Source organism: Streptomyces sp. NBC_01525 (assembly GCF_045040405.1).
GTDB classification, from domain to species: Bacteria; Actinomycetota; Actinomycetes; order Streptomycetales; family Streptomycetaceae; genus Streptomyces; species Streptomyces benahoarensis.
In genome coordinates this window covers 719,293-775,201 of the sequence record NZ_CP109397.1, presented here as the reverse complement: position 1 = coordinate 775,201, position 55,909 = coordinate 719,293, and the positions used below count along the sequence as shown (strand labels likewise).

The 55,909-nt window shown below is 73.2% G+C and carries 50 protein-coding genes and 4 pseudogenes (2 of these 54 running past the window's edge); 28 read left to right on the top strand and 26 right to left on the bottom strand.

The window, feature by feature from the left end:
* From OG422_RS03435 to OG422_RS03425, 3 genes are all read left to right on the top strand, one after another.
* A protein-coding gene (locus OG422_RS03435; protein WP_185993927.1) for an SDR family NAD(P)-dependent oxidoreductase crosses the window boundary here: on the top strand, window positions 1–29 show its final stretch. Its footprint begins 733 nt before the window's first position; 29 of the gene's 762 nt are visible here — the last part of the coding sequence; its start codon lies beyond the left edge, outside the window; it ends in the stop codon at window positions 27–29.
* Entirely contained in the window at window positions 8–1,099 is a 1,092-nt protein-coding gene (locus OG422_RS03430) for a threonine aldolase family protein (RefSeq protein ID WP_405739500.1), read from the top strand. Before OG422_RS03435 ends, OG422_RS03430 begins: the two co-directional genes overlap by 22 nt.
* Window positions 1,100–1,182: 83 nt before the next feature.
* On the top strand, window positions 1,183–1,758 hold the full coding sequence (locus tag OG422_RS03425) for a transglutaminase family protein (protein WP_405739497.1): 576 nt from the start codon (window positions 1,183–1,185) through the stop codon (window positions 1,756–1,758).
* 48 nt (window positions 1,759–1,806) lie between these two features.
* On the opposite strand, the gene OG422_RS03420 is transcribed toward OG422_RS03425, so the two are convergent.
* Window positions 1,807–2,523: a 1-acyl-sn-glycerol-3-phosphate acyltransferase gene (locus OG422_RS03420; protein ID WP_143942036.1), complete on the bottom strand. Its 717-nt coding sequence runs from the start codon at window positions 2,521–2,523 to the stop codon at window positions 1,807–1,809.
* A 305-nt stretch (window positions 2,524–2,828) separates the two neighbouring features.
* Here OG422_RS03420 and OG422_RS03415 point away from each other — a divergent pair, with 305 nt between their 5' ends.
* The 4 genes from OG422_RS03415 to OG422_RS03400 all read left to right on the top strand — a co-directional run bounded on the left by OG422_RS03415 (window position 2,829) and on the right by OG422_RS03400 (window position 5,936).
* Complete coding sequence (locus OG422_RS03415) at window positions 2,829–3,215, top strand: TlpA family protein disulfide reductase (RefSeq protein ID WP_405739494.1); 387 nt, start codon at window positions 2,829–2,831, stop codon at window positions 3,213–3,215.
* Between the two features lie 171 nt (window positions 3,216–3,386).
* Complete coding sequence (locus OG422_RS03410; protein WP_405739491.1) at window positions 3,387–3,893, top strand: flavin reductase family protein; 507 nt, start codon at window positions 3,387–3,389, stop codon at window positions 3,891–3,893.
* 212 nt (window positions 3,894–4,105) lie between these two features.
* The gene (locus OG422_RS03405) at window positions 4,106–4,891 is read left to right on the top strand and encodes an electron transfer flavoprotein subunit beta/FixA family protein (protein WP_143942039.1); all 786 of its coding nucleotides are present in this window, start codon (window positions 4,106–4,108) and stop codon (window positions 4,889–4,891) included.
* 82 nt (window positions 4,892–4,973) lie between these two features.
* Complete coding sequence (locus OG422_RS03400) at window positions 4,974–5,936, top strand: electron transfer flavoprotein subunit alpha/FixB family protein (RefSeq protein ID WP_405739488.1); 963 nt, start codon at window positions 4,974–4,976, stop codon at window positions 5,934–5,936.
* A 76-nt stretch (window positions 5,937–6,012) separates the two neighbouring features.
* Here OG422_RS03400 and OG422_RS03395 read toward each other — a convergent pair whose 3' ends face one another.
* The gene (locus tag OG422_RS03395; protein WP_405739485.1) at window positions 6,013–6,534 is read right to left on the bottom strand and encodes a DinB family protein; all 522 of its coding nucleotides are present in this window, start codon (window positions 6,532–6,534) and stop codon (window positions 6,013–6,015) included.
* A 244-nt stretch (window positions 6,535–6,778) separates the two neighbouring features.
* On the opposite strand from OG422_RS03395, the gene OG422_RS03390 reads away from it, so the two are divergent.
* Complete coding sequence (locus OG422_RS03390; protein WP_405739482.1) at window positions 6,779–8,101, top strand: DUF6986 family protein; 1,323 nt, start codon at window positions 6,779–6,781, stop codon at window positions 8,099–8,101.
* A gap of 61 nt (window positions 8,102–8,162) precedes the next feature.
* On the opposite strand, the gene OG422_RS03385 is transcribed toward OG422_RS03390, so the two are convergent.
* Window positions 8,163–9,095 (bottom strand): LysR family transcriptional regulator, encoded by a 933-nt coding sequence (locus OG422_RS03385; RefSeq protein WP_405739479.1) that lies wholly within the window; start codon window positions 9,093–9,095, stop codon window positions 8,163–8,165.
* 177 nt (window positions 9,096–9,272) lie between these two features.
* Here OG422_RS03385 and OG422_RS03380 point away from each other — a divergent pair, with 177 nt between their 5' ends.
* Window positions 9,273–9,692 carry a tautomerase family protein gene (locus OG422_RS03380; protein ID WP_405739476.1) on the top strand — a complete coding sequence of 140 codons (420 nt, stop codon included), beginning with the start codon at window positions 9,273–9,275 and terminating at the stop codon, window positions 9,690–9,692.
* A 47-nt stretch (window positions 9,693–9,739) separates the two neighbouring features.
* Here the strand turns inward: OG422_RS03380 and OG422_RS03375 are convergent, their stop codons facing one another.
* Window positions 9,740–10,780, bottom strand: a complete 1,041-nt coding sequence (locus OG422_RS03375) for a LacI family DNA-binding transcriptional regulator (protein ID WP_405739473.1) — start codon at window positions 10,778–10,780, stop codon at window positions 9,740–9,742.
* A gap of 142 nt (window positions 10,781–10,922) precedes the next feature.
* On the opposite strand from OG422_RS03375, the gene OG422_RS03370 reads away from it, so the two are divergent.
* On the top strand, window positions 10,923–11,879 hold the full coding sequence (locus OG422_RS03370) for an ROK family protein (RefSeq protein ID WP_405739470.1): 957 nt from the start codon (window positions 10,923–10,925) through the stop codon (window positions 11,877–11,879).
* A 242-nt stretch (window positions 11,880–12,121) separates the two neighbouring features.
* Window positions 12,122–14,083 (top strand): protein kinase domain-containing protein, encoded by a 1,962-nt coding sequence (locus OG422_RS03365; RefSeq protein ID WP_405739467.1) that lies wholly within the window; start codon window positions 12,122–12,124, stop codon window positions 14,081–14,083.
* A gap of 58 nt (window positions 14,084–14,141) precedes the next feature.
* On the opposite strand, the pseudogene OG422_RS03360 reads toward OG422_RS03365, so the two are convergent.
* A pseudogene (locus OG422_RS03360) lies at window positions 14,142–15,383 on the bottom strand (glycoside hydrolase family 27 protein); the annotation flags it as partial.
* Window positions 15,384–16,021: 638 nt separating this feature from the next.
* Between OG422_RS03360 and OG422_RS03355 the strand changes: the two are divergent.
* Window positions 16,022–17,059 carry an NUDIX domain-containing protein gene (locus tag OG422_RS03355; RefSeq protein WP_405739464.1) on the top strand — a complete coding sequence of 346 codons (1,038 nt, stop codon included), beginning with the start codon at window positions 16,022–16,024 and terminating at the stop codon, window positions 17,057–17,059.
* A gap of 216 nt (window positions 17,060–17,275) precedes the next feature.
* Here OG422_RS03355 and OG422_RS03350 read toward each other — a convergent pair whose 3' ends face one another.
* The gene (locus tag OG422_RS03350) at window positions 17,276–18,637 is read right to left on the bottom strand and encodes a dipeptidase (RefSeq protein WP_405739461.1); all 1,362 of its coding nucleotides are present in this window, start codon (window positions 18,635–18,637) and stop codon (window positions 17,276–17,278) included.
* A gap of 180 nt (window positions 18,638–18,817) precedes the next feature.
* Between OG422_RS03350 and OG422_RS03345 the strand changes: the two genes are divergently transcribed.
* Window positions 18,818–20,038, top strand: coding sequence for a geranylgeranyl reductase family protein (locus tag OG422_RS03345; RefSeq protein ID WP_143942967.1), 1,221 nt, complete (start codon window positions 18,818–18,820; stop codon window positions 20,036–20,038).
* A gap of 44 nt (window positions 20,039–20,082) precedes the next feature.
* On the opposite strand, the gene OG422_RS03340 is transcribed toward OG422_RS03345, so the two are convergent.
* Together OG422_RS03340 and OG422_RS03335 are read right to left on the bottom strand one after the other, a co-directional pair.
* Window positions 20,083–20,715: a bifunctional 2-polyprenyl-6-hydroxyphenol methylase/3-demethylubiquinol 3-O-methyltransferase UbiG gene (locus OG422_RS03340; RefSeq protein ID WP_143942966.1), complete on the bottom strand. Its 633-nt coding sequence runs from the start codon at window positions 20,713–20,715 to the stop codon at window positions 20,083–20,085.
* 193 nt (window positions 20,716–20,908) lie between these two features.
* Window positions 20,909–21,349, bottom strand: coding sequence for a nitroreductase family deazaflavin-dependent oxidoreductase (locus tag OG422_RS03335; RefSeq protein ID WP_405747629.1), 441 nt, complete (start codon window positions 21,347–21,349; stop codon window positions 20,909–20,911).
* A 199-nt stretch (window positions 21,350–21,548) separates the two neighbouring features.
* Here OG422_RS03335 and OG422_RS03330 point away from each other — a divergent pair, with 199 nt between their 5' ends.
* Complete coding sequence (locus OG422_RS03330; RefSeq protein WP_405739458.1) at window positions 21,549–22,331, top strand: TetR/AcrR family transcriptional regulator; 783 nt, start codon at window positions 21,549–21,551, stop codon at window positions 22,329–22,331.
* A gap of 314 nt (window positions 22,332–22,645) precedes the next feature.
* On the opposite strand, the gene OG422_RS03325 is transcribed toward OG422_RS03330, so the two are convergent.
* Entirely contained in the window at window positions 22,646–23,407 is a 762-nt protein-coding gene (locus tag OG422_RS03325) for a maleylpyruvate isomerase family mycothiol-dependent enzyme (protein ID WP_143940993.1), read from the bottom strand.
* A gap of 372 nt (window positions 23,408–23,779) precedes the next feature.
* On the opposite strand from OG422_RS03325, the gene OG422_RS03320 reads away from it, so the two are divergent.
* Together OG422_RS03320 and OG422_RS03315 are read left to right on the top strand one after the other, a co-directional pair.
* Window positions 23,780–25,009 (top strand): ROK family protein, encoded by a 1,230-nt coding sequence (locus tag OG422_RS03320; RefSeq protein ID WP_405739455.1) that lies wholly within the window; start codon window positions 23,780–23,782, stop codon window positions 25,007–25,009.
* A 437-nt stretch (window positions 25,010–25,446) separates the two neighbouring features.
* Window positions 25,447–25,836: a PPOX class F420-dependent oxidoreductase gene (locus OG422_RS03315; protein ID WP_405739452.1), complete on the top strand. Its 390-nt coding sequence runs from the start codon at window positions 25,447–25,449 to the stop codon at window positions 25,834–25,836.
* Window positions 25,837–25,889: 53 nt separating this feature from the next.
* Here the strand turns inward: OG422_RS03315 and OG422_RS03310 are convergent, their stop codons facing one another.
* The 3 genes from OG422_RS03310 to OG422_RS03300 all read right to left on the bottom strand — a co-directional run bounded on the left by OG422_RS03310 (window position 25,890) and on the right by OG422_RS03300 (window position 27,428).
* The gene (locus OG422_RS03310; RefSeq protein ID WP_405739449.1) at window positions 25,890–26,081 is read right to left on the bottom strand and encodes a hypothetical protein; all 192 of its coding nucleotides are present in this window, start codon (window positions 26,079–26,081) and stop codon (window positions 25,890–25,892) included.
* A gap of 182 nt (window positions 26,082–26,263) precedes the next feature.
* A complete protein-coding gene (locus OG422_RS03305) occupies window positions 26,264–26,770 on the bottom strand; it encodes an ATP-binding protein (RefSeq protein WP_405739446.1) in 507 nt (168 codons plus the stop codon).
* Between the two features lie 370 nt (window positions 26,771–27,140).
* Entirely contained in the window at window positions 27,141–27,428 is a 288-nt protein-coding gene (locus tag OG422_RS03300; RefSeq protein ID WP_143940988.1) for a hypothetical protein, read from the bottom strand.
* Between the two features lie 240 nt (window positions 27,429–27,668).
* On the opposite strand from OG422_RS03300, the gene OG422_RS03295 reads away from it, so the two are divergent.
* Window positions 27,669–28,844: a PLP-dependent cysteine synthase family protein gene (locus OG422_RS03295; protein WP_405739443.1), complete on the top strand. Its 1,176-nt coding sequence runs from the start codon at window positions 27,669–27,671 to the stop codon at window positions 28,842–28,844.
* Window positions 28,845–28,873: 29 nt separating this feature from the next.
* Here OG422_RS03295 and OG422_RS03290 read toward each other — a convergent pair whose 3' ends face one another.
* From OG422_RS03290 to OG422_RS03280, 3 genes and pseudogenes are all read right to left on the bottom strand, one after another.
* Window positions 28,874–29,356: an SRPBCC family protein gene (locus OG422_RS03290; RefSeq protein ID WP_405739440.1), complete on the bottom strand. Its 483-nt coding sequence runs from the start codon at window positions 29,354–29,356 to the stop codon at window positions 28,874–28,876.
* Between the two features lie 213 nt (window positions 29,357–29,569).
* Entirely contained in the window at window positions 29,570–30,415 is an 846-nt protein-coding gene (locus OG422_RS03285; protein WP_143940986.1) for a DeoR/GlpR family DNA-binding transcription regulator, read from the bottom strand.
* 186 nt (window positions 30,416–30,601) lie between these two features.
* Window positions 30,602–31,232 (bottom strand): annotated as a pseudogene (locus OG422_RS03280) (AAA family ATPase).
* Between the two features lie 274 nt (window positions 31,233–31,506).
* Between OG422_RS03280 and OG422_RS03275 the strand changes: the two are divergent.
* Complete coding sequence (locus tag OG422_RS03275; protein WP_405747627.1) at window positions 31,507–33,963, top strand: hypothetical protein; 2,457 nt, start codon at window positions 31,507–31,509, stop codon at window positions 33,961–33,963.
* Here OG422_RS03275 and OG422_RS03270 read toward each other — a convergent pair.
* The 4 genes from OG422_RS03270 to OG422_RS03255 all read right to left on the bottom strand — a co-directional run bounded on the left by OG422_RS03270 (window position 33,933) and on the right by OG422_RS03255 (window position 38,787).
* On the bottom strand, window positions 33,933–36,374 hold the full coding sequence (locus tag OG422_RS03270; protein ID WP_143940984.1) for a right-handed parallel beta-helix repeat-containing protein: 2,442 nt from the start codon (window positions 36,372–36,374) through the stop codon (window positions 33,933–33,935). The genes OG422_RS03275 and OG422_RS03270 overlap by 31 nt on opposite strands.
* Window positions 36,375–36,606: 232 nt before the next feature.
* Window positions 36,607–37,212, bottom strand: a complete 606-nt coding sequence (locus OG422_RS03265) for a hypothetical protein (protein WP_405739436.1) — start codon at window positions 37,210–37,212, stop codon at window positions 36,607–36,609.
* A 237-nt stretch (window positions 37,213–37,449) separates the two neighbouring features.
* Window positions 37,450–38,274 (bottom strand): MOSC domain-containing protein, encoded by an 825-nt coding sequence (locus OG422_RS03260; RefSeq protein ID WP_143940983.1) that lies wholly within the window; start codon window positions 38,272–38,274, stop codon window positions 37,450–37,452.
* Between the two features lie 66 nt (window positions 38,275–38,340).
* Window positions 38,341–38,787, bottom strand: coding sequence for a DUF6643 family protein (locus OG422_RS03255; RefSeq protein ID WP_405739433.1), 447 nt, complete (start codon window positions 38,785–38,787; stop codon window positions 38,341–38,343).
* Window positions 38,788–39,073: 286 nt separating this feature from the next.
* Here OG422_RS03255 and OG422_RS03250 point away from each other — a divergent pair, with 286 nt between their 5' ends.
* Complete coding sequence (locus tag OG422_RS03250; protein WP_405739430.1) at window positions 39,074–40,417, top strand: TerD family protein; 1,344 nt, start codon at window positions 39,074–39,076, stop codon at window positions 40,415–40,417.
* 15 nt (window positions 40,418–40,432) lie between these two features.
* Here OG422_RS03250 and OG422_RS03245 read toward each other — a convergent pair whose 3' ends face one another.
* Window positions 40,433–41,581 (bottom strand): glycosyltransferase, encoded by a 1,149-nt coding sequence (locus OG422_RS03245; protein WP_405747625.1) that lies wholly within the window; start codon window positions 41,579–41,581, stop codon window positions 40,433–40,435.
* A gap of 137 nt (window positions 41,582–41,718) precedes the next feature.
* Between OG422_RS03245 and OG422_RS03240 the strand changes: the two genes are divergently transcribed.
* The 4 genes from OG422_RS03240 to OG422_RS03225 all read left to right on the top strand — a co-directional run bounded on the left by OG422_RS03240 (window position 41,719) and on the right by OG422_RS03225 (window position 45,078).
* Window positions 41,719–42,516, top strand: a complete 798-nt coding sequence (locus tag OG422_RS03240; RefSeq protein WP_405739427.1) for a glutamate racemase — start codon at window positions 41,719–41,721, stop codon at window positions 42,514–42,516.
* A 90-nt stretch (window positions 42,517–42,606) separates the two neighbouring features.
* On the top strand, window positions 42,607–43,212 hold the full coding sequence (locus OG422_RS03235) for a hypothetical protein (RefSeq protein WP_405739424.1): 606 nt from the start codon (window positions 42,607–42,609) through the stop codon (window positions 43,210–43,212).
* Between the two features lie 31 nt (window positions 43,213–43,243).
* Complete coding sequence (locus OG422_RS03230; protein ID WP_405739421.1) at window positions 43,244–43,735, top strand: NUDIX hydrolase; 492 nt, start codon at window positions 43,244–43,246, stop codon at window positions 43,733–43,735.
* A gap of 485 nt (window positions 43,736–44,220) precedes the next feature.
* Window positions 44,221–45,078, top strand: coding sequence for a GNAT family N-acetyltransferase (locus tag OG422_RS03225; protein ID WP_405739418.1), 858 nt, complete (start codon window positions 44,221–44,223; stop codon window positions 45,076–45,078).
* Window positions 45,079–45,172: 94 nt separating this feature from the next.
* On the opposite strand, the pseudogene OG422_RS03220 reads toward OG422_RS03225, so the two are convergent.
* Window positions 45,173–45,722: pseudogene (locus tag OG422_RS03220) on the bottom strand (GNAT family N-acetyltransferase).
* A gap of 320 nt (window positions 45,723–46,042) precedes the next feature.
* Here OG422_RS03220 and OG422_RS03215 point away from each other — a divergent pair.
* Both OG422_RS03215 and OG422_RS03210 read left to right on the top strand, forming a co-directional pair.
* Window positions 46,043–46,561: pseudogene (locus OG422_RS03215) on the top strand (family 43 glycosylhydrolase); the annotation flags it as partial.
* A 226-nt stretch (window positions 46,562–46,787) separates the two neighbouring features.
* Complete coding sequence (locus OG422_RS03210; RefSeq protein ID WP_405739415.1) at window positions 46,788–47,552, top strand: alpha/beta hydrolase; 765 nt, start codon at window positions 46,788–46,790, stop codon at window positions 47,550–47,552.
* Window positions 47,553–47,746: 194 nt separating this feature from the next.
* Here OG422_RS03210 and OG422_RS03205 read toward each other — a convergent pair whose 3' ends face one another.
* Together OG422_RS03205 and OG422_RS03200 are read right to left on the bottom strand one after the other, a co-directional pair.
* Window positions 47,747–48,793 (bottom strand): hypothetical protein, encoded by a 1,047-nt coding sequence (locus OG422_RS03205; RefSeq protein WP_405739412.1) that lies wholly within the window; start codon window positions 48,791–48,793, stop codon window positions 47,747–47,749.
* A 258-nt stretch (window positions 48,794–49,051) separates the two neighbouring features.
* Window positions 49,052–49,600, bottom strand: a complete 549-nt coding sequence (locus OG422_RS03200) for a hypothetical protein (RefSeq protein WP_405739409.1) — start codon at window positions 49,598–49,600, stop codon at window positions 49,052–49,054.
* A 161-nt stretch (window positions 49,601–49,761) separates the two neighbouring features.
* Here OG422_RS03200 and OG422_RS03195 point away from each other — a divergent pair, with 161 nt between their 5' ends.
* On the top strand, window positions 49,762–50,556 hold the full coding sequence (locus tag OG422_RS03195; RefSeq protein WP_405739406.1) for a 3-hydroxybutyrate dehydrogenase: 795 nt from the start codon (window positions 49,762–49,764) through the stop codon (window positions 50,554–50,556).
* A 101-nt stretch (window positions 50,557–50,657) separates the two neighbouring features.
* Window positions 50,658–50,852, top strand: a complete 195-nt coding sequence (locus tag OG422_RS03190) for a CsbD family protein (protein WP_405747623.1) — start codon at window positions 50,658–50,660, stop codon at window positions 50,850–50,852.
* A gap of 129 nt (window positions 50,853–50,981) precedes the next feature.
* Here OG422_RS03190 and proP read toward each other — a convergent pair whose 3' ends face one another.
* The 3 genes from proP to OG422_RS03175 all read right to left on the bottom strand — a co-directional run bounded on the left by proP (window position 50,982) and on the right by OG422_RS03175 (window position 54,647).
* On the bottom strand, window positions 50,982–52,490 hold the full coding sequence (proP, locus tag OG422_RS03185) for a glycine betaine/L-proline transporter ProP (RefSeq protein ID WP_405747621.1): 1,509 nt from the start codon (window positions 52,488–52,490) through the stop codon (window positions 50,982–50,984).
* 272 nt (window positions 52,491–52,762) lie between these two features.
* Entirely contained in the window at window positions 52,763–52,990 is a 228-nt protein-coding gene (locus OG422_RS03180) for a hypothetical protein (protein ID WP_143943925.1), read from the bottom strand.
* Between the two features lie 121 nt (window positions 52,991–53,111).
* Window positions 53,112–54,647 carry an AMP-binding protein gene (locus OG422_RS03175; protein ID WP_405739403.1) on the bottom strand — a complete coding sequence of 512 codons (1,536 nt, stop codon included), beginning with the start codon at window positions 54,645–54,647 and terminating at the stop codon, window positions 53,112–53,114.
* 379 nt (window positions 54,648–55,026) lie between these two features.
* Between OG422_RS03175 and OG422_RS03170 the strand changes: the two genes are divergently transcribed.
* A protein-coding gene (locus OG422_RS03170) for a SpoIIE family protein phosphatase (protein ID WP_405739400.1) crosses the window boundary here: on the top strand, window positions 55,027–55,909 show its start. 1,208 nt of this gene lie beyond the right edge of the window; only the first 883 of its 2,091 coding nucleotides appear in the window; its start codon is at window positions 55,027–55,029; its stop codon lies off the right edge, out of view.

Below are 55,909 nucleotides of genomic sequence, written 5' to 3'. Positions count from 1 at the left end.
AGCGTCTGTGGCTGACCCCCGAGCCGTGAGCGGCGGCAAGACCGACGCCCGGCAGCACCACGACACCCAGGTACGCGGCTTCGCCAGCGACAACTACGCGGGCGCGCACCCGGAAGTGCTCGCCGCCCTCGCCCTCGCCAACGGCGGTCATCAGATCGCCTACGGCGAGGACGAGTACACCGCTCACCTCCAGCGGGTGATCCGCAGCCACTTCGGGCAGCGGGCCGAGGCGTTCCCCGTCTTCAACGGCACCGGCGCCAACGTCGTCGCACTCCAGTCGGTCACCGACCGCTGGGGCGCGGTGATCGCCGCCGAGTCGGCGCACATCAACGTCGACGAATGCGGCGCCCCGGAGCGGGTCGGCGGTCTGAAGCTGCTGACCGTGCCGACCGAGGACGGCAAGCTCACCCCGGAGCTGATCGACCGCGAGGCGTACGGCTGGGACGACGAGCACCGCGCCATGCCGCAGGTCGTCTCGATCACCCAGAGCACCGAACTGGGCACGCTCTACACCCCGGACGAGATCCGGGCGATCTGCGAGCACGCCCATGAGCGCAACATGGTGGTGCACCTCGACGGTTCGCGGATAGCCAACGCCGCGGCGTCACTGGACGTGCCGATGCGGACGTTCACCAATGCGGTGGGGGTGGACCTGCTCTCCCTGGGCGGTACGAAGAACGGCGCCGTCTTCGGGGAGGCGGTCGTCGTCCTCAACCCCGATGTGGTGCGCGGGATGAAGCATCTGCGGAAGCTGTCGATGCAGCTGGCGTCCAAGATGCGCTTCGTCTCCGTGCAGTTGGAGGCGCTGCTCGCCAAGGACCTGTGGCTGCGCAACGCCCGGCACGCCAACACCATGGCGCAGCGCCTGGCGGCCGGGGTGCGGGAGGTCGCCGGGGTGGAGATCCTCTACCCCGTGCAGGCCAACGCGGTCTTCGCCCGCCTGCCGCACGCCGTCAGCGAACGCCTCCAGAAGCGCTACCGCTTCTACTTCTGGGACGAGGCGGCCGGTGTGGTGCGGTGGATGTGCGCCTTCGACACCACCGAGGAGGACGTCGACGGCTTCCTCGCCGCCCTCCGCGAGGAGATCGGCGCCGCCTGACGGCACTGCCCTGTCTGAATAGCTATGCGCCCGACCGGAAAGTCATTGACCTCCGGTCGGGCGCATCGTTACGCTCCCGACGCATGGAGCTGATCCAGGAAACCCCGGAACTCGCGGCCTACTTGGCGGTGAGCGAGGCCATCGACCACGATCATCCGCTGGTCCGGGCCACCGCGACACTGCTGCGCGCCGAGGCCACCGACGCATACACATACGCCAAGGCCGCCTTCGAGTTCGTCCGCGACACCATCCCGCACTCCCAGGACGCCGACGATCCGCGCGTCACCTGGCGCGCCTCCGACGTCCTTGCGCGGCGTACCGGCATCTGCTTCGCCAAGTCCCACGCCCTGGCCGCCCTGTTGCGCGCCGAGGGCATCCCCGCCGCGCTCTGCTACCAGAAGCTCGACACCCTGCACGGGCTGATCGCGCTCCGGCTGCCCGGCGGCGACTGGACGCGGCAGGACCCGCGTGGCAACAAACCGGGCGTGGACGCGCAGTTCCGCACCGACCGGGAACAGCTCGCCTGGCCCGTCCGCCCGGAGCGGGGCGAGGCGGACTCACCGGTGCTGTACGCCGAACCGCTGCCCGCCGTACTCCGGTGCCTGCGCGAGGCGGCCGACCGGCCCCAGCTGTGGCGGACGCTCCCCACCGACTTCTGAGGCGGCGGGGGAAAGGCCCGGGGACCGCACGGCCCCCGGGCGCCGTCGTCAGGCGGGCGAACCGGGCGCCGCCGGGGCCGTGCCACCCAGGTGGGCCGGGATCCACCAGGTGTCGTCCGGCCCCTTGGGGCGCACGGGGTAGGCGCGCTGCGCCGCCTCCAGCAGGTCCTGGACGCGGGAGCGCAGCCGGTCGGTGATCTTCTCCGCCTGCTCGTCCGGGTCCGCCTCCATCGGCTCGCCGATCCGGATCGTGATCGGGAAGTGGTTGCGCCCCAGGTCCCGCTTGTGGCCCTTGGTCCACAGCCGCTGGGTGCCCCACAGTGCCACCGGCAGCAGCGGCACACCCGCCTCCTGCGCCAGCCGCACCGCGCCCGACTTGAAGCCCTTCAGCGTGAACGACTCCGAGATCGTCGCCTCCGGGAAGACGCCGATCACCTCGCCCGACCGCAGCGCCGACAGTGCGTGCCGGTACGCGTGCACGCCCTGCGCACGGTCCACCGGAATGTGCTTCATCGCCCGCATCAGCGGCCCGGACACCTTGTGCCGGAACACCGACTCCTTGGCCATGAACCGCACCAGACGCTTCGCCGGACGGGCCGCGAGACCCGCGAAGACGAAGTCGAGGTACCCGATGTGATTGCTCACCAGCACCGCGCCGCCGCGCCGCGGAATGTGCTCCGCCCCCGCAATGTCGAATTTCAGGTCGAGTGATTTGAAGAGGGTGCGTGCGGCACCGATCACCGGCGGATAGACCAGTTCGGCCATGTCGGGGGACCCCTTTTCTGTGCCCGGGGAGGGTTCTCCCGGCGGAAACCTACGCAGCCGTAAGAAGCGGCTTTCGGGAGATCGTGCCCGATCACAGGCGTCGCGGCTACCACAGGGGCCACCCGGGGCGGGAGATTCTCATCACGTATGCCCCACTCCCGTCGCGGACCGCGCGCCCCGGGCGTACCGTTCGCGCCTCGCGCCCCCACCTGGAACGCGGACGCGCCCGCGGGAATCAATCCGGCGCCGCGCGCGCTGTAGCGCAGGACGACTGCCCGCACCACCCCACACCCAGGAGGCCGACGGTGTCCCAGCAGGACGACGGCGTACGGCTCGGCGCGGAGAGCCTGGGGGCGCCGCTGGGGGAGCGGGCCACGCTGGTGCAGTTCTCCAGCGCCTTCTGCCAGCCCTGCCGCGCCACCCGCCGCACCCTCGCCGAGGTCGCCGCCATGGTCGACGGCGTCACCCACACCGAGATCGACGCCGAATCCCGTCTCGGACTCGTCCGGCGGCTGCGGATCGAGGGCACGCCGACCGTCCTCGTGCTCGATGCCCAGGGCGTCATCGTGCGCCGCGCCGCCGGTCAACCCCGTAAGGCCGATGTCATCGCGGCGCTCGGCGAGGCGGTCCGTGAGGGATCTCCCAGATGCCGGGCGCCTCTTGACGCTCCGCCCCGTACCTCGTCACGCTGACGTGATGCGGCCAGGAACCCTTCTGTACGGACGCGCCCACGTGGATCTGCTGCGGACCGCCAGCGCGCGCTGTCCGGGCGTGTGAGCAGCGACGACATCACCGCCGCCGGTCCCGCCACGGCGGCCGGCGGCCCTGCCACGGCTCGTACACCTCAGCAGAAGGACAATTCCATGACGGCATCGCCCGATCTCGGCGCGCCCCGCACCGCCTCCCCCGAACTCCTGCGCTCCGTCTTCCGGCAGCACGCCGCGGGCGTCGCGGTGATCACCGCGCGGGGCGAGCGCCCCGTCGGTTTCACGGCGACCTCCCTGACCTCCGTCGCCGCCGAACCGCCGCTGCTCTCCTTCGGCGTCGCCACCACCGCCTCCTCCTGGCCCGTGCTCGCCGGGACGGACCACCTGGGCGTGCACATACTCGGCGAGCACCAGCAGGAGCTGGCCGCCACCTTCGCCCGCAGCGGCGCCGACCGCTTCGGCCCCGGCACCTCCTGGCGCACCGGCCCCGAGGGTGTACCGCTGCTCGACGGCGTCCTCGCCTGGTTGGTGTGCCGGGTCGTCGCCCGTATCCCGGCCGGTGATCACCGCATCGTCCTCGCCCAGCCGCTCCTCGGCGACCCGGCGGGACCGGGCCGTCCGCTCCTGTACCACCAGGGGCGCTTCAACGCGCTGCGCGACTGACGGGTTCCCGTAACGCTTCGTCATCCCCGGGTCGGGGCCGTTGGGTAGGTCACAGTCCAGCGGCCTTGATTCCGGGGACGACACTGTATGTACTGGTGAGTAATATCGGGGTCGGCGCGGGGAGCCCGAACCGACCCGGAGCCGCCCCCACAGGCGCCTATGCTGCCAGCACAAGGCAGTTCTGAAGAGACGAAGCAGGTAGGAGAGCCGGCGTGAGCTTGAGGATCGTTGTCTGTGTGAAGTACGTGCCCGACGCCACCGGCGACCGGCACTTCGCCGAGGACCTGACCGTCGACCGCGACGACGTGGACGGCCTCCTCTCGGAGCTGGACGAATACGCCGTCGAGCAGGCCCTGCAGATCAAGGAGGCGGCCGACGACGCCGAGGTCACCGTCCTCACCGTTGGCCCCGAGGACGCCAACGACGCGCTGCGCAAGGCGCTGTCGATGGGCGCGGACAAGGGCATCCACGTCGAGGACGACGACCTGCACGGCACCGACGCGCTGGGCACCTCCCTCGTGCTCGCCAAGGCCATCGAGAAGGCCGGTTACGACCTGGTCGTCTGCGGTATGGCCTCCACCGACGGCACCATGGGCGTGCTGCCCGCCCTGCTTGCCGAGCGGCTGAACGTCCCGCAGGTCACCCAGCTCTCCGAGGTCGCCGTCGACGGCGGCAAGGTGACCGGCCGCCGTGACGGCGACACCGCCAGCGAGCAGCTGGAGGCGTCGCTCCCGGCCGTCGTGTCCGTGACCGACCAGTCCGGCGAGGCGCGCTACCCCTCCTTCAAGGGCATCATGGCCGCCAAGAAGAAGCCGGTGGAGTCCTGGGAGCTGGACGACCTCGACATCGACGCGGACGAGGTCGGCCTGGAGGGTGCCTGGACCGCGGTCGACGCCGCCGTGGAGCGCCCGGCCCGTACGGCCGGCACGATCGTCACGGACGAGGGCGAGGGCGGCAAGCAGCTCGCCGAGTTCCTCGCGGGCCAGAAGTTCATCTGAGGCCCACCGGCCGGGGGTTCGCGCCCGCGCACCCCGGCCGCCCTTGCAACCGCCCTCATTCTTCCCGCAGGAGAGTCACCCCATGGCTGAAGTTCTTGTCTACGTCGACCACGTGGACGGTGCCGTCCGCAAGCCCACCCTCGAACTGCTCACCCTGGCTCGCCGCATCGGCGAGCCGGTGGCCGTGCACCTCGGCGCCGGTGCGGACACCGCCGCCGTCACCCTCGCCGAGCACGGCGCGGTGAAGGTGCTCGCCGCCGACGCCCCCGAGTTCACCGAGTACCTCGTCGCCCCCAAGGTCGACGCGCTCCAGGCCGCCTACGAGGCGGTGTCCCCGGCCGCCGTGCTGCTGCCGTCCTCCGCCGAGGGCAAGGAGATCGGTGCGCGTCTCGCGGTGCGTATCGGCTCCGGCATCATCACCGACGTCGTCGACCTGGAGGCCGGTGACGAGGGCCCGGTCGCCACGCAGTCCGTCTTCGCGGCGTCCTTCACCACCAAGTCGCGCGTCACCACCGGCACCCCGGTCATCACCGTCAAGCCCAACTCCGCCGCGCCCGAGGCCGCTCCGGCCGCAGGTACGGTCGAGCAGCTCGATGTGACCGTCGCCGACTCCTCCAAGGGCACCAAGATCGTCTCGCGCACCCCGCGGGAGTCGACCGGCCGCCCGGAGCTGACCGAGGCCGCGATCGTGGTCTCCGGTGGCCGCGGCGTCAACGGCGCCGAGAACTTCCCGGTCATCGAGGCGCTGGCCGACTCGCTCGGTGCCGCCGTCGGTGCCTCGCGTGCCGCGGTGGACGCCGGTTGGTACCCGCACACCAACCAGGTCGGCCAGACCGGTAAGTCGGTCTCGCCGCAGCTGTACATCGCCGCCGGTATCTCCGGTGCGATCCAGCACCGCGCCGGTATGCAGACCTCCAAGACGATCGTCGCCATCAACAAGGACGCCGAGGCCCCGATCTTCGAGCTGGTCGACTACGGCGTCGTCGGCGACCTCTTCCACGTCGTCCCGGCCCTGACCGAAGAGGTCAAGATCCGCAAGGGCTGAGTCACTTCGGGCCGGCCGGCCCGCGCTCATGGTGAAGGCCCCGTACGCGCGCGTACGGGGCCTTCACCATGAGCGGTCAGTCGCCGGTGACGCCGTCGATCCGCTCCCGCAGCAGATCCGCGTGGCCGTTGTGCCGGGCGTACTCCTCGATGAGATGGGCGTATATCCAGCGCAGACTGAGCTCCCGGCCGCGCGGTGCGGCGAACGTCTCGTCGAGGCCGCGGTCCGCCACCGCCGCATCGCACGCCACGGTCTCCGCGCGGAACGCGGCGAGATCGGCCTCGGCGCTCTCGGGAGTGCCGTCGTCGTGGTCGGCGTCGAGGTTCTCGTCCGTGATGTGGAGCGAGGGGATCAGTTCGCGGGCGAACCGCTGCCGCAACCAGGCGCGTTCGACATCGGTGAGGTGGCGTACCAGCCCGAGGAGGCTGAGGGTGGAGGGCGCCGCGCTGCGCAGCGTCAGCTGTTCGCCGGTCAGGCCCGCGCATTTGGTCAGCAGGGTGTCGCGGTGCCAGTCGAGCCAGCCCTGCAGCATCTCGCGCTCGCCGACGGCGGCGGGCATCGGGCGGCGTTCCACAAAGGGTGCGATCCAAGTCGTCATGCGGTGAGTCTGCCGGGGCGCGCCGCGCGGTGCCAGGCACTTTGCGGGGCCATGGGTCGCCGGGCCGGGCCACCGCACCGGGGCGTCCCGGCCGTTGCGCCGCCCGGCCGTGGCGACGGCCCGTGGTGGGCGCAAAGAGGTGTTGACCTTGCCACCCGCCAAGGTTAGCTTCGCTATGCGGATTGTTGATTCCGTTACACGGAAGTTGCTCGCGTATCGCGCGTAACCATCGGGAGGATGTCGAATGGGGCAGCAGGAGACCGTGGCGACCAGCCTTGCGGACACCGTACGCGAGGACATCGGGGCCTCCCTCGCCGACGTCGACGCGGACCTCGCCCGCCGGTACCCGGGCGACCCCGGCACCCGCCAGCCGGTTCACACCGTCTACGTCCCCGCCGACGCCTTCACCGCCACCACCCTGCGGACCTGGGGCGACGAGGCGCTGGCCGCCCTCGACGCGCACGCGCCGGACGCCGGTGCGCTCGCCCGCGTCCTCGGCATCCCCGACGACCTCGCCGGGCCCGTCCACGACCGCGTCCGCGACAAACTGTCGCGCGAGCCGGTCGAGGACCTCCGTATCGACTTCGAGGACGGCTACGGGCCCCGGCCCGACGCCGAGGAGGACGCGGCCGCCGCCCGCGCCGCTGCCCTCGTCGCCGCCGCGTACCGCGACGGCACCGCCGCGCCCTGCATGGGCATCCGCATGAAGTGCATGGAGGCCGCCGTCCGCGACCGCGGCATCCGCACGCTCGACATCTTCCTCACCGGCCTGATGAACGCCGGTGGCCTGCCCGAGGGCCTGGTCCTCACGCTGCCCAAGGTGACCTACGCCGAGCAGGTCACCGCGATGGTCCGCCTGCTGGAGGAGTTCGAGAAGGCGCACGGGCCGGCGAGCGGCCGGATCGGCTTCGAGATCCAGATCGAGACCACCCAGTCCATCCTCGGGGCCGACGGCCGCGCCACCGTCGCCCGCATGATCGAGGCCGCCGAGGGCCGCGCCACCTCGCTCCACTACGGCACCTTCGACTACAGCGCCTCCTGCGGTGTCAGCGCCGCCCACCAGTCCCTGGACCACCCGGTCGCCGACCACGCCAAGGCCGTCATGCAGGTCGCCGCCGCCGGGACGGGCGTCCGCCTCTCCGACGGCTCGACCAACGTCCTGCCCGTGGGCACCACCGAACAGGTCCACGCCGCCTGGCGCCTGCACCACGGTCTCGTCCGCCGCTCCCTCGCCCGCGCCTACTACCAGGGCTGGGACATGCACCCGGGCCACCTCCCGACCCGCTACGCCGCGGTCTATGCCTTCTACCGCGAGGGCCTGGAGCAGGCCGCGGCCCGGCTCGCCGCCTACGTCGGCAAGGCCGGCGGCACGGTCATGGACGAACCCGCCACCGCCAAGGCGCTCAGCTCCTCCCTCCTGCGCGGTCTGGACTGCGGCGCCCTCGACACCGCCGAGGTCGCCCGGCTCACCGGACTGACCCGCACCGAACTGGACGCTCTCGCGGGGCGCCCGGTCCGCCAGGGCCTGTCGTCACACTCCCGCCTCCGGGCGGCAACGGGAGTGTGACGACAGGCCCTGGTCATGAGCCACCGGGCCGCCGCCACCGGGGAGCGGCGGCCCGTCCCGCTCAGCCCGCCACCTCGGCGGCCACCTGCCGCAGGGCCGCCACCACCGCCGCGACCGGCTCCGCCACCGGCCCCGGCAGCCGTACGACGGTGACCCGCCGCACCTCCTCGGCGACGCCCTCGACCGGCACCAGCCGCACCCCCGGCGGCAACGCCGGGTGCAGCGCCTCCGGAACCGTCGTCACCCCCGCGCCCGCGGCCACGAGATGGAGCTTGGTCAGCCAGTCCCGCGCGCTGTGGTGGGCCCGGGGCCGTCCCGGCAGCCCGGGCCACACCCCGAACAGCGCGCCGTCCGCCCCCGACGGTCCGGCGATCCACGGCTCCCCGGCGATCTCCTCCGCGGTGACCGTGGTGCGCCCGGCGAACCGCCCGTGCACCGCGACCGCCACCCGCAGCCGCACCTCCAGCAACGGCTCGGCCCGTAGCGCGGGCGCGTCCGTGTCGGGGGAGCGGTGCGGCGGCCGGGAGGAGAGCAGCGCGAGATCGAGCCGCCCGCTGCGCAGCGCGCGCACCAGCGCCGGGGTGCCCGCCTCCCGGGTCACGGCCCGTACCCGCGGCCGGTCCTGACGGAGCGTCGCCAGCGCCCGGGCCACCAGCACCGGCCCGGCGGACGAGAAGAACCCGAGCCGCACCTCGCCCTCGCCCGCCGCCGTGCCCCGTAGCTCCCGCCCGGCCGCGTCCACGGCGTCCAGGGCGACGACGGCGTGGCGCAGCAGTGCCCGTCCGGCGGCGGTCGGCCGCACCCCGCCGCGGCGGCGGTCGAAGAGCCGCGCCCCGGCGGCCCGTTCCACCGCGGCCACCTGCCGGGACACCGCCGACTGCGAGAAGCCGAGCGCCCCCGCCGCGGCGGTGAAACTGCCCCGCTCGGCGACCTCCCGCAGCACCCGCAGCCCGGCCAGCGTCACGTCCATGCCCTCACCCGTGCGCTCATCCATGCGCGGTGAGCATAGTCAGCATGCGCATCATGCGCTGGTGGCAAGGGAGTTGAGGCCCGTAGCGTGACGGCACGAACGGGCGGCCCGGCGCCGGACGCCGCCCCCGTACGGCCCCGGCGCACACCCTGCCCCGGTCGCCCCTGCCCTTTGTCACCCACCCGGACGGGAACCTCCACCATGCCCCTGGTCAACATCTTTCTCCGCGAGGGCACCACCCCCGCCTTCCGCCGCGACGTCTCGCTGTCCGTGCACCGCGCCATGGTGGACGTGCTGGGGATACCGGAGGGCGACCGTTTCCACCACCTCCACGAGTTCCGGCCGGAGAACATCCAGACGGAGCCGGTCGCCTTCGGCATCCCGCGCGGCGACCGGACCCTGGTGGTGCAGATGTTCTTCAACTCCCGGCCGCCCGAGGTGAAGGAGGCGCTCTTCGCCGCCGTCCGCGACCGCCTCCGCGACACGGCGGGCGTCCCGGAGGAAGACCTCTTCCTCTGCGTCGTCGAGACTGCGGGGGAGAACTGGTGGGCCGCCGGACGCGTCGTCGACCCGGCGACCGGCTACGACGTGCGGATGGACCGCACCGGGGCGTCCGGGTGAGCCCCTGAGCCCCCAACATCCCTTCACTGCAAGGGAGTTATCGCACGTCAGTCGTGTGCGGGCCGTATCTCGCCCGAGCCGCGGGCGATCAGCCGGGTCGGGATCTCCTCCCGGCGCGGCGGCTCGTCGGCGCCCTCCAGGCGGCGGAAGAGGAGCCCGGCAGCGGTCCGCCCCATCCGGGCCGCGTCCTGCGCGACGACGGTGACCGCCGGGCTCACCAGATCCGCCAGCTCGAAGTCGTCGAAGCCCACCAACGCCACCGGCGCGGTGCACTGCCGCAGGACCCGTACGAGGGTGACCGTGACGCGGTTGTTCCCGGCGAACAGCGCGGTCACCGGCTCCGGCGCGTCCAGCATCGCGCGCGCCGCGGTGTGCACCCGCTCCGGTTCGGTGGTGCCGAGCGAGACCCACGCGTCGTCCACCGGCAGCCCGGCGGCGGCCATCGCGGTGCGGTAGCCGCGCAGCCGCTCCTTCGCGGTGTGGATACGCGGCTGATCGCCGATGAAGCCGATCCGGCGGTGGCCGTGCGCGAGGAGATGGGCGACCGCGTCCCGCGAGCCGCCGAAGCTGTCCGACAGGACGGTGTCCGCCTCGATCCGCCCGGCCGGACGGTCCACGAAGACGGTGGCGACGCCCGCGGCGATCTCCGGCGCGAGATAGCGGTGGTCGTCGCCCGCCGGGATCACCACCAGCCCGTCGACCCGCCGCGCGCACAGCGCCAGGGCCAACTCCTGCTCCCGGGCCGGGTCCTCGGCGCTGGAGCCGTTGATCAGCAGCGCGCCGTGGTGCCGCGCGACCTCCTCCACGGCACGGCTGAGCGGACCGTAGAAGGGGTCGGCGAGGTCCTCCAGGACCAGGCCGATGCTGGCGGTGCGGCCCTTGCGCAGGATCCGGGCCGAGTCGTTGCGCCGGAAGCCGAGGGCGGTGATGGCTTCCTGGACGCGGCGCTCGGTGTCCGGGGTGACGCCCGGCTCGCCGTTGACCACCCGGGAGACGGTTTTCAGTCCGACCCCGGCGCGCGCCGCGACGTCCTTCATGGTGGGACGGGTGCCGTAGCGGCGGGAGCTGCCCCGGGCGGTGTCGGTCACGTGCGGGGTCCCCCTCGGCTGCGGCTGGCGGTGTTCCGCCGAGCATAGCCGCTGGACAACGTTGTCACCTGGGGTGAGACTGACCTCTCCGTCACCGGACCGGCGCCGTTGGTCCCCCCGTCCACCAGGAGAAGCGACACCGATGCAGAAGGACCTCAGCGCAGCCCTGGACATCGGCGGTACCAAGATCGCCGGAGCCCTGGTGGACGGGCACGGCAGGCTCCTCGTACGCACCGCCCGGCCCACCCCCGCCGACCGGGACGCGGCCACGGTGATGCGCGCGGTGGCCGCGGTGGTCGGCGAGTTGACCGCGGCGCCGCAGTGGGCGCGGGTGGGCGCGGTCGGCATCGGCAGCGCCGGGCCGGTGGACGCGGCGGCCGGGACGGTCAGCCCCGTCAACATCCCCGGCTGGCGCGGCTTCCCGCTGGTCGCGGGCGTCCGCGCGCTCACCGGTGACCTTCCCGTCGTGCTGATGGGCGACGGGGTGGCGATGGCGGCGGCCGAGCACTGGCAGGGCGCGGCGCGCGGCCGGGCCAACGCGCTGTGCATGGTGGTCTCCACGGGCGTCGGCGGCGGCCTGATCCTGGGCGGCCGCCCGCACCCCGGGCCCACCGGCAACGCCGGGCACATCGGTCACATCAGCGTCGACCTCGACGGGGACCGCTGTCCGTGCGGCGCCCGCGGCTGTGTGGAGCGGATCGCCAGCGGCCCGAACATCGTCCGCCGCGCACGGGAGAACGGCTGGCGGCCGGGGCCCGGCAGCGAGGACGGCGCGGCGGCGGTGGCGGCCGCGGCGCGCGCCGGGGACCCGGTCGCCCGGCATTCCTTCGAACGGGCCGCCCAGGCGCTGGCCGCCGGGATCGCCGCCACCGCGGCGCTCGTGGAGATCGAACTCGCCGTCGTCGGCGGCGGGGTGGCGAGCGCCGGTGAGGTGCTGTTCGCGCCGCTGCGCCGGGCGCTGCGGGAGTACGCGACGCTCTCCTTCGTGTCCGGGCTGACCGTCGTCCCCGCCGAGACGGGCACGGACGCCGGTCTGGTGGGCGCCGCCGCGGCCGCCGCACAACAGTTCCGCCTCGACGCCTTCGCCGCCACGTTCTGACGGCCCGTCGGGTTCGTGTGCCCGGCCGTGTTGCCGGGCTTGTCCCGGTACACCCGGTGTCGGGACGTCCTTCCGTGTGCGGACGTACGTACCGGACGCCGCGAACCCCGTCTTCCCGGCGGACGATTCGACGCCCCGGAGGCGTCCCGGGCACTCGTCCGGCGCCTTACGCTGGTGCACGTCGGAAGAGGCGGGCAGCGAAACGGCCGACGGCGACGTCGGGCAGCGGGAGGAACGGCGACGTGGCTTCGGGGGAGCGCGGACAGCGCGGGGCGGACGAGGGCAACGGCATGGGCGGGGACGGTTCCGCCGGGCCGGACGACGTGACGGGTGGGCTGCCGGGCCCGGACGCCGGGAAGCAGGCGGCGGGCGGGTCCGGCGCCCGCGCCGAGGACGATCTGGCGGGCCGTCTGCTCGGCGGCCGCTACCGCGTCACCGGCCGGATCGGCCGCGGCGGCATGGGCGTGGTCTGCCGCGCCGTGGACGAGGTGCTGGGCCGCGAGGTCGCCGTCAAGGTGCTGCGCGCCTACACCGACGCCTCGGCGCCGGAGCTGGCCGATCTGCGCACCCGTATGCAGCGCGAGGCCCGCGCCGCGGCCCGGATCCGGCACTCCGGCGTGATCACCGTCCACGACGTCATCGACGAGGGCGGACGCCCCGTCATCGTCATGGAGCTGGTGGACGGGCCGTCGCTGGACGACGCGGTCGGGCGCCGCGGTGGCATCGAACCGCGCGAGATGGCCGCGATCGGCGCCCGGGTGATGGACGCGCTGGACGCCGCGCACCGCGCCGGGGTGCTGCACCGCGATGTGAAGCCCGGCAACGTCCTGCTGGACAGCAGCGGCCGGGTGGTCCTCACCGACTTCGGCATCGCCAGCATCGAGGCGCCCGGCGACGGCGCCGAGACCAACATCACCCGCAGCGGCGAACTGGTCGGCTCGCTCGACTACCTCCCGCCCGAGCGCGCCCAGGGCATGGGCCCGAGCCCCGCGTCCGACATCTGGTCGCTGGGCATGACGCTGTACGCGGCGGTCGAGGGCGGTACCGCGCCGTTTCGCCGTACGTCGGTGTACTCCACGCTGACGGCGATCGTCACCGAACCGCTGCCGGAGCCTCAGCGAGCCGGGCCGCTGACGCCGGTGCTGCACGCGCTGATGGCGAAGAACCCGGCGGACCGGCCGGACGCGGCGCGCGCCCGGGAGATGCTGCAGGCGGTCGCCGACGGGGGCGATCCGGGGGCCATGCCGGTGCCCGGCGCACCGCATCTGCCGACGGCCACGGACATCAAGCCGGTGGGCCCGCCCCCGCCGCCGCGGCCGTTCGGGGCGGCGGCCACCGGCGGCAACGGTTCGGGTGCGCCCACCGGTTGGCTCTCCGGGCCGGGGGCGGCGGGCTCGTCCTCGCAGGCGCCGTCGGGCGGGCCGGAGCCGGTCCACGATCAGCCGACGGCGGTGGTCGGCGCGGTGGCGGCGTCCCGCTCCGCACGGGACACCGCGCCGCTGCCGCGCCCGCGCCGCGGCGGGCGGATCGCGCTCGCCGTCGCCGCCGTGCTGGTGGTGCTCGCGACCGGTGGCGGGGTGACGTATCTGATGGTCGGCGACAAGGGCGAGCCCTCCGCGCGGGGCGGGGCGTCGGCGCCGGCCGACGGCGATGCCGGCCGCGCCACCGAGCCCGGGGCGCCGATCTCCCCGGACGCCAAGAGCAGCGACAAGGGCGGCGACAAGAACACGGCCACGGACGGTGGCGCGGGCAACGCCGGGGAGAGCCCGGGCGGCGAACCGTCGCGGACGGAGGAGCCGTCCGACGACACCTCCTCCCCCGCGGACGAACCGAGCACCGGCGACGGCGGCCACGGCGGCGGTGCGGAGGGCGGAAACGGGTCCGGTGACCCCACCGGTGGCGGCAGCACCCCGCCGCCGGAGACCTCGTGCACCCCCGGGGACGCGGGGAAGACCAACTGCGTGGTGTGGCGCACCGCCGATTCGTACACCGCGTCCGGTCAGAAGGCCGGTGTGGTGAACGGCGGTACCAACTACTTCTACTGCCAGGCGAATCTGGGCCGCCGGGAGACCTCCGGCCGGTGGACCAACGTCTGGTGGGCCAAGACGGACGACGACAGCGGTAACACCGGCGTCTTTATCAGCGTCGTCTACCTCAAGGGCGGCGCCAACGATCAGCCGATGCCGGGGCTGCCGGTCTGCTGAACGCCGCCGTGCCGGGCGGGGCGACCGCCCGGCACGAAGGCGTCCGGACTCAGGCGCCCTTCTCGGGGGTCACCCGGTAGACGACGGTGGCGTGCGCGGGCACCGTCACCGTGATCTCGCCACTGGTGTGCCGTTCGGTGTGCTGCCACAGGTCCCGCAGCCGGTAGCCGGGCGCCTCGGGCAGTCCGGCGGCGGTCGCGCTGGTGGTGATCCGCTGCTCGCCGTCGCTCTCGTTGAACAGTGCGACCGCCCGGTCCCCGCCGGCCAGCTCCTTGACCAGCGTCCACCGTCCGTCGGCGCTGTCCAGCACGGTCGCCTGGCGGCCCAGTGGGTCCTGGTCGAGCGCGATGACGTCCTCGTTGCGGAGGATGTCGTACGTCTGCGGGGACGCGGTGCGCAGATCGGTACCGATGAGCAGGGGCGCGGCCATCATCGCCCAGAGGGTGAAGTGGCTGCGGTACTCGGTGTCCGTCATACCGCCGTTGCCGACCTCCAGCATGTCCGGGTCGTTCCAGTGACCGGGACCGGCGTACGGGGCGAGCGGCAGATTCTTTTTCAGAATGTCCAGCATGCTCGACCAGCTGTCGCTGATGTCACCGGTGGTACGCCACGACTGCCCGAGGCCCGCGGCCCATTCCCAGGGTTTGTTCTCGCCCCATTCGCAGATGCTGTACGTGATCGGGCGGCCGGTGGCGCGCAGTGCGTCGCGCATGGCGGTGTAGCGCTGCCGGGCGTCCACGCCTTGGTTGTTGCAGTTGTCGTACTTGAGATAGTCCACGCCCCAGTCGGCGAACTGCCGGGCGTCGGATTCCTCATGGCCCAGCGCCCCGGGAAATCCGATGTCGCTGCAGGTCCTGGTGCCCGCACTGGTGTAGATGCCGAACTTCAGCCCCTTGGCGTGGACGTAGTCGGCGACCGCTTTGATGCCGTGCGGAAAACGGACCGGGTCGGGGACGAGTTGTCCCTTCGGATCGCGGGTGGGCATCGCCCAGCAGTCGTCGAGATTGACGTAGGTGTATCCGGCGTCCTTGAGTCCTTTGTCGATGAAGAGATCGGCGATCTCCTTGACCATTTTCTCGTTGAATCCCAGGCCGCAGTGCGTGGAATTCCAGTTGTTGAATCCCATCGGGGGAGTGGCGGCGAGTCCGTCCGCGGCCTTGCCGGTGGCAGGTGCGGCGGGCGTCCGGGCGGCGGACGCTGGGGCGGCTGTCGCTACGACGCAGAGCAGCGCGGCGGACAGCGTGCCGAGGGCCGCGGTGCGCCGTCGGCGGGTGGCGGGGGAACGCAGGAGCTGACGCATGATCAGGTCTCCGTCCTCGGGGGATGGATGGGGATGGACCGGTCGCTCGTGAGAGGTGACGGTAGAGCCTGTTGAACTCTGTTGGAAGAGGTACGTCGTGCGGCGGATCGGCTCTGAACGGCCGTGATGCTGCCGCCGGTTGGGGTCCGGGAACGGTTCGTATCCCCTCGCGTCTGCGCGGATGCGTGCGTTCGTGTGCGATGTGCGGGGCGGGTTTTGGTGACGTCGAGCCGGGTCCGGCGGCGCGACATTCATGGGCGGCACCTTCCCCTACCGGACTTATGGCAGGGAATGGGCCGCTCGGTGACACCGATGTGTGCGATTCCTGGGCGATGCGCCGCCGTCATATGCGGATGTCGGCGTTCCTCGCGCCCGTGCGCGGGCGGGGGTTTCGGTCCGGTAGGCGCTGGGGAGCGCTTGGTTGCCGAGGGCTTCGCGGGGCGGGATACGAGGTGGTGTCCCCACCGTGGCGCATTTCGCGACCGGCGCGTGCACGGGGACCGCGCAGCGCCCCGCGTCCACGGCGCCGCCGCGCGCTGCGCACCGTCCCCGGCTGTGCGCGCGGCCCGTGGATTCGAGCGTTTTCCGTGGCAGGCTGGTGCGGGCAACTCACCTGGTTCCAGAGAAGAGGGGACACCGTGATCGTCTGGCTGAACGGCACGTTCGGTGCGGGCAAGACCACAGCGGCGCAGGAATTGCTCGACCTGCTTCCCGGGAGCACGCTCTACGACCCCGAACTCCTCGGTCAGGGCCTGCGGATGATGCTGCCCGCCAAGCGCCTGGAGGAAATCGACGACCTCCAGGACCTGCCCGCCTGGCGCCGGTTGGTCGTGGACACCGCGGCGGCGCTGCTGACCGAGGTCCCCGGCCCCTTGGTGACCCCGATGACGTTGTTGCGCCAGGAATACCGCGACGAAATCTTCGGCGCGCTCGCCGCGCGCCGCATTCCGGTCCGGCATTTTCTGCTGGATGCGGAGGAAACGATCCTGCGGGAGCGGATCGCGCACCGCGAGGAGACCGCCGCCGACTGGGCGAGCGCGGCGCAGGTCCGCCGCTGGGGGCTGGACGCCCTCACCTCGTACGCCGAGGCGCTGAGCTGGCTCAAGGACGACGCGTACGTGGTGGACACCGGGCGGCTGACGCCCCGGCGGGCCGCGGAGGAGATAGCCGAGGCGGTGCGCTCCGGCACGGCCGACTGCGGCATCGTGCAGACACCGGAACCCACCGCCGAAACCCTCGCCGCCGGGGTGCTGCTCTTCGACGACGCCGACCGCGTCCTCCTCGTCGACCCCACCTACAAACCGGGCTGGGAGTTCCCCGGCGGCATCGTCGAGCACGGCGAACCGCCCACCCAGGCCGGACTCCGCGAGGTCGTGGAGGAGTTGGCGCTCCGGCTGCCGCGCACCCCGCGCCTGCTCGTCCTGGACTGGGAGGCGCCCGAACCGCCCGGGTTCGGCGGTCTGCGGCTGCTCTTCGACGGCGGCCGCCTCACCGACGAGCAGACCCGCGGGCTACGGCTCCCCGGCGCGGAGCTGCGCGAATGGCGCTTCGTCACCGAGTCCGAGGCGGAACACCTGCTGCCGCCGGTCCGCTTCCGCCGGTTGCGCTGGGCGCTACGGGCCCGCGAACGCGGCTGCCCGATGCTGCTGGAGCGGGGTGTTCCGGCGGGCGGCTAGAGGGTGCGGGACCGTCGGGCGGGGGCGCGCCGGGCGTGAGGTGACCGGCGCGCGACGGGGCGGCGTGCGCCGGTCCGTTGGGCGGGGCGTGCCCGGAACGGGCGGCCCGGCTCGGACACGCCACCGCGTCGCCCCGGGCCCTGGGCCCGATCACGCCACCCCGGGCGCCCGCGCCGTTCGCGGACGCCCGGTGACGTACACCGTCGATCCGGCCGGTCAGCCGCGCTCGGCCGCGTACCGCTGGAGGAACAGCGCCTCGGCGAGCGACAGCCGCTCCAGCTCCTCCGGGGAGACGCTTTCGTTCACGGCGTGGATCTGCGCGTCGGGCTCGCTCAGGCCGATCAGCAGGATCTCCGTCTCCGGGTAGAGCGACGCCAGGGTGTTGCACAGCGGGATGGAGCCGCCCATTCCGGCGATCTGCATCTCCTGGCCGTCGTACGCCTCGCGGAGTGCCGACGCCATCGACGCGTACGCCGGGCTGTCGGTGTCGGCGCGGAACGCCTGGCCCTGGCCGACCTGTTCGACGGCGACCCGCGCGCCCCAGGGCGCGGCGTTCTCCAGATGGATGGTCAGCAGCCGCGTCGCCTCGGCGGCGTCGGTGCCCGGCGGCACCCGCAGGCTGATCAGCGCCCGGGCGCCCGCCTGGACGGACGGGGTGGCGCCGACGACCGGCGGGCAGTCGATGCCGAGGACGGTCACGGCGGGCCGGGCCCAGATCCGGTCGGCGATCGTGCCGCCGCCGATCAGCCCGACGCCGTCGAGCACCTTCGCGTCCTTGCGGAACTCCTCCTCCGGGTACTGGAGCCCTTCCCAGGTGGCGTCCGCGGCGAGGCCGTCCACCGTCGTGGAACCGTCCTCGGCGCGCAGCGAGTCCAGGATGCGGACCAGCGCCGCCAGCGCGTCGGGCGCGGCGCCGCCGAACTGACCGGAGTGCAGATTGCCCGCCAGGGTGTCGACGGAGACCCGCACCAGCGTCATCCCGCGCAGCGTCGCGGTCGCCGTCGGCAGCCCGACGCGGAAGTTCCCGGCGTCCCCGATGACGAGGGCGTCCGCGGTCAGCAGCTCCGGGTGCGCCTCGGCGTACCGCTCCAGGCCACCGGTGCCCTGCTCCTCCGAACCCTCCACGATCACCTTGACGTTCACCGGCACCCCGCCGTGCTCCCGCAGCGCCCGCAGCGCCGTCAGATGCAGGATCACGCCGCCCTTGCAGTCCGCCGCGCCCCGGCCGTACCAGCGGCCGTCCCGCTCGGTCAGGGTGAACGGCGGGGAGTCCCAGGCGGCTTCGTCCAGCGGCGGCTGCACGTCGTAGTGCGCGTACAGCAGCACCGTCGGCGCGCCCTGGGGGCCGGGCAGGAAGCCGTAGACCGACTGCGTACCGTCCGGGGTGTCGAGCAGCGCCACGTCCTGGAAGCCGTCGGCCCGCAGCGCGTCGACGATCCAGCCGGCTGCCGCCTCGCACTCGCTCTTCGGGAACTGCTCCGGATCCGCGACCGACCGGAAGGCCACCAGCTCGGCCAGTTCGGTACGGGCGCGGGACTGCAACGCGGCGACGGTACGGGCCAGCGGGCTGTCAGACATGGACGCTCCTTGTGGGCGCGGGGTGTGCCTCCGGACCCGCGGTCCGTCCGGCGGGGTGCCGCGGGTCCGGAGGTACGGGTGTGAATCCCTCCGATCTTCCCACAGACGTTCGAGCCGAGCGCGGCCCGTAGGATGCGGACGGTAGGCGCAGCACGGATTCGAACGGGAGTAGAAACACCGGTGAGCAGCGAGCAGGCAGCCCAGGACAACGAGCAGGTGTGGGACGTCGTGGTGGTGGGCGCCGGTCCCGCGGGCGCCTCGGCGGCACACGCGGCGGCGTGCGCGGGGCGCCGGGTGCTGCTCCTGGAGAAGGCGGAACTGCCCCGCTACAAGACCTGCGGCGGCGGCATCATCGGTCCCTCCCGCGACTCCCTGCCGCCCGGTTTCACGCTGCCGCTGCGCGACCGGGTGCACGCGGTGACCTTCTCGCTCAACGGCCGGCTGACCCGCACCCGCCGCTCCAAGAGCATGCTGTTCGGGCTGATCAACCGCCCCGAGTTCGACGAGGGCCTGGTCAAGGCGGCCAAGGACGCGGGCGCCGAGATCCGTACCGGCGTGGCGGTCTCCCGGGTCGAGCAGCACGGCGCGACGGTGCCCGACCGCCGGACGGTCGCCGTGGTGCTCAGCGGCGGCGAGGTCATCCTCGCCCGCGCGGTGGTCGGCGCGGACGGCAGCGCGGGCCGGATAGGCGCACATGTCGGCGTCAAGCTCGACCAGGTCGACCTCGGTCTGGAGGCCGAGATCCCGGTGCCGCCGACCGTCGCCGAGGACTGGAAGGGCCGCGTCCTGATCGACTGGGGCCCGCTGCCCGGCAGTTACGGCTGGGTCTTCCCCAAGGGCGACACCCTCACCGTCGGCGTGATCTCCGCCCGCGGCGAGGGCGCCGCGACCAAGCGGTACCTGGAGGACTTCATCGCCCGGCTCGGCCTGGCGGGCTTCGAACCGGCCGTCTCGTCCGGCCATCTGACGCGGTGCCGCACCGACGACTCGCCGCTCTCCCGCGGTCGCGTCCTCGTCGCCGGGGACGCCGCGGGCCTGCTGGAGCCGTGGACGCGGGAGGGTATCTCCTTCGCGCTGCGCTCGGGGCGGCTGGCGGGCGAGTGGGCGGCCCGCGTCGCCGAGGCGCACGACGCCGTGGACGCCCGCCGCCAGGCTCTCAACTACGCCTTCGCCATCAAGGCAGGTCTCGGCGTCGAGATGAGCGTCGGCCGCCGTATGCACGCCGTCTTCGCGCGCCGCCCCGGCCTGCTGCACGCCGTCCTCACCGGCTTCCGCCCCGCCTGGAACGCCTTCGCCGACATCACCCGTGGCACGACCACCCTCGGCGAACTGGTCCGCAGCCATCCGCTGGCCCGTCGCGCGCTGGACGTCATGGACCGGCGGCAAGCCAAGGAGGGGTGAGCCCGGGGGTGTGGGGCCCGCGCTGAGTGCTGACCGGCAGCCGATCAGCCTTTGCGCAGCAGCAGATGGCCCCGGCGGAACCGTTCCCCCTCGCCCGGCTCCCGCAGCATCCGTCCCACTTCGGTGAACCCGGCTTTCCCGGCCAGCTCCGCGAGGTCGTCGATCGGCCACCGGTAGGCGGTCGTCACCTTGTGGTCGAACGTCGTGATCGGCCCGCCTTCCGACTCGAAGAAGCCGAGCAGAAGGTGGCCGTCGGGCGCGAGCACCCGCCGGAACTCGGAGAAGTACGAGGGCAGGTGCCGGGGCGGGGTGTGAATGACCGAGTACCAGGACACGATGCCGTGCAGGGTGCCGTCAGCGAGGTCCAGGGCGTCCATGGAGCCGACCTCGAACCGCAGGTCCGGGTATGCCTCGCGGGCCAGACCGATCATCACCGGCGACAGATCGATGCCGAAGACGTCCAGCCCCAGGCCCCGCAGGTGCGCGGTCAGGTACCCGGGGCCGCACCCCAGCTCGGCGACGGGCCCGCCACCAGGGGCGAGCTCGGCGAACGCGGCGAGTACGGCACGGTCCAGCGGAAGCCCGTCCAGCGAATCGCGGACGAGGTCGGCGTAGAGAACGGCAACGGCGTCGTAGGCGCCCGCCGTTGTTTCGAGGTACGAGGAAGTTTCGGTCACGAGCGAGAAGAGTAGGGGGTCTTCCGGCGGGGTGTCGGCTGGATAAGTGGGGAGGGCCTGGGGGCGGTTACGGGCTTCAGGGGTGTGCGGGTACTTCTCGGCCGTGGCCCGTCCCCCGTCATATCGGCCCGCTGTCCTGCCGGGTTCCGTACCGGCGTGACAGCGCCTCGCCCCTGCCGGCCGGCGGGCCGGTTCACGCCTCCGTGATGCGGAAGACGGGGTGACGCGGGGCCGCGGCGTGCAGCGCCTCGTCGGGGGAGTCGGCGGTGATCTCGCCGAAGTACGACTTGACCTCCCAGCCCCAGCGCCGCAGATAGGCCCGCAGCAGCTCCGGGGTCTCGCTCGGCGGAAGCTCCACGGCGATGAACGCACGGGTGCGGCGGCCGACCCGCAGCTGTCCGCCACCGGCCGCGCGCATGTTGCGCACCCAGTCGGACTCCCCGCGCGCGGAGACGAGATAGCGCGCACCGTCGTACGTCATCGGGTTGACGGGGACCCGCCGCCAGGCGCCGCTCTTGCGGCCCCGGACGGAGAGGTCCGCCGCACCGGCGAGGCTGATACCGCGGCGGGCCAGCCAGCCGACGGCGGCGTTGAAGCGGGCGGTCGTACGGCCGGGCTTGAGGTAGCGGGACATCTGGCCCTCCGGGGCGCTCAGGACTGATTTCTGCACTGCGGTGGTGCGAAGAACGGGCTCGATCACCAAAGTGTGAGCACTGCTCTCGCTTGAGGGCAGTGTGCACGAACGAGGCGCGAGTAGGCAAGAGCGCTGCTCTCGTTTTGTTTCACCGACCGCTTTGTGGTGCGGTGATCCGATGGATGGCAGACTCCCTGCCATGACGGCGATCCGAGGGGCCAGGGAACGGGCCCGCAGCGAAATCACTGCGGCCATCAAGGACGAGGCCCGCACGCAACTCGCGGCCGAGGGCGCCGCCAAGCTCTCCCTACGCGCCGTGGCCCGCGCCCTGGGAATGGCCTCCTCCGCGCTCTACCGCTACTTCCCCAGCCGCGATGACCTGCTCACCGCCCTGGTCCTCGACGCGTACCACGCGATCGGTGCGGCGGCGGAAGCAGCGGATCCCGGGGTGGGTGGATCGGGGCCGAGCGGATCGGGTGGGCCGGGTGGGCCGGGTGGGCCGGTCGCGGTGGGCGGGCCGGATGCGGCCGTATGCGTCGAGCGTTGGGTCGCCGTCTGCGGCGGTGTCCGCGCCTGGGCGCTGGCCCATCCGCACGAGTACGCCCTGATCTACGGCACCCCCGTCCCCGGCTACCACGCCCCGCGGACGACGGCGGCGCCCGCCGGACGGGTCGCCCGCGCACTGACCGCCGTGGTCTGCGACGCCCATGCCGCCGGCGCGCTCCGCGAGCCCCCCGGTCCGCTGCCCGATGCGCTCGCGGACGAGGCGCGCACCCTCATGGCGGAGCTGGACATCGACCTGCCCGCCCCCGTTGTGGCAGCCCTGGTCGCGACCTGGGCCCAACTCTTCGGTCTGATCAGCTTCGAGCTGTTCGGCCAGTTCAACCGGGTTGTCGAGGACCGCGATGCCTTTTTCGCGTATACGGTCCGGCGGCTTGCGGGAGGGGTGGGGCTCAGCGCCGACCCGGTCGGCTCTGCTTGATCCGGAGGCTCGGCCTTCCGGCCCGGCTGTGTGGTGCCTGGCCCGACGATCCGTACTCGGCTCGGCTCGTACGGCTACCGGTGTGCCCCGGGCGGCGCTGCTCCTCGCACGCGGCGTGTGGGGGCGCGGCCGGTTCCCTCCCGGAGGGTGGGGTCGGGTGATGGCGGCCGCTGACTCTCACCCCATGGCGGTGCGTACGACGGCCGGTGGCCCCTCGGGTGCCGCTGTCAGGGGGGCGGGGGCGACAGTCCGACGCTGGACCCACACGTCACCACGGCCGACGAGCGCCGCCCCTCGCCCCCGCTGCCCCTCCGTCAGATGCCACCATGCTCCTCCCAGAGCCGCACAAGCGCCTCGTCGCCCTTCACCGTCAGGCCGTTCCACGGGGCGCGGTTCCACAGGGTGAGATAGAGCGCTTCGGCAGGCCCCTCGATGCTCAGGTCGGCGGGGTCGTCCGCCCCCGCGCCGCCGGGCTTCCCGGAGGTCCGCAGGGTGCGCGCCGGTGCCTCGGACAGGTGGACCGTCCACTCCGCGTCGGCCGCATCCGTCGCCCGTACCCGCAGGGTCTTCGGCTTCGTGGTGCGCACCCGGCTGCGCTTCTGGCTGTGGATCCCGGTCAGTATCTCGTCGATGCCGTCGGCGGCGAAGGCGGGCGGCAGCGGTGTGAGCGTGGCGCCGAGGGCCTGTTGGGCGTCGGCACGGTGGATGGCCGTCTCGTGCGCCTGCCGCCGGGCCCAGAAGGCGAGCGGCGACGGGGCGGGCAGGAAGGCCCATGCGGCGAGGGAAGGCGGTGCCTCGTGCAGCGCCACCACCAAGCGGTGATGGCCCTCCCGCAGCCACGGCACCAGCTCCTGATCGGCGAGATCGGGAGCGGCGTCCGGCGTCGAGGGTTGCTCCAGCCCCTCGGTCACATACCGCGCGGCCCAGTGGTGCACCCGGCCCACGTGGGCGACCAGATCGCGCATCCGCCACTCCGGACACGCCGGAATCGGGGCGTCGGGCCCGGCCTCCTCCGCGGCGGCGGCCAGCAGCGCGCCGTCCAGCCGCAGTGCTTCGACGAATTCGGTGATCTCCATGCCCCCGAGTCTGCCAGCCACCACTGACAACGAAGCCCGACGCCCCTGCTCACCCGCCCGCGATCCCTCGCCCACAACTAATCTCGGTGCCCGCCTCCGCCCACCCGTATCCGTACGTGTGATGTCCTGGTTCGCAGGCGTCACCGGCCCCCCGGAGGCGGTGCGTTGACGAGCCTGGCAGGTCCTTGACGAGACCTGACGAGCGTTGACGGGTCCGTCCGGTCGACCCCGGTAGCATCACCCACTCCACTGGCGTCTTCGACGGCGCGGCCCCCGGGAGTCGCGCGCATGCGAGGAGAGAGCGCCACGGGATTCGCCGCAGGAATCCCCACCGCTTTTTGTTCCGACACGATACAAAGCCAGAATGGGAACGTGACCCAGACTCGGACAACCAGGCTGGAGCGGGGCCGTGCCTCCCTCGGACCCGCACTGGAGCTCGTACACACCGGACGCGCCCCCACCCGCGCGGTCCTCACCTCGGAACTCGGCGTGACCCGCGCGACCGCCGGAGCCGTCGCGGCGGAGCTGGAAGCCCTCGGCCTGATCACCGTCGACTCCCGGCCGACCGCCTCCGCCGGTTCCCAAGGGAGGCCGTCCCACCGCCTGTTCGTCAACGAACGCGGCCCGGTGGTGCTCGCCGCGCAGATCCACGCCGACGGCTTCCGCGTCGCCCTGGTGGGGCTCGGCGGGCGCATCGTGGCCACCACCACCGGCAGCGGCACCATCCCCGCCGACCCGGCCCATGTCCTCGCCGAGGCGGTCGGCGCGGGCGCCGGGCTGCTGCGGGAGACCGGCCGCCGCTGCCTGGGGGCGGGCCTCGCCGTCCCGTCGGCCGTCGCCGAACCGGACGGCGAGGCGTTGAACCCGCTCCACCTCGCCTGGCCCGCCGGTGCCCCCGTACGGGAACTCTTCCAGCGCGCGCTCGCCGACGCCGCGATCCCGGGCGTCACCGAGGCGATCGGTTTCAGCGGCAACGACGTCAACCTCATGGCCCTCGCCGAACACCGGCACGGCGCCGGACGAGGCGCCCGCGACCTGCTGTGCGTCGCCTCCGGGCACCGGGGCGTCGGCGGCGCCCTGGTCCTCGACGGGCGCCTGCACAGCGGCAGTTCGGGGCTCGCCCTGGAGGTGGGCCACCTCACGGTGCACCCCGAGGGCGCCCCCTGCCACTGCGGCAGCCGGGGCTGCCTGGACGTCGAGGCCGACCCCTTGGCCTTCCTGAACGCGGCCGGACGCACCCCGGGCCCCGAGGGCTCGCTGCTCCACCAGGCCGCCGACCTGCTGCGCACCGCGTACGACGACCCCGCCGTACGCGCCGCGGCCGACCTGCTCATCGACCGCCTCGGCCTGGGCCTTGCCGGACTGGTGAACATCCTCAACCCGGACCGCATCATCCTCGGCGGGCTGCACCGCACCCTTCTGGAGACCGACCCGGAAAGGCTCCGCGCCGTCGTCGCCGACCGCAGCCTCTGGGGCCGCAGCGGCGGCGTACCGATCCTGCCCTGCGGCCTCGACCACAACAGCCTCGTCGGCGCGGCGGAACTCGCCTGGCAGCCGGTGCTGGACGACCCGCTGGTCGTGCAGGGGGAGCGGAGGGCGTAGGCGGTCACGGCCACTCCCGCCGGACCGGCGCGGTGGGGGAGTCGCGCGGTGTCGGCCGAGGCCGCCGCGCCTGGCATGTGAGCAGGTGAGAGGGCCCGCGCGCATGTCAACCGCCTTCTTCGGAGCGGCGGTTGGCGGCGACCGGTCCGCGGCGTTGTCAGTGGCCCCGGTTACGTTGTGTGACATGGAGAACGAGCGAACGAACCAGTTGAATCAGCCGGGTCGGACGGACCACTCGCGCCTGCCGAACGAAGCGGGCCGGTCGGATCGCCGGAGCCGCCGCGCGGGCGCGGGCCCGCCGATTCCGCGGGGCGACGTTCCGGACCGCGCGGGGACATACCAGGGCGGACGCGTTCCCGTCACGCGGCCCGTCGCCGCCTGGCCGCCACCCGGGGGCCCGCCGCCGCTTCACCGTCGCCCGCCCGTAGGCTGCCGTCATGATTGCCGAAGCCCTGGCCCGCAGCCCTTACGTCAGCCTCGTCACGTACCGGCGCAGTGGCGCCCCGGTGGCGACCCCGGTGTGGGCCGTCGCCCAAGGCGACGAGCTGCTGGTGTGGACGCGGAGCGACAGCGGAAAGGTCAAACGGCTGCGCCGCGACGACCGGGTGACGGTCACCCCGTGCGATGTGCGGGGCAACCTCACCGAGGGCGCGGACACCCTCGAAGGCACCGCCCGCCTCATGGAGGAGTCCGAGGGCCTGGCCCGGGTGCGACGCGCGATGGCCAGCAAGTACGGACTGCGCTTCCGCATCCTCGACACCGGAGGCGCCCTGCTCCGCCGGGGCAAGCGGCCGCACATGGGCATCGCCGTCACCTTCCCCCGCTGAGCCCCTGGCACGCCCGACCGCCGACCGCGTTCCGCGCCCCCTCCCGGCCGTGCTCAGCCCTCGGCGGTCCGGCGCCCGCCGTCCTCCGATGGCCGGACGGCGGCGAACGCGCGGGCCGGATGCACGGTCAGCATCCGCATCACCAGTTCCGGCCCCCACACCTCCGCCGGCCAGGGACGTTGCCGCCGCAGCAGATGCGGATACCGGGCCCGCCGCTGACCGGGCGCCGGCCGTCGTGGTGTCACCGCCCAGCAGAATCGTAGGCCCTACCAGGTCCCGAAAGGCAGGCGTCGGCCGACGCCCGCAACTCCTCGGCGCTCCGCTCGACGGCGGCCAGTGCCAGGGCGGCCTTGCCGTCGAAGTGGTGGTACGTGCTGCCCCGCCCGACTCCGGGGGCCTGAAGTCCCGTCCCCAGGCCGGAAACCGTTCAGCCGACCCCCGCACCCCGTATCCGGGTGCGTGGGCCGGCTGCCGTCCAGGTGTGTTCCAGAAGGGTGCCGATCCGGTGCGGTGGACCTGGTACCGGCTCCTGCGGTGCGAGGGGGAGTGCGGGCAGCGTGAACCACACGATCTTCCCGGCGCCGTCCGGACGCACGCCCCAGCTCTCGCTGAGCGCGGCGATCAGGGCCAGGCCACGGCCGCAGGTCTCCCAGGTGTCGGCGGCCCGTAGCTGGGGGAGTCGCGGATCGTGATCGTGCACGGCGACGGTCAACTGGTCGATGAGTACGCAGAGTTGGACGGTGCACTGCTTGCTGGGGCGGGCGTGCCGGTGCACATTCGCGAGGAGTTCGGTGAGGCCGAGCGCGGCCGGATCCACGAGCGGATCGAGGTGCCAGTACCGCAGTTGGGCCGAGATGACGCGGCGCACCTGCCCGATACGGGCCGGGAGGGCCTGGAGCTCCACCGTGCAGTGTCTGCTGGGCTGCCTGATCACGACGCGACTCCCTGATGAGGCCGGGCGTCCCGCGGGGCGGGGCGAAGACCGAACCCGGCGACGCACACCGCAGCGTCATCGCCGGTGAACCCTCAGTGATACAGATCCAGGGTCGGTCCGGAGCGGCGCGCCCGCAACCGCAGCCCTGCCGCGCGGCCGCCGTCCGCACACGCCCCGGCGTACGGAGAGCCCCGCGCGCCCCTTACGGGTCGGTGCCCGCTGTCCCGTACATGCCGACGGCGACCGTGCCCCGGCCGTTGCCCCGAACGGCGCAGCGGACACCTGAAGGTTCGGGCCCACCCAAGACAGGCCAGGTGAACGGCCCGGCCGGGAGCGGAGCCGTAACGGGCGAGCCGGTCGCTCGCGGTGTTCAGGTCCGCGGTGCGTGGGCCGCCTGTACCGCGTCGAGGAAGCGATCGGGTGCGCCCAGGGTCAGGGAATAGCGGTTGCCGTTCAGGCGGGCCAGGGCCCGGTCGCGGGCGGCGAAGAGGGGCTTGTGCACCTGGACCGCACGGAGCGGCGCGCTGTCGATCACCTTGCCGTAACTCGTCAGCAGCGCGAGCCTGCCGTCCCGGATCACGACCTGCCCGGCCCGGGTCAGGGACCGCAGTGATCGTTCGATGTGCACGCCGGTCGCGTTGAATTCGGGCTCGGCCATGCCGGCCACCTCCTCGCCATGGGCAGGTGCCCCTCACCGCCCCCTATGGGGGCAGTGTGCACGGCCTTCGCGTCGTGCACCAGTGCCCCCGGAGCCGGTCCGTGCGGACACCTGTCGCCCAGGCTCTCCTTGGGGCCTCCCAAAGGTACGTTTATGCAGGTGAGAAGCGTACGCGAGGTGGTTATAGTCGAATTCGGCCCGCCTCTTCGTACGGGCTCACAACCCTTGAGGAGCGCTCCGGTGAGCACCGCACAGCAGCCGCACACCCCGCACCGCGCCGGCGCCGACGGTGCACCGCAGGCGGCCGTCCATGCCCCGATGCCGACCGTCGACGTCGACCGCACCGATCCGGACTACCGCAGCTGGCTGAAGGAAGCCGTCCGCAAGGTCCAGGCGGACGCCAACCGCACCGCCGACACCCATCTGCTGCGCTTCCCGCTCCCCGAGGAGTGGGGCATCGACCTCTACCTCAAGGACGAGTCGACCCACCCCACCGGCAGCCTCAAGCACCGCCTCGCCCGCTCCCTCTTCCTCTACGGGCTGTGCAACGGCTGGATCCGGCCGGGCAAGCCCGTCATCGAAGCCTCCAGCGGCTCCACCGCCGTCTCCGAGGCGTACTTTGCGTCGCTGATCGGGGTGCCGTTCATCGCGGTGATGCCCGCGACCACCAGCCGCGAGAAGACCCGGCTGATCGAATTCCACGGCGGCACCTGCCACCTCGTCCAGGACCCGCGCACCGTCTACGAGGTTTCCGCGCAGCTCGCGGCGGAGTCCGGCGGCCACTACATGGACCAGTTCACCTACGCCGAACGGGCGACGGACTGGCGCGGCAACAACAACATCGCCGAGTCGATCTACGAGCAGCTGCGCCTGGAACGCTATCCGGAACCGGCCTGGATCGTCGCGACCGCGGGCACCGGCGGCACCTCCGCGACCATCGCCCGCTACGTCCACTACATGCAGTACGACACCCGCATCTGCGTCCCCGACCCGGAGAACTCCTGTTTCTTGGACGGCTGGCTCACCGGCGATGCCGGAACGCGCTGCGCGACCCCTTCCCGGATCGAAGGTGTCGGCCGCCCCCGGATGGAACCGAGCTTCGTGCCCGGCGCGATCGACCGGATGATGAAGGTCCCCGACGCCGCCAGCATCGCCGCCGTACGCGCCCTGGAATCGGCCATCGGCCGCAAGGCGGGCGGCTCGACCGGTACCGGGCTGTGGAGCGCCCTGAGGATCGTCGGCGAGATGCACGCCGCCGGGCGGACCGGCTCCGTCGTCACCCTGCTCTGCGACCCGGGCGACCGCTACCTCGACAAGTACTACTCGGACGACTGGCTGGCCGCCCAGGGCCTGGACATCGCGCCGTACGCCCGTGCCCTCGACACCTTCCTGAGCACGGGTCTCTGGCCCGAGTGAGCACGCATCCGGTTCCGGTCCGGCCGGGGTCAGCTGTCGCTGTTCGCCATGGCCAGTCGGCGGTCGAGCGCCCGCGCCGACACTCGGAAGGCCCGGCCCAGGCCCGGCCGTGCCAGCAGCAGGGCGAGGTGCAGCGGCCCCGGACCGTCGGCCGCGAACGTCCACCGCAGCCGGGTGCCGCCGCCGTCCGGGGTGAGCCGCCACTCCTCCAACAGGGCTCGGATCCCCGGGGCGTTGGTGCGGTCCACACGGTAGGCGTACAGCGCCTCGGGTTGTGCGGTCAGCACGGTTTCGAGGAAACGGGTGCCGCCCGTCAGCCGTACGTCCCGGCCCGCGCCCCCGTCCATCGGCACGGCCCGCGCGACCCCGGTGAACCAGCGCGCCCAGCCTTCGATGTCCTCCGCCAGCGCCGCGTACACCGTTGCGGGCGGCGCACCGAGCCGGGCGGAGAAGGCCAGCCGCAGCGGCGCGGACCGGGCGAAGTCCAGTTCTACGGGGCGGAGCCGACGCATGGAGCAACCCCCAACGGGTGGAGCGGTACGGCTTCGCGGACGCCACGGGCGCCCACGAAGCCCCGGCCCTCGGGTGGACCGGCGCCGCGGATCCTAGAGTGCCCGCCCGCAGATGTCTGCGGTGCCGCGTGCCCGGATACCCGTACTCCTGCCTACGCGGAACGCGTGGCCCCTGTCAGCGTTCGGCCGGACGTCAACCGGACGTCGCGCCTCCTACCCCTCGGAGTCCTGCCATGGCTCGCCCGCCACCACCAGCTCCGGCGGCAGTTCGGCGAAGCGTTCCCGTGCCTCGGGGGAGAGGCCACTGTCGGTCACCAGTACATCGACCTCTTCCAGTGTCGCGAACGAACTCAGTGCCACCGTGCCCCACTTGGTGTGGTCGGCGACCACCACGACCCGCCGCGCCGAGCGCATGAAGTGCCGGTTGGTCTCCGCCTCCGCGAGATTCGGGGTGGACAGCCCTGCCTCCACCGATATGCCGTGCACCCCGAGGAAGAGCACATCGAAGTGGAGGGAGCGGATCGCGGCATCGGCGACCGGCCCGACCAGCGTGTCCGACGGGGTGCGCACCCCGCCCGTCAGCACCACCGTCGCTGCACCGGCCCGTGGCCCCGCGCCGCCGCTCGCCGTCGCCCGCTGCGCGGTGTAGAAGACATCGGCGACCCGAACGGAGTTGGTGACCACCGTCAGATCCGGTACGTCCACCAACTGCTGGGCCAGCGCATAGGCGGTGGTGCCGCCCGCCAGGGCGATGGCGCTGCCCGGGGCGGCCATCTGCGCCGCCACCACCGCGATGTCCTCCTTGGCGCTCAGCTCCAGCGCCGACTTCGCCTCGAAACCCGGCTCGTGTGCACTCGGCTCGCCGACCGGAACCGCGCCGCCGTGCACCTTCTCCAGCATGCCCTGCCGGGCCAGCGCGTCCAGATCGCGGCGGACGGTCATGTCCGAGACGCTGAGTCTGCGGGTGAGTTCGTTGACCCGCGCGCCGCCGCGCCGCCTGACCTCTTCGAGGATCAGGGCCCGCCGCTGCTCGGCCAGCAGATTCTGATTGTCACTCACCCCGGCCCGTCCCTTCCGCCCAGCTCACCGGCGCGTCACCTGCGCTCCGCCGCCCGTCCCGATCGTTTTCCTCATCCTCGCACGAGCCACTGACAACGCCGCGGGACGCGCTTGCCAACGCCCCGAGCGGCGCGACGGACGCGGACCGCGGGGCCTGCCCTCCCCGCCTGCCCGGCCCGTACCCCGTCAGTACAGCCGGATGTGCCGCAGCCCCGTCCACACCCGGCGGAGCCCGCCCCGTACCGGGCCGTCGGTATTCGGGCTGAGGGTCAGGTCCGCCGACGCGGCGACGCGGTCGGCGACCTCCGGGACCGTGATCCGGTCGGTCCATACGTGCTCGGCGAACTCCGGCCCCCGCAGCCGCTCCAGACACAGATCGAGCTTCCGCACCGCGAAGCTCTCCCGCAGCAGCTGCCTCTCCTTGCCGGTCACGAAGCGCAGGACCTGCCCCGCGCCCCTCTCCCTTAGGCGCCGCAGCACCGTCTCGCGCTCCGCCAGCAGTGCGAAGTGCCGTACGTCGTGGCCGCGTTCCCGCAACCGGCCCACCGTCTCCTCGAAGTACGCCGGTTCGACGATCGTCATCGGGGCGATCACCGGGCCCGGATGGCGGGAGCGCCAGGCCGAGGACTTCGTACACCCCCTGCCGCCAGGCACGGAGGTCCTGGAAGTCGCCGCGTGCGCCCGGCGGGGTCATCCGGTGCAGGCCGAACCCCACCTCCTCCGGATCGCAGACCACGCTGCCGGGCAGCCGCCGCCTGATCTCGAACGCCGTTTGCGTTTTGCCGCCCCCGAAAGGGCCGTTGAGCCACAGAAGCATGGGCCGACCTTAGAGGTGCCCTGTGTCGCGGCGCCTGCGGCGGACGGGTGAACCAGTCGCTCCGCGGAGTGGTCGTGGAGGCGCCGAGCGAGGCGTTTCAGGCGTACGCGGCAGGCGATCACGACGCCCGAATCGGGCCTCCCCAGGGCCACAGGGGTATTTATCGGACGAAGGGCACGCTTTCGGGAGGGGAATGCAACTCCGCGGCGGGGAAAGGTGATCCTTGTGTGAGGACCCGGCGCCGTCGGCGCCGCTCGGATTTACGGGGGACATAGTGGAGACCGCGGACACGACACCACACGCGCATCCGCCGCGCGCACACACCGCCAAGGAGACCACCGGCGACCGGCCACCACAGCTCGCCCTGGAGCTGCTGGTGCACGGCGTCGGAGGCACCACACCACAGGACATGCTCGGCGAGCCACGCACCACGCTGATCACCGGCGACGACACCGCGGCCTGCTACCGCCGCAGCGAGGACGCCGACGCGGAGGAGCGCCCCGAGGACTACCGCGACGCCCCGGTCCGCGAGGCGTACTGCTGGTCCAACCTCACCTCCGGCAACGGCGCCCGCGCCCTCTGGCTCATCCTGCTGCCCTTCATGGTCGCCAACCTCGCCCACTGGATGCGCCCGGCGGGCCCGCCCGGCCATCCCGCCCAGCGCGCCTACGACATGCTCGTCCGCGTCCTCGCGCTCAGCCTGACCGTCCTGCTGGCAGCCGCCGCCTGCGAGGTTGCCCTCGACCTCACCGCCTGGCAGTGCGCCGGGACGGCCTCCTGCGTCGCGGGCAAGTCCTGGATGGGCTTCGTCAGCCCGGCCCAAGGCGGCTGGTGGAGCCTGCCCGGCCGCCGCCTGGTCCTCGCCGCCGCCCTGCCGCTCCTCGTCATCGCCTTCCTGACCTGGCTCTCGCACCGCACCTGGAGCGCCTACGAGTCGGCGTCCCCGCCGCCCCGTCGCCCCGGCACCTCCCGCAACACCCCGCCCGACGAACGCACCGCCCTCAGCCTCGACGGCTTCTGGTACGGCCGCCGCGTCGTGGCCCGGCTGCGCACCGTCCACACCACCGCGGGCGTGCTGACCGTCGCCGCCGCCGTGCTCTGCGCCGTCCGCACCACCGACGCCCGGGGCGGCGCCGGAGCCGCGCTCACCGCCACCGGCGACGCCCTCGCCGTCCTGCTCGCCCTGCTCGCCGCGACCACCCTCGTCGTTCTGGGACGCACCGCCCGCAGTGAGGCGGCGCCCGACGACACCCGGGACCGCGCCGTGGTCCGGGCCCTGCCCTACGCCGCACTCGGCGCCTTCGCCCTGACCGCCGTGCACGCCGCCTGGCAGCGCCCCATGGCCGTCACCTCGGGCGCGCTGCCCGGCGTCGCCGCCTTCGGTGCCCTCACCGTTCTCCAGGGCGTCCTGGTCCTCGCCCTGGTGCTCACCGCCCGGGTCCTGCACCGCATCTCCCGCGACGACGCCCGCGCCGCACTGAACGGCATGGGCGGCCCCGCCGTCGCCCTGCTGGCCTGCGCGGTCGGCGGCGTCCTGTCCGGGGGAGTGGCCCAGCGGTTCGCCGACTGGATCGACGGCGACGCCACCCCGGGCGACAGTGGAACAGTCATGGCCGGGCCGCCGGTGCTGCTCTCCTGGCAGGCGTCGGTCATCCCCGTCCTGCTGCTCGTCGTGGTCGCCGTCGCCCTGCTCGCCGCGCTGCGGGTGCGCACCGTCAGCCGCCGCGTCGCCGCCGATGTCCCCGGTCTCTACGACGACCGGCAGAAGCCCGACGCCTGGCTCACCGGGAAGATCGCCGGGACCATCGCCCGCGCCGGACTCACCGACTCCGCGCCCGTCCTGGCCGCCGCCACCGCCGCCGTCACCCTCCTCCTGGGTGCCGGTGCGGTCCTCGGCGCCTGGTGCACCGGCCGTGCGCCCGGCCCCGCCACCGAAGGTGCCCCGCCCGCCGTGCACGCCGCCGCCGAGACCGCGTCCGCTCTCGGCTCCTGGCTGATGGGCGCCGGGGTGATACTCCTGCTCGCCACCGGACGACGTGCCTACCGTGACCGCTCCGCCCGGCGCACCATCGGCATCCTCTGGGACGTCGGCACCTTCTGGCCGCGCGCCGCCCATCCCTTCGCGCCCCCCTGCTACGCCGAGCGCGCCGTCCCCGACCTCACCTGGCGGATGGCGACCTGGACCGAGCGGTACGATGGACGGTTGGTGATCTCGGGCCACTCGCAGGGCAGCGTGCTCGCCGCGGCGGCCGTCTGGCAGCTCGACCTCGTCACCCGCAGCCGCGTCGCCCTGCTCACCTACGGATCCCCGCTGGAGCGCCTGTACGGCCGTTGGTTCCCCGCGTTCTTCGGCCCGCCGTTCCTGACCGGGCTGCACCGCGAGATGGACGACTGGCGCAATCTCTGGCGGTTCACCGACCCCATCGGCGGCCCGATCCGCCTGACCAGCGAGGAAGGCCGACGGATCGACGAGGGACCGCTGCGCGACCCGCTGACCCTGGGCCGCACCCTCCAGCATCCGCTGCCCGCCCAGATCCTCGGCCACGGCGATTACCAGGCCGACCCCGTCTTCGAGCGGGTCCGCGGCGAACTCCTCGCCCGCCTCGGCACGGCCGTGCCGGGACAGCGTGCCACGACGCCCGTCTCGGGAGCGCCGGAGCGGTCCGGCACCCCGGAGGCGGGCGACACCCCCCGTACGTCTCAGGGCAGTTCGGGAAGATCCTCGGGGTAGAGCAGGGTGAGGTCGTCGGTGCTCGGGTCGGTGAGTCGCGCGACCCGGCCCGCGTGCCGCTCGACCATCGCCTCGAACGTCTGCCGCGCCGTACGGCCGTTGCCGAACGACGGGCCCTTCGGCAGCGCGGTGAAGTACTTCAGCAGCGCCTCGTCGGCCCCCTCGCCGAGCTGGTACTCGTGCTCCTCGCCCTGCTGCTCGACGATCCTCAGCAGCTCCTCCGCCCCGTAGTCACCGAAGGTGATGGTCCGTGAGAAGCGCGATGCCACACCGGGGTTGACGGCCAGGAAGCGTTCCATCTCGGCGGTGTAACCGGCGACGATCACCACGACTGCTTCCCGGTGGTCCTCCATCAGCTTCACCAACGTGTCGATGGCCTCCCGCCCGAAATCACGACCCGAATCCTCGGGGGAGAGGGCGTACGCCTCGTCGATGAACAGCACCCCGCCGCGCGCCCGGTCGAACGCCTCCTGGGTGCGGATCGCGGTCGAGCCGATGTGCTCGCCCACCAGATCCACCCGCGACACCTCGACCAGATGCCCGCGTTCCAGCACCCCCAAGGAGGCCAGGATCTCGCCGTACAGCCGGGCGACAGTCGTCTTGCCCGTACCGGGGGAGCCGGTGAACACCAGGTGGCGGCGGGCGGAGGCGGCCTTCAGGCCCGCCCGCTGCCGCCTGCGCCCCACCTCGATCATGTTGATCAGGCTGCGGACCTCGTGCTTGACGCTCTCCAGACCCACCAGGGTGTCGAGTTCGCCGAGCACCTCCTCCGACGGGCGCCGCGCCGCCTCGGGCTCGCTCTCCGCGGGCGTCGCCTCCGGGCGCGCGGTGCCCTGCGCCGGAACGCCGCTCAGCAGCCCGGTGGTCTGCGTCGCCTGCTGCACCGCCGGTGCCGACCCGGAGGACGGCGTGGGTGCCGCGGTCCGGCTCTCGTCGCTGGTGCAGTCCGTGACGGTCGGCCCGCCGGTGCCGTCCCCGGACGCCCCGTCGGCGAACTCGTAGCCACCGCGCGCGCACCGCTCCGTACGGCAGCGGGTCAGCGTCGTCCGGCAGCCGTCGATGATGTGGAAGCCGAAGCCGGAGCTGCCGGTGACCCGGCAGCCCTGGAACGTACCGCGCCCCTCGGCGGAGACGTAGAAACCGGCCTCGGTGGGCGAACCGACCGTGCAGCCCTCGACGGTGGGGTCGGCGCCCTTGGTGACGATGACGCCGGTCTGCGCACCCTCGATGACGCAGTTGGCGAGGGTGCCGCCGCTGCCGTGGTCCCGGAACCACGCGCCCGTCGCAGCCTCCCGGATCCGGCAGTCGTCCAGCTGCACCGTCGCGCCGTCGCTGACCGACACCGCGGTGTTGCGCACCTGCGACAGATCGCAGTCGACGACATCGGCGCGCGAGCCGCGGTCGAGGACGAACAGCGCGTCGGGCACATCGTGCACCCGCGTGGCGTCCAGCACGGCCGTCGCGCCGTCGCTCACCCACACCGCGGGGTAGTCGCCCGTACTGTCGTGGATCTCGCACTGGTTGGCGTCCACGCGGGTGCCCGGGTCCCACACCGACAGGCCGTTGCGCCCGAAGTGCCGCACCGTGGAGCGGGTCAGGGTGAGGACCGACCGGGAGCGCAGATCGACGGCGTTCTCCGGGATGTCATGGATGGCGCAGTCGGCGAGGGTGAGCACCGCGTCGGTGTCGAGGGTGACACCGTCGGCCGAGGTGCGGTGCACGGTGCAGTCCGTCAGATGCCCGGTCGCACGCGACGCCACCTGCACACCGGTGCCCTTGATCTCGTAGATCTCGGTGCCCACCGCCTCCACGCCGCTGCCCTCGCCGTGCAGCGACAGACCGGCGCCGGAGGCGTGGTGTATCCGGCAGTTCTCCAGCCGCGGGTGCGCGCCGCCGCGCACCGCGACCCCGGCCTGCCCCGCGGCCACCACCTCGCACTCCTCGAAGACGCCGCCCGCGCCGTCCAGCACGCTGATGCCGACGCCCCCGGAGTTGTCGACCGTGCAGCGCCGCACCGTCGGCCGGGCCCCACCGCGCACCTCGACACCGGCGGCGGAACGGGTCACCACCCGCAGCCCCACCAGCTCCGGCGCGCAGTCCTCCACCAGCACGGCGGGCGACGCCGAATCCGTCGCCTCCAGGTGCAGATCGTGGATGATCGCGGACGCCCGTATCGTCAGCGCGACGCCGTCGGCCGGGACGATCCGCACCGAGCCGCGTGCCCCGTCCGGACCGCGCAGCGTCACCGCGCGCTGCAACACCAGATTCTCGCGGTACGTTCCCGCCGGCACGGTCAGCACATCACCGTCCCCCGCGGCCTCCAGCGCTGCGGAGAGCGAGCTGTACTCGCCCGTGCGGCGTCGCCAGCGGGATGTTCCGGAGTGCGTCACCTGGACCGAGCCCTGTGCCATGGTGCTGTCGTGCCCCCACCTCGTGCGGCTGTTGACGGCCCGGCAGGTTCCGTCCGCTGATGTCCGCATACGGGTGCCCGGGCCCCAGCCGAGTGGCTGGCTGCACCACCGTAGCGCGCCCGGGGGGCGGTGGTTGACGTGGTCGGACAGCGTCGGCCGGACGTGGGGACGCACGGACGCACAGGCCCGGCGCAGGCGTCCGAGCCGTGCGCCGCGGGTGCCCGGAACGCGGTCAGTTTCCGGCGTCCGCGCGGCCCCAGGTCTGACCCGCGCGCGCCCATGCCTCGTCCCAGCGGCGGTAACGGCGCACCATCTGCTGCCGTACGGCCAGCCGACGGGCGCCCTCGACCAGCCCCCCGGCGCAGGCGGCGACCCCGAGGCCCGCCAGCGTCGCGTGGGTGGCGGCGGTGGACTCGTCCATGGGGCGGGGGATGACCAGACCACGGTCGTCGGTCCAGATCCGGAAGCGGTCGCCCGGCTCGACGGGCCGGGGCGCGCCTATCCGTCCCGTGCGCGGGCTGCCGTCCCACGCCGTCCACCGGGCGATGACCCGTAGATGGGAGTCGTGCCGCGAGGACGTCTCCGGGTCGGGGTCCATCGGAGCGCGGGTGGCCAGACGGTCGACGGTGGCCCACACCAGATGGCGGTGGGCGGCCTGGGCGCGCACCGTCGCCAGCAACGCGTCGTGCACCGCGCCGCCCGCCTTCGCCCCCGCCACCGGCGCTCCCAGGCCGATCAGCAGCACGGTGAGCACAGTCAGCAGGGACTCGATGCGGTCGGTACGGCGGCGCAGCGGATTGCGCCACCGCGCACGCAGACCGGGCTTCACTCGCTTCACCGGATCCCCTCTCCGACTCCTTGAATACCCCATCCGGCACCGCTTGTGCGCGACTTCCGCCCACGACGACCGGCGTCCCGGCTCATCCCCGCGGCCCGCCCGGGCGCCGGGGGCCGTGGTATGCGCGGGCGCGCACCGCCTCCTGACCTCCGCCCCGGAGCGCCGCGAGACCGTCGGCTGTACGCCCCGGTGGGCGCCTGTACGGCGAGACGCCCGCGCGCCGCCCGGCCCGGGGCGTCAGCCGAGTATCGCGAAGGGGTCGCCGACACGGATCGTGCCGGTGTTCCGCGGGATGAGGTTCTGGCCGAAGACCGGGCGTTCGGAGATGCGGTGGTGGCGCGCCAGGGTGCGCAGCGGCTCCTTGCCCCGCTCGGCTGTGCGCTGGTCGGTGGTGGTGACGACGCACCGGCTGCTGGGCTTCGCGACGTCGAAGACCACGGCGCCGATCCGCACCGTGCGCCAGGTGTCCTCGGCCCACGGGGTGGTGCCGTCGACGACCGCGTTGGGACGGAAGCGGTTCATCGGCAGCGGGCCCTCGTCGGCGTGATCGCCTTGGGCGATGAGGGAGTTGAGGGCGTCCAGGGACGCGGTGGTGGTGAGCAGCAGCGGATAGCCGTCGGCGAAGGAGACGGTGTCGCCCGGCCGGGAGTACCGCGGATCGATGGGCCGCCGCTCGGCCGGTGCGTCGAGGTGCACCAGCTCCACCGGCGTCTCCAGATACCGGCTGAACCACGCGGACGCGGTGGAGCCGGCCGGTACCGCTTCGACCTCGTCCCGCCAGATCCCGACCGTGACCGTCCTGCCGGGCTCGGGCACCTCGACGGTCAGCGGCTCCATCCCGGGCGCGGTGAGCCGCACCCCGCCGCCCGGCAGACCCTCGGCGGCGGCCAGCGCCAGTTTCGGGTGCGGCCGCTGGGTCACCAACCGGCGCTCGGCATCGACCAGCATCCAGCGCCGGTCCCCGGCGAGCCCCCAGGGTTCCACGACCGCTTCGGCGGGACCGGCCCCCGCAAGGGACTTGACCGGGTACAGACGAATGTCACGCAGTGCTGGCTCGGGCATGTCCCCATCCTGCCAGCCACCACCGACAACCGACCCGGGAGGCCGGTCCCCTGCCCCCGCTCCCGGTCAGTAGCCCCGGGGCTGGTACGAGCGGCCGTACGGGTCGTCGTACGGCGCCGGGCCGCGCTGCGGGGCGGGTGCCACAGGGGCGGCCGGGCGCATCGCCTCGTAGCCGGTGCCCATGGGCGGGCGCGGCGGCTGCGGGGCGGCCGGATAGCCGCGGGTGACCGCCTGCTGCGGGATGTACGGCGCCGGCGTGTGCTGGAGCGGGGCGACCGGGGCCGCGGCACCGGGGTGGCCCTGCCCGGGCGACGGATGCGAAGGGGCGGCGGGGAGCGCCGCCGGGAGCGCCGGAAGGTACGACGAGCCGGTGTCGTACGGCGCCGGGTTGACCCGGATCGGGGCGATCTGCGGCGTCCCGCGCTCGGCGACGAGACTGTCGTAGATGGGGGTGTCCGGGAAGGACGGCGAAGCGTAGTAGCCGCCGCCGTAGGTAGAGCGGGGGGAGGTCATACCTCTTAAGTTAAGCCCACGATGTGCCGATTGGGGAGCCTGGAATGCGGGTTGTTTCACGGGGCGGTGGTGACCTCCCGCCCGTAATGGGGATGAAATAGCGAAAATCGGTCGAGATCACCCGTAGAAAATGCGTAAAGACCTCGCTTCTCGCAAGTGAACAGGGGACGTTCACACCCGTTCCGGCCAAGTAGGTGGGGAACGGCTGTGGCTGACGGGACGTTCGGCGGGGTGGGAGCGTCCTGTGGGGTCTGTGGGATGCGGGAAGCGCGAGAAGGGTGCCGAGATGGCGATGCTCAAGGGCGGGAACGTTCCGGTGGCGGCGGGGGCCGTGCGGGTCGAGCTGGGCTGGTGGGCCGCACCCGGGGCGCCGGACGTGGACGCCTCCGCCCTCCTCCTGGTCTCCGGACGGGTGCGCGACGACGGCGATTTCGTCTTCTGCAACCAGCCGGTCCACGCCTCGGGCGCCGTCCGGTACGAGGGCAGGACCGGCTCCGGTGCCGCGCGGACCGACACCCTCGTCGTCGACCTCACGGCCGTCGACGGCGCGGTGGACACCGTGGTGCTCGCGGCCTCCGCCGACGGCGGCACCTTCGGACAGGTACCGGGCCTGTACATCCGGGTGCTGGACGCGGCGGGCGGCGCCGAACTGGCCCGCTTCGACAGCGCCGACGCCACCGCCGAGACCGCCTACGTCCTCGGCGAGCTGTACCGCCGCCAGGGCGGGTGGAAGTTCCGCGCCGTGGGCCAGGGGTACGCCACCGGGCTCGCGGGACTCGCCACCGACTTCGGCGTCAGCGTCGAGGCGGAGCCGGAGGCGACGGCCCCGACGGCAACCCCCGCGGCCCCGGCGCCCGCGGGCCCCGCGCCGGGCGGTCCGTACCCGGGCGCGGCGCCCGCGCCCGCCGCTCCGGTCGGCCCGCCCCCGCCGATGGCGCCTCCCGCGCCCGCCGCCCCCGTCAGCCTCACCAAGGTCACCCTGACGAAGGAGGCGCCGTCCGTATCGCTCACCAAGCAGGGCGGCACCGGCGGCGCGATGCGGGTCAACCTCAACTGGACCGGCGCCGGGGCGGCCAAGCGGTTCGGCAAGAAGCTCGGCCGCAAGGCCATGGAGGCGCTCGGGGCGCGCGGCGCGCTGCTGCCGCCGGGCGGCGACCTCGATCTCGATCTGTGCGCCCTCTACGAACTCACCGACGGCAGCGTCGGAGTGGTCCACCCGCTCGGCAACAGCTTCGGCGCGCTGCACGCCCCGCCCTACCTCCAGCTCGACGGCGACGACCGCACCGGCGCCGTCGCGACCGGCGAGAACCTCACCATCAACCTCGACCACCAGAGCCATATCCGCCGCATCCTGCTCTTCGTCACCGTCTACGCCGGTGCCCGCAGCTTCGAGGGGCTGCACGCCTCCGTCACACTCCAGCCGCAGCACGGCGCGCCGGTGGAGTTCACCCTCGACGCCTGCACCGTGCCCTCGACGGTCTGCGCCCTCGCCCTGATCACCCACACCGGCAGCGAACTCGTCGTCCACCGCGAGGCCCGCTACCTCGTCCCGGAGCCCGGCGTCAGCCCGCAGCGCACCGTCGACCACGCCTACGGCTGGGGCCTGACCTGGTCGCCCGCCAAGAAGTGACCGGCGGCGTGGCCCTCACGGCGCGCCGTACGTCCGGCCCTTCCACGCCGCCCCGCGGCCCCGGTGGTGCCGTACCGCCGAGTCCACCGTCATCAGCAGGTACAGCAGCGCGGTGAACGGCAGCAGCGGCGCCGTCCACCACGGCTGCCGGTAGTACCGCACCATCGGCAGGAACGTCCCGCACATCACCACCCATGCCGCGCCCCCGCACACCGCCGCCACGGGGCTGCCCGCCACCGCGCCCGCCAGCAGCGTCGCGGGCGGCGCCAGATACACCAGCGCGAGCCCCAGCACCGTTCCGAGCAGCAGTAGCGGCTGGTGGCGCAGCTGGGCGTAGGCGCTGCGGGCGACCATCTGCCACAGCTCGGCCAGCCGCGGGTACGGCCGCACGCTGTCCACCCGCTCCGCCAGCCCCAGCCAGATCCGCCCGCCGGACGCCTTGACCGCCCGGGCCAGGGTCACATCGTCGATCACCGCGTGCCGGATGGACTCCGGGACGCCCGCCCGTTCGGCCGCGTGCGCGCGCAGCAGGACGCAGCCACCGGCTGCCGCCGCGGTCCGGGCGCCCGGCCGGTTCACCCACCGGAACGGGTAGAGCTGCGCGAAGAAGTACACGAACGCCGGGACGATCAGCCGCTCCCAGAACGTGGCCACTCGCAGCCGTGCCATCTGCGACACCAGGTCCAGCCGCGCCGACCGCGCCGCGGCCACCAACTCCCGCAGACTGTCCGGCTCGTGGGCGATGTCGGCGTCCGTCAGCAGCAGATACTCCGCGTCCGTCCGCTCCCGCGCCAGCGCGATCCCATGGCGTACGGCCCAGAGCTTGCCGGTCCACCCGGGCTCCACCGCACCCGGGGAGGCGACGGTCAGGGGCAGCCCGTCCCGCTCGGCGGCGAGCGCGCGGGCCAGCGCGCCGGTGCCGTCCGTGCTGCCGTCGTCGACGAGGAAGATCTCGGCACGGCCCGGGTACTTCTGCGCCAGCAGCGACGGCAGGCTGACCGGCAGCACCGCCGCCTCGTCGCGGGCCGGCACCACCACGGCCACCGACGGCCACCGCTCCGGCTCCGTGCGCGGGGGCAGCCGGACGTCCGTCCGCCAGAAGAAGCCCTGCCCCAGCAGCAACCACACCCAGGCCGCCAGCGACCCGGCACCGATCCACTCCATCGCTCCCACGCGCCGCAGTCTGCCGTACGGCGGGTGCGGTGGCGGGGTGCTCCGGGCGCCCGGCGGGGCGGCGGCGCGCCCGCCGGAGCACCCGGTCCGGTATGACAAGTCGGGCACCCGACGAGTAGGGTGCCCGGGTGAAGATCGCGCTGATGGACTCCGGTACCGGCCTGCTTCCCGCGGCCGCCGCGGTGCGACGGCTCCGGCCGGACGCCGATCTCGTCCTCTCCACCGACCCCGACGGCATGCCCTGGGGTCCGCGTACCCCCGACGACGTCACCGCGCACGCGCTGGCCTGCGTCCGCGCCGCCGCCGCGCACCGCCCGGACGCGCTGATCGTCGCCTGCAACACCGCCTCCGTGCACGCCCTCCCCGCGCTCCGCGCCGAGCTGGAGCCCGGTATCCCGGTCATCGGCACCGTCCCGGCGGTCAAGCCCGCCGCGGCCTCCGGCGGCTCGGTCGCCATCTGGGCGACCCCGGCCACCACCGGCAGCCCGTACCAGCGCGGGCTGATCGAGCGGTTCGCCGCGGGCGTGGACGTCACCGGTGTGCCCTGCCCCGGTCTCGCCGACGCCGTCGAGGCGGCCGACGAGCGTGCCATTGCCGACGCGGTCGCGGCGGCCGCCGCCCGTACCCCGCGTGACATCCGTGCCGTTGTCCTCGGCTGCACCCACTACGAGCTGGTCGCCGACGCCATCCGCGACGCCCTCCAGCAGCCCGGCGCGCCCGCCCTCGTGCTGTACGGCTCGGCCGACGCGGTCGCCGCCCAGGCGCTGCGGCGGATCGGCGCCGAGCCCGCGCCGGACGCCGCGCCGACCGGCGGCCTGTACATGATCGAGAGTGGCCGCCCCGGCGCGCTGCCGTCCCTCGCCCTGGCGTACGCCGAGGGCCGGCTGCTGGCCCCCGGCGCCGCCGCGGCGGCCGGGCGCCGCTGACCGTACCGCTCCGGGGAGCCGCCGTCGGGACCCGCTGACGTGGCGGGCGACACGCTGCTCCCGGACGGGAAGGCGCGTACGCTGCGTGGCATGAGGGACCACCCCCACGACGGGGCAGCCGCCCCCGACGCGCACCCCCACCCCTCCGGCTCCGGCGACGACGCCCACCTGCCCGGCGCGCACGCGCAGATCCCCGAGGTGTGGCACGGCAGTGCCACCAACCGCATCCAGTGGCTGCTGGCCGCGATCGGCGTGGCCTGCCTGGCGCTGGGCGTCCAGCTGGCCGTCGACAGCCGGTGGACGTCCTCGGTGGTGCCGCTGGTGATGGCCGTGGTCGGCTGCGTGGCGGCCGGTCTGCTGGTCCTTTTCGGCACGCTCGCCTTCGTCCATGTCGAGGTCCGGGTGGACCGGGAGTCCGTGGAGGTGCGCTGCGGGCACATCGGGGTGCCGCGCCGCCGTATCCCGCTCTCGGGTGTCGTTGACGTCGAGACGGCCCCCTGGGTCACGCCGCGGCACTGGGGTGGCTGGGGCTACCGCTGGCGTCCCGAGCAGGGCATGGCCATCGTGGTCCGCCGCGGCGAGGCGGTGGTCCTCACCCTCCGCGACGGCCGGACCTTCACGGTCACCGTCGACGACGCCGAGGGCGCCGCCCGCTGCATCCGTGGCCGCATCCCGGCTCGTACGGTCACTCCTTAGGGGCGGTGGCCCGTTCCTTTACAGTGCAGACATGGCAACCCCCGACTTCATCCGTGACCTGCGCTCCACCCTCGGCCATCAGCTGCTGTGGCTGCCCGGGGTGACCGCCGTGGTCTTCGACGACGACGGCCGGGTGCTGCTGGGCCGCCGTGCGGACACCGGTGGCTGGTCGGTGATCGGCGGCATCGCCGAGCCCGGCGAGCAACCGGCCGAAGTCGCGGTCCGCGAGGTCTTCGAGGAGACGGCGGTCCGCGTCGTCCCCGAACGCGTCGTCCTTGTCGAGGCGCTGCGGCCGCTGACGTATCCGAACGGTGATGTCTGCCAGTTCATGGACATCACGCTGCGCTGCCGGGCGGTCGACGGCGAGGCGCGTGTCAACGACGACGAGTCGCTGGACGTGGCGTGGTTCGCCCTGGACGCGCTCCCGGAGCTGGAGGAGTTCGCGCTGACCCGCATCCGCCGGGCGGCGGAGGACGGGGAGGCGTGGTTCGAGGGGAAGGGCGGGGTGTCGGTGTTGTCGTAGGGGGCGTCGGGCGCTGGGCGGCGGGCGGCGGGCGGACCAGCCCGATGCGGCCGGGATCTCTGCGGAGGAGTTCGAGCGGCGGCCGGGTGAGGCGTCGCGGACTCTCGACGGTCCGGTCCGACCCGGCGGCGGAGAGGGCCCCCGCCGCCGGATCGGCGATGCGGTAACAGGTATGCCGTCCGCACCGTTCGGTGGCCAGGAGGCCGCCGTCCACCAGCCGTCCGAGGTGTTCGCTCGCGGTCGGCCTGCCGACTCCCGCAATCCGGCCAACTCGCCCGCCGGAAGCCGCAGGCCATCCATGAGCGCGGTGACCATCGCGGCCCGGGAAGCGTCTCCCGGAAGAGCCGCGACGTCGTGCAGGTACGCCCCGCATGGCGCGGGGGTCGGCTGCTGTGACACCAGGGCGGTCCGCGTCAATTCGCGGCAAGGGGCGCCCCGTTGACGTAGGGCTTCCCCGGTCGCGTATCGCCGAGGGACCATGCGGGATGCGCCCGGACGGATGGCACCTCACCCACGATGTCGACGGCTTCCTCGCCCGCGCCGGAGACTTTCTGCGCTCGCGCCCCGCCCTGCACACCATGCCGCTGACGGTGACCGAGCGGCTGCGGACGCGCGGGCCGGACGCGTACGGTTCGGGATCCTGCGTGTTCGGCCGACTGGTGCGGGCGGGCGAGGTCCGCGCCACCTTCCACCGGCTCCCGTCCCGCGGCCTGAGCCCCACCGCCCTCGCCCCCGAGGACGCCGACGCCCTCGCCGCCCACCTCGCCGACCTCGGGTGCGCGCTCCCGTACGTCAGCGCGCACCACCGCACCGCCGCCGCGTTCGCCGACGCCTGGCAGCGGCACACCGGCGCGACGCCGACCCTCCGCCAGCGACTCCACCTCTACCGGCTCGGCACGCTCACCCCGCCGGCGCCACGCCCGGAGGGCCGGGGCCGCGTCCTGGGAGCCCGGGACCATGACGCACTCCTGCGCTGGTGCGATGCGTTCGTCACCGCCGTCGGCGAGACCCCGGCCATCGACGCCGCCTCCTGGGCCGCCTCGCGCTTCGCCGACAAACGCTTCACGTTCTGGGAGACGCCGGACGGCACCCCGGTCTCCCTGGCGGGCTCGACGGCGATGATCGGCGGCATGGTCCGGGTGGACCCCGTCCACACCCCGTCCCACGTGCGGGGACGCGGCTACGCGGGCGCCGTGACGGTCGAGGTGAGCCGCGCCGCGCTGGCCGCGGGCGCCACGGACGTCGTCCTCTTCACGGACCCGGCCAACGCCACCAGCAACGCCCTCTACCGGCGCCTCGGATACGTCCGGGTGACCGACTTCGCCGTGTACGACTTCGCGTAGGCGGGGCGGGAATCCGGTTGACGCCGCTACCGGATTCCGGCATCGCCGCGATGGCCGGCCCGCCGGAACGGGGGCGCAGCCGGGTTCGGTGAGGCTACCGTCCGATGGCCAGGCACCACCGGATCTCGCCCTCGTGCCGGTCGTCGGTGGGGGTGAGCCCCGCCGCGGTGGCGACGGCGGCGGATGCCCGGTGCCCGGGGTGGAGGTGGGCGATGACGTCCCGCACCGGCTGCCGCCCCACCCAGTCGACGAGTCCCTGTGCCGCCTCGGTGGCGATGCCTCGCCGCTGCCACGGGGTGCCCACCACCCAGGCGATCTCGGCGACGCGGCCGGTTCCGGCGGGGCGACCGTCGCCTGGGCCGTGCCGGTCAGCCGGTCCTCGTCGCGGAGCCGGATCACCCGGTTCAGCCAGGAGACGCCGGGTCGGGAGAGCCCGCGGCCAGCCGCCGGTACCGCGCGCGCAGCGCCCGCGGGGTGCTCGGAGCGCCGCCGGTGAAGGCGTGCAGCGCCCGGTCGGACAGCGCCGTGGCCATCTCGCGGAGTGCCGTGCGGTGCCGGGCTCGTCCGGCTGCCGCCGCAGTAGGCGGGGGCCCGCCGCCGTGCCGGGACGGATCCGGCCGGTCGCGGCGCGGCCGTGGTCGGATCTGATCGCGGATGAGCTCCGGTGGATCGCGCACCTGGACGACATCGGCGCCCCGGAGCCGGAGTCGGTGATCACGTCGCGGAAGGCGTTCCGCGTCCTCGCGGCGGAGAGTGCCAGCCGTTGCGCCAGCGCTTACCGGTCCGCGGGCCGATGCCGACGATCCGGCTGGCCCCTTGATGGGTGCTGCCCTGCTGCATGAGCTGGAGATATACCTCCCGCTCACGCAGCAGACGACCACCGCCCCCTGGCCCCCGGTTCTTCCGGATCTCGAAGTCCATCGCACCCTTTGAGCTGGGGTGTTGCGACGACCACCAGAACGGAAGCCTCGCCGGGGGCATCGTCGTACGACAGGCGTCGTCGACGGACGGACTCGCCTCGGCGCCCGCCAAGAAGATCTGGTCGAACCCGAACGGCCTGCCGGACGTATGGGCCCGGAAATCGTGCGGGCAAAGGCCGGTACCACATCTCCTTCACGGCCGGTCGCAGTTCCGCCCACCGGATGTACGTCATCAGCTCCACCGTGCGGACGGCGGATACGCCGTCGAGAGGAAACTGGCCTTGCCGGACGACAAATGGGCCATCGACGGAACCCTGTTCACTTTTGCGGGAAAGCGCTGGTTCGGCTGGTCGGGCTGGGCGGGCGACAGCAACGCGAGCCCGCCGGCGGGCAAGAAGCTTCCCTCGATGTTCCATGCGGTCCCCGAGGGAATGCCGTACTCGTGGTCCCACCGCTACCGGTACACCGGATCGTTCGTCTGGTGGGGCAACACCACCTGCAAGCGTGCCAACGTTCCCGGCCCGAACACCGATAAGGGATTCAGCCTCAAGTTCTTCGAATGACGGTGCCTTGGGGCCTGTCCGGAGTCGTGATCAGGCGGCGGGGAAAAGGTTGGACGGGATGATGCTCGGGCTTGCAGCTTGCCGTTGACCGTGACGCCGCCCGAGGAGGTGAGACCCATGAAAGCTGTATCGACGTGGGTGCTCCCCCTTTCCGTCACGGCCGGCGATTGACATAGGTGTCGCCGGGAGCGCCTCGACAACAAGGCACTCCCGAAAGGCAACACCTATGCATTCTCTGCAATTCACCGCCGAGTCGTCGTCGAACGGCATGGCCGAGCGCGACTTCACCGTGGGCGGCGTCCCCGGAGTTCTCTGGTCGCCGGCCTCCGGCGCCGATCGCGCGCCCCTGGTCCTGATGGGCCACGGCGGCGGCACCCACAAGAAGCATCTGGCGATGGTGGGCCGGGCACACCTCCTCGTGAACGGCTGCGGCTTCCATGTCGCCGTCATCGACGCGCCCGGTCACGGCGACCGGCCGCGCACCGCGTACGACGAGCAGGAGATCGCCGCGCTGCGCAAGGCGCAGGCGGCGGGCGAGCCGGAAAGGCCGATCGTCGTCCGTTACCACGCCCGCCTGGCGGAGCTCGCCGTGCCCGAGTGGCAGGCGACCCTGGGCGCCCTTCAGGAACTTCCGGAGATCGGCACCGATGGGCCGGTGGGCTACGTCGGCATCGGCATGGGCACCGCGATCGGGGTGCCGCTGGTGGCGGTCGAGCCCAGGATCACGGCCGCGGTCTTCGGCCTGATGTGGCCCGATGCCCTGGTCGAGAAGGCGAAGCAGATCACCGTCCCGATCGAGTTCGGCATGCAGTGGGACAACGAGCGCATCCCGCGCGAGGCCAGCCTCTCGCTGTTCGACGCCTTCGCCTCGAAGGAGAAGACGTTGCACGCCAACGCGGGCAAGCACTTTGAATGGCCCAGGTTCGAGGCCGACAGCGCGGTCCGGTTCTTCGCCCGGCATCTTGGCCGGACGGTCACCTCACCGGCCTGAAGGTGAGCGGTAGCGGCGTCCGGTCCCCCGATCGGGCGCCGCTACCGCGGCCCGTCCAGAGGGGGCGCGGCGTCCGTCGGGCGGATACCAGTCGGCGAAGCCGTCGTTGCGCGAGGCGGCGGAGCGGCGGAAGCGCCAGGAGCCAAGACCTTCCGGTGAACCGCCCGCCGTGGGAACACCACGCTTTCCGGCGGTCAAGCGCGGGCGGTGGACGCCGCCGCGTACTCCTGGTTCTGGGCGCCGACGACCGTGTCGAAGGAGTCCTCGGCACGTGCGGCGCCGTACAGGGCGAAATAGCCGAGGGACTTGCCCTGTTGGAGCACGGCATCGCGGTTGGCGGCGGCCTCGTAGGTGAGGGAGTGGGGGCCGTCGCGCATGATGACGGCGGCGAAGTGGTTCTGCCATCCGTCCGGCGCCGCGCCGTTGAGGTCGATGTAGTGGTTCTCGCCCACCTCCGGCCGCTCGCGGCGGTGGCCGAGGCCGTTCTCGGGGCGGCCGATGAGTCGCTGGGCCGCGGCCTGGCAGTCGTTGGGCAGCGTGATCAGCAACTCGTCGACCCGCGCCTCCTGGTCCGTTGCGGCGGCGATGCGCTCGGCGTACGCGGCGGCCAGCTTCGGCAGGAAGGTCTTCACATCCTCCAGCCCCTCACGCCCGAACCGCTCCGGGTGCGGGAGGTTTTCGCCCATCCAGCCGCCGCCCACCGTCTTGAGGGCCAGCGTCATGGCCTCCTCGCGCGCGCCGTTGACGGACCTGTTGTCGGGCCCCTTCCGGCTGTCGAGCAGCTTGTTGACGCGCAGCGCGAGGGCGTTGAGCTGCTCGAACTCCGGTGGCCGCCGCCCCAGGAACCGCTGGTGGGCGGCGCGTTTCCGGTCGCGCTGCGCGTCGTCGTCCCCGTGCACCGGCTCGTGCTCCGCCGACCCGACCGCGTCCGCGTGGGCCGCGGTCTTGAACACGGGCAGCACGCGGTAGAGCTTCTGCCCGGCGACTTCCACGGGCGTCCCGCGCCGCAGCGTGATCGCCACCCGGTCCAGCCCCGCCAGCCGGGCGTTGGCCTCGGCGAACATCTCCTCCGACGCGTACGCCTCCTGGCGGCCGCGGAGCGCGAGATGCCCGCCCGCGGAGACCTTCTCGAACCCCTGGGATCCGCCGTCCTTCGCCCCCTCGGCCCGCTGCACCGTCGTGCCGCGCCCGAGCATCCGTGCCACCGCGGCGTTCCCCGCCGTCCGTTGCAGGAAGGCCACGTCCGACGCCCTGTCGCCCGTAGGCCGTCGCACCACTCGCTGCTGCGCAGGGGCCTGCGCCCGTGCGGCAGCGGGCCGGGGCTGTTCCCAAGCGTGCACGAAGACTCCGATCCGGTGGTGCGACACAAGGCGGCCCGGACCTTACGTGGCCGCGGCACCCGGGACCAGGTACGGACGGGTGGGGACGGGGGCAGCGGTGATGCCCCGTTCGATGCCCTTCGGGAACGCCGGGTAGGGGAGAACGGGCAGGGCCCCCGCTCACAACTCCTCGGTCGACGGATCATCCACCGGCGTGCTCGACTCGTCCGGCAGTGGCGGGAGACGGGACTCGTCGGGGGAGTCGGGCGGGGACGAGCCGGGGCTGTCGGAGGGCGGGCCGTCGGGCTCCTCGGCGTGCATCTCCAGGCGGTCCTTGCGGCAGCTGCTGACCCAGGTGCCGGTCGGGCCGCCCTCGTAGCGGCAGAGCCAGCCGCGGACGGTGAGAGAACCGGCGGTGTTCCCGCCGTCCTGCGGGGCGTGACGGAAGAAATCGGCCATCACGTCATGGGCCTCGCCGCAGCCCACCGTGCCGTCGGCGCCCGGGTCCGCGTAGAGGGCCACGTCGTGCGCGGCGCCGAGCGCGTCGCGGATCTCGCCGCACTCCACCGGCTGCCCCGGGACGGTCGGCGCGCTGCCGGACGGCGACGGCGTCCGGCCCGGCGCGCGGGTGCGGGATGCCGCCGCGGTGTCCGCGGACCGCTCGCCGCCGGAGCATGCAGCGGCGGCGAGGGCGAGCAGCACGGTCGGCACGGCGAGCAGTCGGCGCATGGTCGGACCCCCTGGCGTCGGTGGCGTACTGCACCTTCGGACGGTAGGAGCCCCGGCGCGGTACGGCGATCCGGGGCGGCCGTCCGGGTGAGCGTCACCGGGGACGGCAGGGGCGGCGCGAACCCTACGGGGCCCGAGGGCCCGCCCCGTAGGGTGCCGCCATGACCATGATGGGTACACCCGGACAGGTATCCCTCGACCTCGGCGGCCGGACGGCGCTGGTCACCGGCGCCGCCGGCGGCATCGGACGCGCCTGCACACTGCGGCTCGCCGCCGCCGGTGCGACCGTGCGCGCCGTCGACCGTGACGAGAGCGGCCTGGCCCGCCTCGTCGACGGCGTCCCCGGCGGCCTGCCCGGCGCCGTCGAACCCCGCACCCTCGATCTGACCGACCTCGACGCGGCCGAACGGTCCGCGGCCGGGTGCGACGTCCTCGTCAACAACGCCGGTATCCAACTCGTCCGCCCCATCGAGGAGTTCCCGCCCGAGGCGTTCCACGATGTGCTGACGATCATGCTGGAGGCGCCGTTCCGGCTGCTGCGCGGCGCGCTGCCGCACATGTACGAGGCCGGGTGGGGCCGCATCGTCAACATCTCCTCCGTCCACGGCCTGCGCGCCTCGCCGTACAAGTCCGCGTACGTCGCGGCCAAGCACGGGCTGGAGGGTCTGTCGAAGACCGCGGCGCTGGAGGGCGCCCCGCACGGCGTCACCTCCAACTGCATCAACCCCGGCTATGTCCGCACCCCGCTCGTCGAGGGGCAGATCGCCGACCAGGCCGAGGCGCACGGTATCCCCGAGGAGCGGGTGCTCAAGGAGGTGCTGCTGGTGCGGTCCGCGATGAAACGGCTGGTGGAACCGGCGGAGGTCGCCGAGATGGTGGCGTACCTCTGCTCGCCGGGGGCGGCGTTCGTCACCGGAGCGTCGCTGTCGCTGGACGGGGGCTGGACGGCGCACTGAACCGGCCCCGGCGGTCTCCGGGTGCGGTGCGCCCGCACCTGCGGGACGGTGGTGACATCGTGTTCCCGCTATCCGGACAAGGGGTGTGCGCTATGGGAGACATGCGTGACAAGGGCGCCATGGACAAGACGAAGGGCAAGGCCAAGGAGGCCGCCGGGAAGGCCACGGGCAATGACCGGATGGCCGCCGAGGGCCGTACGGACCAGGCCAAGGGCGACGTCAAGAAGACGATGGGCGGCGCCAAGGAGAAGGCCAAGGGGATGAAGGACTCCCTGAAGAAACGCGGCGATTCCTGAAGTCCGGCGATTCCTGAAACCGCGACGGTCCCCGACCCGGGCCGCCGGGCCGGGATCGCCGTACCGGGACCGGTGCCCGTACCCCCGCACCCGTGCCCCACTACCGGACGGCGGGGCACCGCCGTGCGGTCAGTGCGCCCAGGGGTGGCGCAGCCGGATCCAGAGGTCGCGGGCGCGGCGCCCGGCCTGGGTGCGGCTGCGGGCGACGAGCTGGCGGGCCTGTTCCGTCGTCTCGACCATCGGGCCGGAGCCGCGCAGCGGCTTGCCCGCCGTCTCGTGCAGGAAGAACGTCGCCACCAGGCCGATGAGGCCCGCCACCATCAGGTAGTACGCCGGGACCATCGTGTCGCCGGTCGCCTGGACCAGGGCCGAGGCGAACAGCGGGGTCGTCCCGCCGAAGAGCGACACGGAGATGTTGAAGGCGATCGACAGGGCGCCGTACCGCAGCCGGGTCGGGAACAGTGCGGGCAGCGTGGCGGCCGAGGTCCCGGCGAAGCAGACCAGCAGCAGGCCCAGGATCAGACAGCCGAAGGCGGGCAGCAGGATGCCCCCGGCGCGGATCAGCAGCACCGCGGGCGCCGCCAGCAGGATCAGGGCGATGCTGCCCGCCATGAAGACGGGGCGTCGGCCCCAGCGGTCCGAGGTGCGGCCCACGGTGGTGATCGTCAGGACCACCACGATCATCGTGCCGAGCACCAGCAGCTGCGCGGTGAGAGCGTCCTGATGCAGCGTCTCGCTCATGAAGGTCGGCAGGTACGACGTGACCATGTAGTTGGTGACGTTGTAGAGCAGCACCAGCCCCATGCAGATGAGAACCGCCTGCCAGTGGCGGGTGAAGATCTCCTTCAGACGGCCGTGGCCGGACTGCCGGGCCACCTCGACGGGGTCCTCGCCGCCCTCGCTGCGGATCTTCTCGGCCTCCTCGCGCGCCGCCTCCGCCTCCCGCTCGAACGCGGGCGTTTCCTCCAGGTGCAGCCGCATGTACAGGCCGATCAGCCCGAGCGGCCCGGCCACCAGGAACGGCAGCCGCCAGCCCCAGCCGGTCATCCCGTCGTCGCCGAGGACCGCGGTGAGCACGGTGACCAGCCCGGAGCCGAGCGAGTAGCCGACGAAGGTGCCGAAGTCGAGCCAGCTGCCGAGGAAGCCGCGCCGCCTGTCGGGCGCGTACTCGGCGATGTACGTCGTGGCGCCCGCGTACTCGCCGCCCGTGGAGAACCCCTGGACGAGGCGGCAGACCAGCAGCAGGAGCGGCGCGGCGAAGCCGATGGCCGCGTAGGTGGGCAGGAAACCCACCGCGAAGGTGCTGATCGCCATCATGATCATGGTCGCGGCGAGGACGCGTTTACGGCCGATGCGGTCGCCGAGCGGCCCGAAGACCAGCCCGCCCAGCGGCCGGACGAGGAAGGCGGCGGCGAAGGTGGCGAACGCGGAGACCACCTGCGCACCGGGGGAGCTGGCGGGGAAGAACACCTTTCCCAGCGTCCCGGCGAGATAGGCGTAGACGCCGAAGTCGAACCATTCCATCGTGTTGCCGAGCGCGGCGGCGGAGACCGCACGGCGGACCTGGGGGCGGTCGGCGACAGTGATGTCCGCGGCGCTCAGCGCGTGCTTGCGGCGGCGCAGCAGGATGCGGAGCAGGCGGTCGTTGACGGCGTTGCCGCGGGCGGCGCTCCGGCCCCGCCGCGGCTGCGGCGTACGGCGTCCAGGGGCCATGTCACCCCGTCCCTGACGATGTCGAGAGGATCATGACGACGGATTATTGCCCGCAATGTCCTATGCGGAGGTGGCCCCTTCGGCCCAGCGTGTCGCCCACCGGGGTGGCGCCCGCCGCCGCACACGGGAGCCGGCCGCCACCCACGGGGGTGGCGGCCGGTGTCGTGCCGGTCCCGCTCAGGGGACGGGAGGCCGGGTTACTTCCACTCGTCCTTCCAGGCCAGGCTGCCGCGGAAGCAGCCCTCGTCGAAGATCGGGTTGCCGTTGATGATGGCGGCCCTGAGGCCGCAGGCGCCGAACCTGGCGTCGCCGCTGGAGTGGGTGGAGTGGTGGTCCTCCCCGCCACCGGCCATGGCGGAACCGGCGCCGCCCAGGATGAGGGTGGCGGCGAGAGCGGTGGCTGAGAGGACGGCGCGCATGCGCATGGAGACTCCTCGCGAGAGTGCGGTGGATGTGATCGATTCACAGATCACCCCGACCCACCGCACGCGAAACGTGGACGCACCCCGCGCTCAGCCGATCGCGTGACCGATTCCCCCGGCGAGGTCAGCGCCCCGCCTCCTCCTCGGCCGCCGCCCTCAGCAGCTTCTTGTCGGGCTTGCCCGCGTCGGTCAGCGGCAGCGCGTCCAGGAAGGTGATGCGGGCCGGTTCGTACATCGCGCCGCGGGTGTCGCCTACCAGGGCGCGCAGCTGCGCCTCGTCGACGTCGCCGCCGGGCGCCCGGACGACGGCGGCGTGCACCCGCTCCATCCGGTCGCTGTCGCGGACGCCGAAGACCGCGCTCTGGCGGATTTGCGGGTGGGTGTTGAGCAGGTCCTCCAGCTCGGTGGTGTACACATGGCCGCCGACCACGACGATCATGTCCTTGATGCGGTCGACGATGGTGACGTAGCCCTCGGCGTCGACGAAGCCGATGTCGCCGGTGCGCACCCAGCCGTCCCGCATGACCTCGGCGGTCAGCTCCGGCTGCTTCCAGTAGCCCTGCATGGTCATGTCGGACCGCGCGCACAGTTCGCCGGTCTCGCCCGCCGGGAGGTCTCTCCCGGCCTCGTCGCGGACGGCGACCTCGACGCCGGGGATGATCTTTCCGGCCGAGCGGAGCCGCTCGGGGCGCGCCGGATCGTGGTCCTCGGGGGTGAGGATGCTGATGCCGCCGGCCTCGTTCTGGCCGTAGACCTGCATCAGCACCGGGCCGAACCGCTCGACGGCGTCCGCGAGGCGGGCGGGCGACGCCTGGCAGCCGCCGTACGTCAGATACCGCAGGCTGCCGGTGTCGGTGGTCGCCGCGGCGGGGTGGTCGATCAGCTCGTACAGCAGCGGCGGCAGGGCGAAGAGGTGGGTGATCCGCTCGCGCTCGATGGTGGCGAGGACCTCGGCCGGGTCGAAGTCGTCGTGCAGGACGACGGTGCCGCCGGTGTGCAGGACGCCGTCGGCCAGGAGGCCCGCGGCGTGCGCGAGGGTGGTGCAGACGAGTTGGCGGGGCGTGATGTCGCCGAACATCCTGCCGCGGCTCCACCGCCCCTGGGCGAAGGTGCTGCAGATGCCCTTCGGGTGGCCCGTGGTACCGCCGGTGTGGCGGATGAGGCAGATGTCGTCGGGGCGGGCGTCGCTCGCCACCGGCTCGGCGCTCTGCGCGGCCGCCAGCTCCAGCAGATCGCTGCCGGTCTTGGCGGGGCCGAGCATCAGCACGTCCGGACCCGGCGCCAACTCCGCCAGCTCGGCGGCGCGTTCGGCCTGCCGCGGGTCGACGATCAGTGCCCGGGTCTCCACATCGCGCACGATCGCGGCCTGCGCGGCGACGGAGAGCTTGTTGTAGAGGTGGTTGACGCGGCAGCCGAGGAGGCCCGCGGCGTAACGGGCGGCGATGACCTCGGGGATGTTGCCGCTGAGCAGGGTGATGGTGTCGCCGCGGGACACGCCCCGGATGCGCAGGGCGCGGGCGAGGCGGTGGACGAGGTCGCGCAGCTCGCCGCCGGTGATCCGGCGGCCCTGGTGGATCAGTATCTCGCGGTCCGGGTGGGCGGCGAGGACGTCGAGGTTCTCCTCCACGAGCGTACGGAACGGCGGGGCGGCTGCGGGCATGGGGGGATCCTCCTGGGGCCGGCGACGGAGCGCACGGACGGGCGGCGCAAGGCAAGAATTAGTTGCTAGAGGCAACTAAAAAGAGCGTAGTGGCTCCTGAATCCCACCTCCAATCGGAGGGTCGGGATTCGGACGTTTGCGGCACCGGCCCTGCACCGGCCCTGCACCGGCCCTGCACCGGCCCTGCACCGGCCCCGCACCGGCCCCGCAGCGCCCGCCGGACGACCCGCGCGGCGCCCCGGACCTCCGTCGTGCCGCCGCCCCATCGCCCGGCCATGGCCGACTCGGCGTCCGCGAGGGATGATGGTGCGCAGCGCAGCACGGCGGAAAACGGACGGTGCCCCGGGCGCCGCCCGCGCCCGGCGGAAGGAGTGCCTGGATGGGGGCGACCGACGCGTTCCCCGGCGGCATGGGCCCCGCCGGGGCGGCACCGGGGGACGCGGGCGGCCTTCTCGACGCGCTGGGCGTGGCCGCGGTCGTGCTCGACGCGCGTGGCCGGATCGCGCTGTGGAGCCCCCAGGCCGAGGCCCTGTTCGGCTGGAGCGCCGCGGAGGCGCTGGGCCGCCCGGCCGCCCAGCTGCTGGTACCGCCCGAGCACACCGAACTGGTCCTCCAGCTGTTCTCCCAGGTCATGGACGACGGTGCCACCTGGGCGGGCTCCTTCCCGGTCCGGCACAAGGACGGCACCACCCGCCCCGTCGAATTCCGCAACATGCGGCTCACCGACACCGAGGGCCGCGTCTACGCCCTCGGCATGGCCTGCGACCGTCAGCTGCTGCGCCGCGTCGAACGCGACCTGGCGCTCTCCGTCCGGCTCGTCGCCCAGTCCCCGATCGGCCTCGCCGTCCTCGACACCGACCTGCGGTACGTCATGGTCAACGCGGCGCTGGAACGCCTCAACGGCCAGCCCGCGGGTGCCCAGCTCGGGCTGCGCCCCGACGCCTGCCTCAGCTTCCTGGACACCGACATGCTGATGACCAGCATGCGCAAGGTCCTCGCCACTGGCACCCCGCGCCTCGACCAGGTCACCGTCGGCTGCCCGCCCGACGACCCCGGCACCGAGCACGCCTGGTCGGTCTCCCACTACCGGCTGGAGGGCCCCGGCGGCCAGGTGCTGGGCGTGGCCTCCTCGGTGCTGGACGTCACCGACCACCACCGAGCCGCCACCGAGGCGGCCCGCGCCCGCCGCCGCCTCGCCGTCATCGCCGACGCCTCCGCCACCGTCGGCACCACCCTCGACGTGGACCGCACCGCCCGCGAAC

Excerpts from the sequence above, each read along its gene's own strand:
- OG422_RS03425 (WP_405739497.1), top strand. The coding sequence starts at position 1,183 with ATGGAGCTGATCCAGGAAACCCCGGAACTCGCGGCCTACTTGGCGGTG.
- OG422_RS03420 (WP_143942036.1), bottom strand. The coding sequence starts at position 2,523 with ATGGCCGAACTGGTCTATCCGCCGGTGATCGGTGCCGCACGCACCCTC.
- OG422_RS03410 (WP_405739491.1), top strand. The coding sequence starts at position 3,387 with ATGACGGCATCGCCCGATCTCGGCGCGCCCCGCACCGCCTCCCCCGAA.
- OG422_RS03400 (WP_405739488.1), top strand. The coding sequence starts at position 4,974 with ATGGCTGAAGTTCTTGTCTACGTCGACCACGTGGACGGTGCCGTCCGC.
- OG422_RS03395 (WP_405739485.1), bottom strand. The coding sequence starts at position 6,534 with ATGACGACTTGGATCGCACCCTTTGTGGAACGCCGCCCGATGCCCGCC.
- OG422_RS03390 (WP_405739482.1), top strand. The coding sequence starts at position 6,779 with ATGGGGCAGCAGGAGACCGTGGCGACCAGCCTTGCGGACACCGTACGC.
- OG422_RS03385 (WP_405739479.1), bottom strand. The coding sequence starts at position 9,095 with ATGGATGAGCGCACGGGTGAGGGCATGGACGTGACGCTGGCCGGGCTG.
- OG422_RS03380 (WP_405739476.1), top strand. The coding sequence starts at position 9,273 with ATGCCCCTGGTCAACATCTTTCTCCGCGAGGGCACCACCCCCGCCTTC.
- OG422_RS03370 (WP_405739470.1), top strand. The coding sequence starts at position 10,923 with ATGCAGAAGGACCTCAGCGCAGCCCTGGACATCGGCGGTACCAAGATC.
- OG422_RS03350 (WP_405739461.1), bottom strand. The coding sequence starts at position 18,637 with ATGTCTGACAGCCCGCTGGCCCGTACCGTCGCCGCGTTGCAGTCCCGC.
- OG422_RS03335 (WP_405747629.1), bottom strand. The coding sequence starts at position 21,349 with ATGTCCCGCTACCTCAAGCCCGGCCGTACGACCGCCCGCTTCAACGCC.
- OG422_RS03330 (WP_405739458.1), top strand. The coding sequence starts at position 21,549 with ATGACGGCGATCCGAGGGGCCAGGGAACGGGCCCGCAGCGAAATCACT.
- OG422_RS03325 (WP_143940993.1), bottom strand. The coding sequence starts at position 23,407 with ATGGAGATCACCGAATTCGTCGAAGCACTGCGGCTGGACGGCGCGCTG.
- OG422_RS03315 (WP_405739452.1), top strand. The coding sequence starts at position 25,447 with ATGATTGCCGAAGCCCTGGCCCGCAGCCCTTACGTCAGCCTCGTCACG.
- OG422_RS03300 (WP_143940988.1), bottom strand. The coding sequence starts at position 27,428 with ATGGCCGAGCCCGAATTCAACGCGACCGGCGTGCACATCGAACGATCA.
- OG422_RS03290 (WP_405739440.1), bottom strand. The coding sequence starts at position 29,356 with ATGCGTCGGCTCCGCCCCGTAGAACTGGACTTCGCCCGGTCCGCGCCG.
- OG422_RS03270 (WP_143940984.1), bottom strand. The coding sequence starts at position 36,374 with ATGGCACAGGGCTCGGTCCAGGTGACGCACTCCGGAACATCCCGCTGG.
- OG422_RS03260 (WP_143940983.1), bottom strand. The coding sequence starts at position 38,274 with ATGCCCGAGCCAGCACTGCGTGACATTCGTCTGTACCCGGTCAAGTCC.
- OG422_RS03255 (WP_405739433.1), bottom strand. The coding sequence starts at position 38,787 with ATGACCTCCCCCCGCTCTACCTACGGCGGCGGCTACTACGCTTCGCCG.
- OG422_RS03250 (WP_405739430.1), top strand. The coding sequence starts at position 39,074 with ATGGCGATGCTCAAGGGCGGGAACGTTCCGGTGGCGGCGGGGGCCGTG.
- OG422_RS03245 (WP_405747625.1), bottom strand. The coding sequence starts at position 41,581 with ATGGAGTGGATCGGTGCCGGGTCGCTGGCGGCCTGGGTGTGGTTGCTG.
- OG422_RS03235 (WP_405739424.1), top strand. The coding sequence starts at position 42,607 with ATGAGGGACCACCCCCACGACGGGGCAGCCGCCCCCGACGCGCACCCC.
- OG422_RS03230 (WP_405739421.1), top strand. The coding sequence starts at position 43,244 with ATGGCAACCCCCGACTTCATCCGTGACCTGCGCTCCACCCTCGGCCAT.
- OG422_RS03225 (WP_405739418.1), top strand. The coding sequence starts at position 44,221 with ATGCGCCCGGACGGATGGCACCTCACCCACGATGTCGACGGCTTCCTC.
- OG422_RS03210 (WP_405739415.1), top strand. The coding sequence starts at position 46,788 with ATGCATTCTCTGCAATTCACCGCCGAGTCGTCGTCGAACGGCATGGCC.
- OG422_RS03200 (WP_405739409.1), bottom strand. The coding sequence starts at position 49,600 with ATGCGCCGACTGCTCGCCGTGCCGACCGTGCTGCTCGCCCTCGCCGCC.
- OG422_RS03195 (WP_405739406.1), top strand. The coding sequence starts at position 49,762 with ATGACCATGATGGGTACACCCGGACAGGTATCCCTCGACCTCGGCGGC.
- OG422_RS03190 (WP_405747623.1), top strand. The coding sequence starts at position 50,658 with ATGCGTGACAAGGGCGCCATGGACAAGACGAAGGGCAAGGCCAAGGAG.
- OG422_RS03180 (WP_143943925.1), bottom strand. The coding sequence starts at position 52,990 with ATGCGCATGCGCGCCGTCCTCTCAGCCACCGCTCTCGCCGCCACCCTC.
- OG422_RS03175 (WP_405739403.1), bottom strand. The coding sequence starts at position 54,647 with ATGCCCGCAGCCGCCCCGCCGTTCCGTACGCTCGTGGAGGAGAACCTC.